49 protein-coding genes and 1 riboswitch (2 of these 50 running past the window's edge) are annotated in these 57,671 nt (G+C 52.1%); of the genes, 11 read left to right on the top strand and 38 right to left on the bottom strand.

Annotation, left to right across the window (positions count from 1 at the left end; genetic code table 11):
* Positions 1–1,502: the 3' portion of a Ppx/GppA phosphatase family protein gene (locus tag L6H98_RS09550; RefSeq protein WP_236414649.1), read on the top strand. 25 nt of this gene lie to the left of the window's left edge; only the last 1,502 of its 1,527 coding nucleotides appear in the window; its start codon lies beyond the left edge, outside the window; the stop codon is at positions 1,500–1,502.
* Here L6H98_RS09550 and ppk1 read toward each other — a convergent pair.
* On the bottom strand, positions 1,462–3,543 hold the full coding sequence (gene ppk1, locus L6H98_RS09555; protein WP_236414651.1) for a polyphosphate kinase 1: 2,082 nt from the start codon (positions 3,541–3,543) through the stop codon (positions 1,462–1,464). The two genes, L6H98_RS09550 and ppk1, sit on opposite strands and share 41 nt — an antisense overlap.
* Positions 3,544–3,809: 266 nt before the next feature.
* Here ppk1 and L6H98_RS09560 point away from each other — a divergent pair, with 266 nt between their 5' ends.
* Entirely contained in the window at positions 3,810–4,037 is a 228-nt protein-coding gene (locus L6H98_RS09560) for a hypothetical protein (protein WP_236414653.1), read from the top strand.
* A gap of 370 nt (positions 4,038–4,407) precedes the next feature.
* Positions 4,408–5,457, top strand: coding sequence for a glycosyl hydrolase 53 family protein (locus tag L6H98_RS09565; protein ID WP_236414655.1), 1,050 nt, complete (start codon positions 4,408–4,410; stop codon positions 5,455–5,457).
* Between the two features lie 112 nt (positions 5,458–5,569).
* Here L6H98_RS09565 and L6H98_RS09570 read toward each other — a convergent pair whose 3' ends face one another.
* The 8 genes from L6H98_RS09570 to L6H98_RS09605 form a co-directional block, all read right to left on the bottom strand.
* On the bottom strand, positions 5,570–6,211 hold the full coding sequence (locus L6H98_RS09570; protein WP_236414865.1) for an NAD(P)-dependent oxidoreductase: 642 nt from the start codon (positions 6,209–6,211) through the stop codon (positions 5,570–5,572).
* A 211-nt stretch (positions 6,212–6,422) separates the two neighbouring features.
* Entirely contained in the window at positions 6,423–10,325 is a 3,903-nt protein-coding gene (locus tag L6H98_RS09575; protein ID WP_236414658.1) for a carbohydrate binding domain-containing protein, read from the bottom strand.
* Positions 10,326–10,833: 508 nt separating this feature from the next.
* Entirely contained in the window at positions 10,834–12,075 is a 1,242-nt protein-coding gene (locus L6H98_RS09580) for a VWA domain-containing protein (protein WP_236414660.1), read from the bottom strand.
* 1 nt (position 12,076) lies between these two features.
* The gene (locus tag L6H98_RS09585) at positions 12,077–14,473 is read right to left on the bottom strand and encodes a DUF5682 family protein (RefSeq protein WP_236414867.1); all 2,397 of its coding nucleotides are present in this window, start codon (positions 14,471–14,473) and stop codon (positions 12,077–12,079) included.
* A gap of 5 nt (positions 14,474–14,478) precedes the next feature.
* A complete protein-coding gene (locus tag L6H98_RS09590) occupies positions 14,479–15,582 on the bottom strand; it encodes an AAA family ATPase (RefSeq protein ID WP_236414662.1) in 1,104 nt (367 codons plus the stop codon).
* A 131-nt stretch (positions 15,583–15,713) separates the two neighbouring features.
* A complete protein-coding gene (locus L6H98_RS09595; protein ID WP_236414664.1) occupies positions 15,714–17,549 on the bottom strand; it encodes a hypothetical protein in 1,836 nt (611 codons plus the stop codon).
* Positions 17,550–17,599: 50 nt separating this feature from the next.
* Positions 17,600–19,036: an SWIM zinc finger family protein gene (locus L6H98_RS09600; protein WP_236414665.1), complete on the bottom strand. Its 1,437-nt coding sequence runs from the start codon at positions 19,034–19,036 to the stop codon at positions 17,600–17,602.
* A 325-nt stretch (positions 19,037–19,361) separates the two neighbouring features.
* On the bottom strand, positions 19,362–19,718 hold the full coding sequence (locus tag L6H98_RS09605) for an iron-sulfur cluster assembly accessory protein (RefSeq protein WP_236414666.1): 357 nt from the start codon (positions 19,716–19,718) through the stop codon (positions 19,362–19,364).
* A 442-nt stretch (positions 19,719–20,160) separates the two neighbouring features.
* Here L6H98_RS09605 and mqnE point away from each other — a divergent pair, with 442 nt between their 5' ends.
* Positions 20,161–21,267 carry an aminofutalosine synthase MqnE gene (gene mqnE, locus L6H98_RS09610; RefSeq protein WP_236414667.1) on the top strand — a complete coding sequence of 369 codons (1,107 nt, stop codon included), beginning with the start codon at positions 20,161–20,163 and terminating at the stop codon, positions 21,265–21,267.
* Positions 21,268–21,497: 230 nt separating this feature from the next.
* Positions 21,498–22,559: an NAD(P)/FAD-dependent oxidoreductase gene (locus tag L6H98_RS09615; protein ID WP_236414668.1), complete on the top strand. Its 1,062-nt coding sequence runs from the start codon at positions 21,498–21,500 to the stop codon at positions 22,557–22,559.
* Here the strand turns inward: L6H98_RS09615 and L6H98_RS09620 are convergent.
* Complete coding sequence (locus tag L6H98_RS09620; protein WP_236414669.1) at positions 22,556–22,810, bottom strand: YuzB family protein; 255 nt, start codon at positions 22,808–22,810, stop codon at positions 22,556–22,558. The genes L6H98_RS09615 and L6H98_RS09620 overlap by 4 nt on opposite strands.
* Positions 22,811–22,890: 80 nt before the next feature.
* Between L6H98_RS09620 and L6H98_RS09625 the strand changes: the two genes are divergently transcribed.
* The gene (locus tag L6H98_RS09625; RefSeq protein WP_062324083.1) at positions 22,891–23,136 is read left to right on the top strand and encodes a NifU family protein; all 246 of its coding nucleotides are present in this window, start codon (positions 22,891–22,893) and stop codon (positions 23,134–23,136) included.
* Between the two features lie 133 nt (positions 23,137–23,269).
* Here L6H98_RS09625 and L6H98_RS09630 read toward each other — a convergent pair whose 3' ends face one another.
* Positions 23,270–24,076 carry an SDR family oxidoreductase gene (locus L6H98_RS09630; RefSeq protein WP_236414670.1) on the bottom strand — a complete coding sequence of 269 codons (807 nt, stop codon included), beginning with the start codon at positions 24,074–24,076 and terminating at the stop codon, positions 23,270–23,272.
* A 343-nt stretch (positions 24,077–24,419) separates the two neighbouring features.
* Between L6H98_RS09630 and L6H98_RS09635 the strand changes: the two genes are divergently transcribed.
* A complete protein-coding gene (locus L6H98_RS09635) occupies positions 24,420–25,430 on the top strand; it encodes a DUF2167 domain-containing protein (protein WP_236414671.1) in 1,011 nt (336 codons plus the stop codon).
* A 90-nt stretch (positions 25,431–25,520) separates the two neighbouring features.
* Here the strand turns inward: L6H98_RS09635 and L6H98_RS09640 are convergent, their stop codons facing one another.
* The 6 genes from L6H98_RS09640 to L6H98_RS09665 form a co-directional block, all read right to left on the bottom strand.
* The gene (locus tag L6H98_RS09640; protein ID WP_236414672.1) at positions 25,521–26,357 is read right to left on the bottom strand and encodes a MetQ/NlpA family ABC transporter substrate-binding protein; all 837 of its coding nucleotides are present in this window, start codon (positions 26,355–26,357) and stop codon (positions 25,521–25,523) included.
* 37 nt (positions 26,358–26,394) lie between these two features.
* Positions 26,395–27,054, bottom strand: a complete 660-nt coding sequence (locus L6H98_RS09645; protein WP_236414673.1) for a methionine ABC transporter permease — start codon at positions 27,052–27,054, stop codon at positions 26,395–26,397.
* Positions 27,054–28,082 (bottom strand): methionine ABC transporter ATP-binding protein, encoded by a 1,029-nt coding sequence (locus tag L6H98_RS09650; RefSeq protein ID WP_236414674.1) that lies wholly within the window; start codon positions 28,080–28,082, stop codon positions 27,054–27,056. Before L6H98_RS09650 ends, L6H98_RS09645 begins: the two co-directional genes overlap by 1 nt.
* A gap of 229 nt (positions 28,083–28,311) precedes the next feature.
* Positions 28,312–28,451: riboswitch (SAM riboswitch) on the bottom strand.
* A gap of 81 nt (positions 28,452–28,532) precedes the next feature.
* Positions 28,533–29,267, bottom strand: coding sequence for a Cthe_2314 family HEPN domain-containing protein (locus tag L6H98_RS09655; protein ID WP_236414675.1), 735 nt, complete (start codon positions 29,265–29,267; stop codon positions 28,533–28,535).
* Positions 29,268–29,449: 182 nt separating this feature from the next.
* Entirely contained in the window at positions 29,450–30,388 is a 939-nt protein-coding gene (locus L6H98_RS09660; protein WP_290371432.1) for a COX15/CtaA family protein, read from the bottom strand.
* A 262-nt stretch (positions 30,389–30,650) separates the two neighbouring features.
* The gene (locus tag L6H98_RS09665) at positions 30,651–30,995 is read right to left on the bottom strand and encodes a thioredoxin family protein (RefSeq protein ID WP_236414676.1); all 345 of its coding nucleotides are present in this window, start codon (positions 30,993–30,995) and stop codon (positions 30,651–30,653) included.
* A gap of 124 nt (positions 30,996–31,119) precedes the next feature.
* Here L6H98_RS09665 and L6H98_RS09670 point away from each other — a divergent pair, with 124 nt between their 5' ends.
* Complete coding sequence (locus L6H98_RS09670) at positions 31,120–32,406, top strand: DUF2515 family protein (protein WP_236414677.1); 1,287 nt, start codon at positions 31,120–31,122, stop codon at positions 32,404–32,406.
* Between the two features lie 261 nt (positions 32,407–32,667).
* On the opposite strand, the gene L6H98_RS09675 is transcribed toward L6H98_RS09670, so the two are convergent.
* The 20 genes from L6H98_RS09675 to L6H98_RS09770 all read right to left on the bottom strand — a co-directional run bounded on the left by L6H98_RS09675 (position 32,668) and on the right by L6H98_RS09770 (position 54,289).
* On the bottom strand, positions 32,668–34,296 hold the full coding sequence (locus tag L6H98_RS09675; RefSeq protein ID WP_236414678.1) for a polysaccharide biosynthesis protein: 1,629 nt from the start codon (positions 34,294–34,296) through the stop codon (positions 32,668–32,670).
* Positions 34,297–34,355: 59 nt separating this feature from the next.
* The gene (locus L6H98_RS09680) at positions 34,356–34,796 is read right to left on the bottom strand and encodes a DUF456 domain-containing protein (protein WP_236414870.1); all 441 of its coding nucleotides are present in this window, start codon (positions 34,794–34,796) and stop codon (positions 34,356–34,358) included.
* Between the two features lie 54 nt (positions 34,797–34,850).
* The gene (locus L6H98_RS09685) at positions 34,851–35,600 is read right to left on the bottom strand and encodes a Cof-type HAD-IIB family hydrolase (RefSeq protein WP_236414679.1); all 750 of its coding nucleotides are present in this window, start codon (positions 35,598–35,600) and stop codon (positions 34,851–34,853) included.
* Positions 35,601–35,810: 210 nt separating this feature from the next.
* Entirely contained in the window at positions 35,811–36,683 is an 873-nt protein-coding gene (locus L6H98_RS09690) for a metal ABC transporter permease (RefSeq protein ID WP_236414680.1), read from the bottom strand.
* Positions 36,683–37,642 carry a metal ABC transporter permease gene (locus L6H98_RS09695; RefSeq protein ID WP_236414872.1) on the bottom strand — a complete coding sequence of 320 codons (960 nt, stop codon included), beginning with the start codon at positions 37,640–37,642 and terminating at the stop codon, positions 36,683–36,685. Before L6H98_RS09695 ends, L6H98_RS09690 begins: the two co-directional genes overlap by 1 nt.
* A gap of 3 nt (positions 37,643–37,645) precedes the next feature.
* A complete protein-coding gene (locus L6H98_RS09700) occupies positions 37,646–38,467 on the bottom strand; it encodes a metal ABC transporter ATP-binding protein (protein ID WP_236414681.1) in 822 nt (273 codons plus the stop codon).
* Positions 38,468–38,509: 42 nt separating this feature from the next.
* The gene (locus L6H98_RS09705; protein WP_290371433.1) at positions 38,510–39,415 is read right to left on the bottom strand and encodes a zinc ABC transporter substrate-binding protein; all 906 of its coding nucleotides are present in this window, start codon (positions 39,413–39,415) and stop codon (positions 38,510–38,512) included.
* Between the two features lie 274 nt (positions 39,416–39,689).
* Positions 39,690–40,490, bottom strand: coding sequence for a nickel import ATP-binding protein NikE (nikE, locus tag L6H98_RS09710; protein ID WP_236414876.1), 801 nt, complete (start codon positions 40,488–40,490; stop codon positions 39,690–39,692).
* 1 nt (position 40,491) lies between these two features.
* Positions 40,492–41,295, bottom strand: coding sequence for an ABC transporter ATP-binding protein (locus tag L6H98_RS09715; protein WP_236414683.1), 804 nt, complete (start codon positions 41,293–41,295; stop codon positions 40,492–40,494).
* A gap of 36 nt (positions 41,296–41,331) precedes the next feature.
* Complete coding sequence (nikC, locus tag L6H98_RS09720) at positions 41,332–42,159, bottom strand: nickel ABC transporter permease subunit NikC (protein ID WP_236414685.1); 828 nt, start codon at positions 42,157–42,159, stop codon at positions 41,332–41,334.
* Complete coding sequence (nikB, locus tag L6H98_RS09725; RefSeq protein ID WP_236414687.1) at positions 42,159–43,103, bottom strand: nickel ABC transporter permease subunit NikB; 945 nt, start codon at positions 43,101–43,103, stop codon at positions 42,159–42,161. Before nikB ends, nikC begins: the two co-directional genes overlap by 1 nt.
* 49 nt (positions 43,104–43,152) lie before the next feature.
* On the bottom strand, positions 43,153–44,790 hold the full coding sequence (gene nikA / locus L6H98_RS09730; RefSeq protein ID WP_236414688.1) for a nickel ABC transporter substrate-binding protein: 1,638 nt from the start codon (positions 44,788–44,790) through the stop codon (positions 43,153–43,155).
* Between the two features lie 201 nt (positions 44,791–44,991).
* Complete coding sequence (locus L6H98_RS09735; protein ID WP_236414878.1) at positions 44,992–46,893, bottom strand: penicillin-binding protein 2; 1,902 nt, start codon at positions 46,891–46,893, stop codon at positions 44,992–44,994.
* 322 nt (positions 46,894–47,215) lie between these two features.
* Complete coding sequence (locus tag L6H98_RS09740) at positions 47,216–47,614, bottom strand: hypothetical protein (protein ID WP_236414690.1); 399 nt, start codon at positions 47,612–47,614, stop codon at positions 47,216–47,218.
* 11 nt (positions 47,615–47,625) lie between these two features.
* A complete protein-coding gene (locus L6H98_RS09745) occupies positions 47,626–48,198 on the bottom strand; it encodes a hypothetical protein (RefSeq protein ID WP_236414692.1) in 573 nt (190 codons plus the stop codon).
* A gap of 40 nt (positions 48,199–48,238) precedes the next feature.
* Positions 48,239–48,976 carry a hypothetical protein gene (locus L6H98_RS09750; RefSeq protein WP_236414694.1) on the bottom strand — a complete coding sequence of 246 codons (738 nt, stop codon included), beginning with the start codon at positions 48,974–48,976 and terminating at the stop codon, positions 48,239–48,241.
* A complete protein-coding gene (locus tag L6H98_RS09755; RefSeq protein ID WP_236414696.1) occupies positions 48,973–50,280 on the bottom strand; it encodes an SPFH domain-containing protein in 1,308 nt (435 codons plus the stop codon). Before L6H98_RS09755 ends, L6H98_RS09750 begins: the two co-directional genes overlap by 4 nt.
* Before the next feature lie 243 nt (positions 50,281–50,523).
* Entirely contained in the window at positions 50,524–52,551 is a 2,028-nt protein-coding gene (locus L6H98_RS09760; RefSeq protein ID WP_236414697.1) for a penicillin-binding transpeptidase domain-containing protein, read from the bottom strand.
* A gap of 112 nt (positions 52,552–52,663) precedes the next feature.
* Positions 52,664–53,812: a transglutaminase domain-containing protein gene (locus L6H98_RS09765; protein ID WP_236414699.1), complete on the bottom strand. Its 1,149-nt coding sequence runs from the start codon at positions 53,810–53,812 to the stop codon at positions 52,664–52,666.
* 21 nt (positions 53,813–53,833) lie between these two features.
* Positions 53,834–54,289: an ATPase gene (locus L6H98_RS09770; RefSeq protein ID WP_236414701.1), complete on the bottom strand. Its 456-nt coding sequence runs from the start codon at positions 54,287–54,289 to the stop codon at positions 53,834–53,836.
* 216 nt (positions 54,290–54,505) lie between these two features.
* On the opposite strand from L6H98_RS09770, the gene L6H98_RS09775 reads away from it, so the two are divergent.
* Both L6H98_RS09775 and L6H98_RS09780 read left to right on the top strand, forming a co-directional pair.
* Entirely contained in the window at positions 54,506–55,711 is a 1,206-nt protein-coding gene (locus tag L6H98_RS09775) for an MFS transporter (protein WP_236414703.1), read from the top strand.
* Between the two features lie 184 nt (positions 55,712–55,895).
* Entirely contained in the window at positions 55,896–56,243 is a 348-nt protein-coding gene (locus L6H98_RS09780; RefSeq protein WP_236414705.1) for a toprim domain-containing protein, read from the top strand.
* Between the two features lie 308 nt (positions 56,244–56,551).
* Here the strand turns inward: L6H98_RS09780 and L6H98_RS09785 are convergent, their stop codons facing one another.
* Positions 56,552–57,163, bottom strand: a complete 612-nt coding sequence (locus tag L6H98_RS09785; protein WP_236414707.1) for an SCO family protein — start codon at positions 57,161–57,163, stop codon at positions 56,552–56,554.
* 279 nt (positions 57,164–57,442) lie between these two features.
* Between L6H98_RS09785 and L6H98_RS09790 the strand changes: the two genes are divergently transcribed.
* Positions 57,443–57,671, top strand: the beginning of a protein-coding gene (locus tag L6H98_RS09790) for a metal-dependent hydrolase (RefSeq protein ID WP_236414710.1). 758 nt of this gene lie beyond the right edge of the window; the window shows 229 of its 987 coding nt (coding positions 1–229); it begins with the start codon at positions 57,443–57,445; its stop codon lies off the right edge, out of view.

The raw sequence follows: 57,671 nt of genomic DNA on the forward strand, positions 1-57,671 counted from the left end.
TTATCGACATCGGCTCCAACTCCATTCGCCTCGTCATCTATGAGATGGATGCAGAAGGCGCTTATCGAATCATTCATGAGGATAAGTATGCGGCAAGATTAAGCAGCGTGGTTGAAAAAGATGGACGGATTTTGCGTTCTTCATTGGACACCGCCATGACTGTACTGCAGCAATTCAAGGCAACGTGTGACGCATTTCGCACGAGCAGAATTCACGCAGCCGCTACGGCAGCCATTCGGAATGCAGCTAACGCCGATCAGATCATCGGGTGGCTGGAAGAGGAAACCGGGCTTGAAATCGAATGCGTATCCGGAGACCGTGAAGCTTATTACGGTTTTCTCGGAGTGATCCAGTCGATTGGCCTGAACGACGGGTACGTCGTCGATATCGGGGGAGGCAGCACGGAAATTACCGTTTTCCGCAATCGGGAACGGCTGCATAGCATCTCTTTGCCCATCGGTGCCGTGAACTCGCATGCCCGCTATGGGAATGAAGACCGCTGGACGGAAAGCCATATCGAAAGCCTGCGCAGCGAAATCGTTCAGGCCCTCAGCGGGCAGGAATGGATAAGCCAATACGCCGGACTTCCCCTGATCGGCTTGGGAGGTACCATGCGTACACTTGCCAAAATGGAGCAGAAGCGGACGCAATATTCGTTGCCGGTCACGCATCATTACGAGATTAGCGCTGCGGCGATGGATGCCATGTACGAGTCCATGCCGCAGCTGACCTCGGCCCAGCGTAAAAAGATCCCGGGATTGGCCAAAGACCGGGCCGATATCATCGTGCCTGGCATTATCATTTTGCGCACGGTATTCGAACTGATTCAAGGAGACCGTTACGTCGTCAGCGGAGCGGGCTTGCGCGACGGAATTTTACGCGATTTGCTGGCTCCATTCTATCCCTTGGCGCCGACGGCACTGGAAGATAGTGTCCGCAATTTCCTTCATTTCGGTCCAGTTATGCCAACCGATCGGCTGAAACGCGTATACGAGGACTCTCTTACCCTGTACCGTGCTTTATACGGCAAGGAGCCGTCGCCCGAAGATGACCGCATTTTGTACGTGGCCTCGATGCTGCATGGCGCCGGCAAACAGATCAATTACTTCCGATACAGCCAGCACTCTGCATATTGGATCATGAATGCCGGCATTTACGGACTTTCACACCGGGAAACCGTGTTATCCGCATTGGTCGCCGACTATCATCCGAAGAAAAGAACGAATCAACTGCTGCAAAAACACAAGGACATCTTGCTTGCATCGGACGATCACCATGCGCACCATCTTGGCTCCATCGTGCAAGCAGCCCAAGTCATTCATCGTGCCGGGCGTATATCGTCCATGACGGCAACGCAAAAAAACGGCTCGCTGCAGATGAATTTCACCTGTACAGCCGAGCCGTTACTCGAATTGAAAGGTTTGGAAGATGCCATGAAGGATCTGGAAGACGCATGGAAAATCACGTCAGCATATTCGATTCTTCCGGCTTCCAAGGAATGATGCCCATCGCCTCCGTCTGACTTCTCAGCGGGGGTTCTTCGTTTTGCACAAACACGTAATTGCCGCTAGGCAAGAGCTTTCTCGCCTTCACGTTGTCTCTGAGCGACAAATTCAAAATTTCCACAAGCATCCGCTTCAAATCAGGATCGAATACGGGACACATCAGCTCGATCCGGCGCTGCAGGTTGCGCGTCATCCAGTCGGCGCTGGATATATACACATCCGGATTCCGGTTATTTTCAAAGTAGAACAATCTGGAGTGTTCCAGGAACCGATCCACAATGCTGATGACGCGAATGTTTTCGCTCAATCCCTCGACGCCGGGACGCAGACAGCATACGCCTCGGACGATCAGATCAATCTGCACGCCGGCCTGGGAGGCCAAATAGAGCTCGTCGATCATATCCTGGTGCGACAGCGAGTTGATCTTGGCGATGATCCGTGCCGGACGCCCTTTTAGAGCATGCTCCTTCTCCCTGCGGATCAAAGCAAACAATTCATCTTTCATGCCGTCAGGTGCCACGCGGAAAGCTTTCATCGATTTGGGCCCGGAATATCCGGTAATCTCGTTGAACAACTCGGAGGCATCTTCCCCGATGACCGGGTTGGAGGTGAACAGCCCTACGTCCGTATATACTTTCGCCGTACTCTCGTTGTAATTCCCCGTCCCCACGTGCACGTAACGACGCAAGCCGTTTTGCTCCCTGCGCACGACCAGAATGATCTTGGCATGGGTTTTCAAACCGACAAGCCCGTACACGACGTGGCAGCCTGCCTTCTCCAACTTGCGGGCCCAGGCAATGTTCCGCTCCTCATCGAAGCGTGCCTTCAGTTCAACCACGACCGTCACCTGTTTGCCGCTCTCTGCAGCATGGGCCAAGGCCGGAATCAGGCGAGAATCGCCGTTTACCCGGTACAGCGTCATCTTGATCGCCATCACTCTTGGATCTTCCGATGCTTCAACGACGAAGTCGGTGACCGGTTCGAACGACTCGTACGGGTGATATACCAGCACATCCCGTTTGCGCAGCAACTCGAAATGACTCTCCCGCGGCAAAAATTCCGGCGGATAGATCGGCTGCACGGGACTATACTTCAGATGGCTAAAGCCCTCAATGCTGTCCACGAACCCCGAGAGGAAGCTGAGATCGAGCGGTCCATCGATTTCAAATACCGGGTCCTCGATCTCAAACTCCTCCTGCAGCTCGGCCAATGCGTCCGGCCGGAAATCCGTGCAGATTTCGAGTCGGACGGGTGCCCCCCGGCGTCTGCGCCGCAATTCTTTCTCAATCGCTTCGAGCAGATCCTCAGCTTCTTCTTCATTAATGGAAAGATCCGCGTTGCGGGTGACCCGGAACTCTTGCACTGCCAGCGGAATGAACCCGCTGAACAGCGTCGTCATATGATGCTTGATCAGATCTTCGATCAGAATGAACGTTTTCTTTTTGCTGTTTGCACGCAGCGGCACTTGAATGACCCTCGGCAGATTGGAAGGAACCTGAATAATCGCGAATAAGGGCTCGCCCTCACTCTCCTCTTCCTTCTGAAGAAGCACCGACAAATACACCGATTTATGATGCACCAGCGGGAATGGACGGCTTTGGTCCACTGCCATTGGGGTTAACACTGGAAAAATGATGTCATGATAATATTGATCCATGGCGCGCTGCTGCGTCACATTCAAGTCATCATATTCCTGAAGAACGACGCCTTTTTTGGCAAGCAGACGAATCAATTCACGATAGGTTTTGTATTGTTCGGATACCATTCCACCAATGCGCTTGATCAATCGCCGATACAGACCGGAAGGCGTATACCCCGTAAAATCCTTTTGCGTAAACCCGGCCTTGATCTTTTCCTTCGTTTCCGCTACCCTGACACTCATGAACTCGTCCAGGTTGCTGGCGACGATCCCCAAAAACCTCAATCGTTCCAGTAAAGGCGTTTCAGGATCCTGTGCCTCCTGCAGCACGCGCCGATTAAACTCGACCCAGCTTAAATCGCGGTTTACATAATTGCCTGTTTTGATATCTCTTTGCATGTCTGGCCTCCGAATGTGTTGCATATCCATCAATGTTACATGTACTTGTTATAATTGTACTATTCGTGATTGGCAGCAAGCGTCATCGCAGTGTAAAATCAGTGTAAAATTTACGTAAATCATACCGCATCTCGGTGACTTTTTCCATCCCTTTACAAAGGGAGGCAGACAAGGTAAAGTGATGTACAGAATCGCTTGAGCCGGCATTTTTTTGTTCGGAAATCCTCCGAATTCATATCGTATCTATATATAAGAAGGAGTTTAACATGAAATCCAACAAACCCAGAACATTGCATAAAAATATAGAATTTTTCGCAGCCGCGCTTTCCCAGTGTACGGTAACGGCATGGCAGGAAGATCCCGCAGGCGTATATTGCGAGGTGGGCCGCGGCATCGTGGAACGCATCAGCGACGAAAGCGTACGAATTCGCAACGACAACGGCACGAAGAGTCATTTTGCACGAGACATGACGATGTTCCAGACCGAGAAATAAAATTTTGCGCGATTGTAAAAAAAAAGCAAAAAAGTGCTGGCATTTTAAGCGCCCGTGATGTATACTCGTCTCACAAGGAAAGGAGGTGCGTCAACATTAGTTATTCCATGTTGAACGTGTCCCTTACCCGATTCAGCCGTTCAAATTAAGTTGAATGGTTGAAGGCGCGGGATACGGATCAAGGCTTCACATAGCGCCACGGGTAGAAAGACCGTCTTCGGACGGTCTTTTTTCATGTCCGAGAACGCGTGCCAGTGCAAGCTTGTTGCAAAAACAACCAAAATATTGGAAATGGACCCTGTAGGCAGATGCCCCTAGGCAACTATAATGAGGGTGCAACTCATCCTAATATTCAGGGAGGAATATTTGAATGCCGAGATTTGTAAGGGGTTACAAAATATCCATCATATTGGTCTTTGCTTTGCTGTTCACCTCGATCGGGCTGCCTGCCAGCCAGCATGCCGATGCAGCGCCAAGCTTTGCCAAAGGGGCCGACATCAGTTGGGTTCCGGGGATGGAAGCACAAGGGTATAAGTGGAAAGATAAAAACGGCGTGCAGCGCGACATTATCGATATCCTCAAAAACGACTATCAAATCAACTCGGTTCGTATCCGCGTTTTCGTGAATCCTTCGAATGATTACGGAAACGGGTACCTGAACAAAGATCGCGCCGCAGCGCTGGCCCAACGTGCCAAAAACGCAGGCATGAGCGTGATGCTCACCCTGCACTATAGCGATTCGTGGGCCGATCCGGGCCAGCAAACCAAACCTGCCGCGTGGAAAAACTACACGTTCCAGCAATTGATGGATGCCGTATGGAATTATACGCGCGAGGTCATGACGGCCATGCAGAGCAAAGGCGTGACACCCGACTGGGTGCAGATCGGAAACGAAACGAGCAATGGCATGCTGTGGGAAGACGGCAAAGCGTCGGTGAACATGAAAAACTACGCCTGGCTTGTCAATACCGGCCATAATGCCGTCAAATCCATGAGCGCCAACACCAAAACGATCGTTCACCTCGCCGGCGGGGATGACAACGCCTTGTACGTCTGGAACATCGGCGGGCTGATCAGCAATGGCGCCAACTTCGATATGATCGCCATGTCCCTGTACCCATCCGCTTCCGGCTGGAATACTGCAGTAACCAATGCCGTGAACAACGCCAAAGACCTGATCAACCGTTACGGCAAAGAAATCATCGTTTCCGAAATCGGCATGGACAACAATCAGCCTGCCGCAGGCAAAAGCTTCGTTGCCGCCATGAAAAACCAATTCCGCAACCTTCCTAACGGCAAAGGCAAAGGGGTGTTTTATTGGGAGCCGCAAGCCACTCCGGGCTACAATGGCGGATACGGCAAGGGAGCATGGCAATCCAACATGATGCCGACCATCATGCTGGAAGGCTTCATTGACTAAAAAGCAGATGCACCATATGTTTGATCTTTCGATGAATCAAACAGCCTTGGCTCGAATACCCGAACCAAGGCTGTTTGATTATATAAAGCTGGATGTACTTTACTACTTTACTTTACTTTACTTCGCCGACTACGGTGAAGCGCTCGTTAACATGTTTCGCATTCTCGATCTCATCCACCAGAGCGATTGCATAGTCAGCATAGCTGATATAGCTGTTGCCTTCGCTATTAACCATGATAACGTCATGGCCTGCCTGGTATTTGCCAGTGCGAGCGCCTTTCGGATTAAAGAAGCCTGCCGGGCTCAGAAACGTCCATTGGATGCCTGTGGAAGCTTGCAGATCCTGGAGGTTTTGCGTTTGGTTCGACGCGGTCGCTTTATATGCTTCCGGGAATCCCGGGGAATCGACAAGACGCTGCGTCTTGGACTCGTCCGTGAACAGGCTGCCCGCACCGCCGACAACGATCAACCGGGTGTTTGGCGCGCCTTTCAAAATTTGAATCAAGGCTTGTCCCACTTCTACATGCATATGCTCTTTGCCAGCAGGCGCACCAAACGCGTTGACGATCACGTCAAAACGTTGGGCATCTTCGGAAGTCAGGCTGAACACATCCTTCTCCAATGCGTTCACGCTTTTGTCCTGCAGCTTGGATGCATCACGCACGATTGCGGTGACTTCATGCCCTCTTGCTTTGGCTTCCTCCAAAATGAAGTTGCCGGCTTTGCCCGTTGCTCCGATAATTCCGATGATCATCATGATCTCTCCTTTAACGTTTGGGATGGAATATACTAATCATATTATGTTCAAACTTCATAATGTAACTATATCGGTTACAACAATATTTGTCAACCGACAGGCACAAAGAACCTCTGCTCACCCTGACGATGAGCAAAGGTTCTTACTTGATATAGCGTCTTGAAGTCAAAAACGGCTCGTTTATCAAAACGCTGCTTCTTTACCGCTTCTACGCACTCTTCCGGCTGTGCAAACGCCATACCTCTGTTTGATCTGCCAAAGCCAAGGGATTCTCGAACGGGATCGTCCCGTAAGCCGTCTGTGCTCCGGACGGCACACCCGGAGTAATGTTCCCCGAATGGTAGGTACTATTGCCAAGCGGGAACATATAGTTTTTCCCACCATTGTTGTCCCATGTGCCGCTGCCGTTGTTGAACACGGCCTCCAATCCCGATGCGGCTCCTACGTCAATCGTGATTTTATAGTAACCGGGAACCTCCGCCTCCGTCATGGCTACGCCGGGAGGTGTCGTCCACGTCCCTCCTGCAGGGCGATAATGAATATTTGGATTCGCGTATCCTTGCTTATAATAGATGGTTACGCTATTGCCCTGCGGAGCTTCATCCGTCGTAACGCCCTGTTCTTCGCTGGCTTCCGAACGATTGGAGGCAGCATCATAGGCAATCACCTTATATCGGTACGTCGTTGAAGGTTGCAGCCCTTGATCGGTGTAACTGGTCGCTTCGCTGCTCCCTACCTTCGTTCCGTCACGAAAAATCTCATAACCGACCACGCCGACATTGTCCGTCGACGCATTCCATGACAGCGTCACGGAATGGGGCGTGGTAGAGGCAGCTGCGAGCCCTGTCGGCACGCTTGGCGCTGTCGCGTCCACCTGAGGGGCACCGGGCGTTATTTTGCCATTGCTGTATGTGCTTGTGCCTAAGGGGAACATGTAGTTTTTCCCGCCATTGTTGTCCCATGTGCCGCTGCCAGTGTTAAATACGGCCTCCAGTCCGTCCGCCGAGCCTACATCGATGGTCATTTTGTTATAGCCGGTGATTTCGGCCGCAGCCATTTGCACGCCGGGAGGAGACGTCCATGTTCCGCCAGCAGGGCGATAATGAATGTATGGAGTGGCATATCCCTGCTTGTAATAAACCGTAACCACGTTTTCATCCTCCGTCTGGGCCGTTACCGGTAAACTGACGGGAGACTTGTTGCCGGCAGCATCGACGGCCTGAATCGTATAGGTGTAACTGGTTGCCGGCGAAAGCGCAGCATCCATAAACGAAGTGCTTGCGCTATCTCCCATTTTAATTCCATCACGGTAAATGTCGTAACGGGCCACGCCGTAATTGTCGCTGCTGGCGTCCCATTCCAGCGCTACGGACGATGCGGTAACAGCCTTCACCGTCACGTTGGCAGGAGCGGTTGGCGGCTGCGTGTCGGCTTCCAACGTTCTCACTTTTAACGGTTTGCTTGATTCCGAGCTGTTATTGGCCTTGTCTATGGCCTTCACGGTGTACTCATAATCCGTTTCGGGCGTGAGACCGGTGTCGGTAAAGCTCGCAGTTCCGGAACTGCCGGCCTTGATCCCGTCACGGAAAATATCGTATGACTCCACGCCGACGTCATCTTCGGCCACTTCCCACTCCAAAATAATGCTGCGATCCGTAACCCGGGACGCGTGAATCCCTGTTGGTGCAGCCGGCGGCGTCGTGTCCACGACAAGGAAAGGATGTGTGCCCTCGATATTTCCTGCGGCATCCTCCACGATTTTCCCGGCAGCGTTCTTGCTGTACTTGCCTGTGCCGACGTAAACGGTCTGAATCTCGCTGCGCGTCACGTTTCCGTTCTCATCCACGGCTTCGACGTAATAGTCCACCAGTTGATCCCGGAACTCGTTAAAATACGTGTAGTACAGGTCGCCGATTTCTTGTGCAGGCACTCGCTTGAACATATCGGTGCTGCTCGGCTGCCAGGCAACGCCGTTGATATCCGGTTGTAGATCCCGCTTGTTCATCGGGTATTCCGTCCACCCGCTGACTTTGTCCGGATCGATGTTCGGCACGCCTTCGGCTTGAAGTCCCGCCGGATCGTATACGCGGAACGTATTATCCCGGGCATCCGCCTCTTTGTCCCGATGCGTGCGTACCTTTACCTTGATATCCTGGATTCCGCTGACATCATAAGCGTACGTATAGATGCCGAACGTATTGTCAAAATAGTGCAGCGTCCATCCTTCGGCTTTGCTGACGTTTGCGCTGCCCGGGTTATACGGATAACGCTGCGGCCACCAGACCGAAGGGCCGGTTCGATCCTCCGCCAGCTGGCTGTTCACATAGGGCTTGGAAAAAAACAGCGACTGGTTGAAGGAGAGCGTCGGTTTCACGCCGTCATCGACATTTTCGTCGTAATATCCGAAACCGGAATCCAGCGCGGGCAGCAGAAAATACCAGCTCAGTTCGGCAGGATTGGCACCGCCGCTGTAATCGTTGGCCGGGTCTCCTTTGACCGGATATGCCATCATCCATGGATTCAACTGATTGCCCTCATACGTAATTTCGTGATCAAGCGCCGTCGTTGGCTGCCAATGGTTGGGGTGGCTGTCAAGCCATATCTGTTCCGCGGTTTTGGCGTAATTGAGGGCAGCCTGCTCCAGAGCGAAGTTACGCTCCAGATAGTGGTATCCATATTCGAACGACACCGTCATGCCTTCTTCCACGCCGTCCAGATTCTTTTTAGGCTTCAGATCAAGGCCTGTGGCTTGATTAAAAGCATCAAACTGACCCTTCCAAATACCAAACGGTAGACGCCAGTGATACCAGGTCGGATCAGAGGACGAGTCTCGCGTATCAATCCATGAGCCGTCCTGAACATGAACTACGTCTTCCTCGTCAGGCGTATTTGTGCGCAAATACTCGTTAATGCTCTCTCCCTTCACGCCAGACTGCGCATAGGTCACGTTAGCCGCGTTTCTCCATGTTTCCTCGGAGCCTGCGCGTCCCGAAGAGTTGTCTCCGTCATGGGCGATGACAAAGAACTGCTTCTGGTCGACCAAACCTTCGAACGGTTTAAACGCATCCGCCTTGGCCGATCCTTGATATCCTTCTTCCCACGACTCGGCCTGGGCAACGGGAATGCCTACGACTCGGCTCTCCTCACCCGTCTCCGGATTGACATGCCGAACCCAATGCGGCGTGGAAGCAAACGGATATTTGTTGTAGACCACCTGCTTTTCGTTAAACATAGGCGAGGATACCCAAGACCCAACGTCGCTGGTGTTCTGCAGATCGGCCCGGTTCGGTGGCGAGATCATCGTATCTTTGCCGGGATCGTTCAACAGCGGGTAATCCTTCAATGTACGGGAGAAATGGTTGTTGCCGATAACCGACCACTCGATGCCGAGTTTGTCGAGCACCGGGATGATCCGTTCCGAGAAGCCAAGCTCGGTCGGGAAAAATCCTTTCGAGGATTTAAACGAATCCCCCAGAAAGAAAGGCTGTGCCATCACTGCATTCTGGTAAATCAAATCCTTGAGCAAATATTCGTTGCCCGCCAGCGGTCCCATCGAATGGTGCCCGGAGAAATGAACGAGGTCCATCGTTCGCTCCCCGTTGGTTGTTTTGAGATTGTTGTATGCATTTTTCCAGGGAGCGCCCCAATTCACATTGTTGTAACCGTTTACATTATTGGTGTACATAAAACTGTTCACGTTATTGAGCAGCGACCCTGACATGGTAACCTGCATGCCCGCGGCAGGATGAAGGTTTTTCAAGTCGCTTGCCACCTGCCAGGGCCAGGACAAGTAAGCTCCCGTTTTGGCATGGTGCGTGTAATAAGCTACCAGATCATCATGCGGCATGGGTGCTCCACTGGGCAAATGATACGGATAATTGGCTGGAGGATTGTTTTTCAAGTCGACGACCTGCCCGTCATACGTATAACGGATGGGAGAACCCACCGGGGCCGAATGGTATGTGGACGTGTCATAGTAAGCCCAGAAATTCGGCATATGATTGTGATATACGTGGGTTGCGGATATTTCAGCGAAAACAGCCGATGTCTGTATTGTAAATACAAGCGGTAATGTCATAAGAATGGCACCAAGCTTGCGTACAAACTTCATGTTTTACCTCCCTTGATCTGATCCTTTGCAAAATTCACCCTAAACAGTCCTACAGTCGGCATATGCATGATATGCCTTTGCGGTCAGGTCATTATTCCCTTGCTCCATAACCGTTCTGTTCCATCTTCCCTCCTTTCTGTCGATCCCCGCAATCCGTGCCAATGGAGCTAGGTCGCCTTTTGCAATCACGGTTCATCCTTCATAAGAAATGCGATGATCTTTTTCCTTTTTTGTTATTGCGCAAACGTTTGTTCAAATTTTAATGAATATTTCGTGCAATCAACCTGCTTGAACCAAGGAATTCTAAAGTAATCGCACATTTCAAACCCCTTACTATTGCAAACGTTTGCACAAAGACTATACCTTTGAATGGAACGAAATGTCAATCATTCATTTTCTGCGTCGTCCTCTATTTGATGATGCAGTTAGGGGATGAGACAAGCCAAAACAAACGTTAGCAAAAAGGACCAGCCAATAATCTGGCTGATCCAATCATGCACCATCCCGCTTAACCTTTTTCCGAGCTCAATTTCTTCGCCAATTCGCTCATATCGCGGCCCTGTAACGCTCCTGCCACCAGTTCAGGAAGCATGCCGGGCGTACAAGCAAAACACGGTGTGCCGTCACGGGAGAGCTGCTTCGCCAACCGTTCGTCATAGAATGGCCGTCCGCGATCCGACAGTGCCAGCAGGCACAACGTCCGCACGCCGGATTCCCGCATTTCACGCATGCGGCGCACCAAAGCGGATTGGTTGCCGCCCTCATACAAGTCGGTGACCAGAATGAACAGCGTTTTTTTCGGGTCCTCAATAAAGGGCTCGCAATACGCGACCGATTTGTTAATATCGGTTCCTCCGCCGAGCTGAATACCGAACAACATATCTACAGGATCATTGGCGCACTGTTCCGTCAGATCGACCACTTCCGTATCAAATACAACGACCCGGGTATCCAGCGCGGGCATGCTTGCAAAAACCGCTCCCGTCACCGAGGCCCAGATGACCGATTCGGCCATCGAACCGCTCTGGTCAATGTCGAGGATGACGGTCCATTCCTTATTTCGTCGTGCCCGGTCGAAATAATAAAATTTTTCGGGAACGAGAATGCTGCGTTCACGGTCATAATGCTTCAGGTTGCGCTGGATCGTCCGTTTCCAGTCCAGTCCGCTGAGCGAAGGGAGAGGGGTATGCTGGCGCTTGTTCAGTGCGCCTGTCACAGCCCGCCGCATGTCTTCCTTCATGCGTGCCATCAGGTCTTCGACTACGGCCTGTACGAGCAGGCGTGCCGTTTCCTTCGTCTTTTCCGGTATTTTTCCCTTAAGCGCCATCAATGTGCCCACCATCTGAATGTCCGGTTTGACCGTTGCAAGCAGTTCGGGCTCAAACAACAGCTGCTTCCAGCCGCGGCGCTCAATCGCGTCATTCTGGATGATCGAGACAACGTCTTCCGAGAAGAGGCTGCGCACGTCGCCTAGCCAACGGGACAGATTAACCGCCCCCCTGCCGCCGCCTGCCCCGCGGCCCGAAGCTCCGCTTCCCCCGGCACCTCGGCCTGAGCTGTTGCCAGGTGAACTGCCGTCGGTATCATCGTAAATGGCGGCCAGGGCGGCATCCATGATCGCTTCTTCTTCGGTCAGCTGCAACGCTTCTTCCCCGGTCAACCCCTCCAGCTTTTCCTGAGCCGCCTCGCCCAGAATCAACCGCCAGCGGGAAACGGAGTGTTCTTGTCTTTTTTCCGCCTGATCCGTCATGTCAAAAGTCCCCAAAATCAAATTCGTTTAATTCGTCCAGCATCTTGTCCTCTTCCTCCTTCATATCCCCGGTTAAAACCTCTGCCGCTTGTTCCGCGTTCACGCCCCACAACTCGCCCAGTGTTTCGGCAATCATCGTTTTTTCGTGCGGCGAAAAGGAACTGAATGCCCGGCGCAAAAAGACTAGCGCCCGTTTGAACTCATCGTTGTTTAACGAGTTGATGTAATCGTTCAGCTGCTCCCATAGGCTCATGCGTGACAGCAGCGCATATCGGTTCCGCATGGACAAGCCCTCGAACCAGCCTGCGCCAAGATCGGACGGAATGCCCGGAGAAAGCCGCCGCGAAACTTCGGCCGCACACTGCTCCGCATCCATCTCGCCTCTTTCGAGCAGCAGGGCGCAGGCGAAGCCCGATAACTTGGGATTGCGGTCATCCCGTTCGGAGAGCTCGTTCAATTCGGCCGACCACATAGGCACGTCAACGACTTCGTCGTGTTCTTGGGCAATCCGGTTCAAATCACTCATAGCGGCGACCATGGCGTATGCTGCTTCGTCGTTGCAGTTTGCCGCATCCGACAAATACAGGCAGCCGCGGTAGAACAACTGTTCAAGCAGCGGCACAAGCGGTGCCGTTTCCGTACGCCGGATATCGCCATACGCGATGATACGCGACAGCTCTGCCGCAGCGGACGCGATCTGAGCCACGTCACGGCTGTCCGCAGCCAACGCCTGCAGGACGCGGCGTCCGTCTTCCATTTGCGCGGTCATGCCGCAGCGGACAGATACGCCAATCAGCCGGGATGCTTCGGCAATAGACGTACAGGCCTCCAGCTTTTCGCGCAGCCGATGCGCACATGCAATCTCGACGGTTTCGCCGAGCAGCGTGGATTCCACGACCCTGATTTCGGCCTCAGGCGTCCATTGGATGACCCAGTCCTCGGCCCATACCGCGCGATCGCCACCATTGGTATTGTTTCTTGCGAATGGAATCTCCAACAGTTCCAAGCGGTGGAACAGAACGGAGCGATTCAGATCAAGAAACGCCGATTCGTGCGAGGAAACCCGGCGATTCTCGCGAAGGTCAAGCGATAAGTCCGCGGCCACCGCGCTCTTGTATTTGGTGAGCTTAAGCCGCTTGAGCTCACGGTTCAAGTCATCCTGAAGCGGCGTTTGGCTAACGCCTTCGGCCAAGCTGCCGATATCCGTGCCGATGTCGAGGCGGGCCAGCGCCTCGGCTACCACCGACAGCTCGCCTCGACCGAGAAGCGTCTGTGCCGCATCGCGCAGCTCAAGGAGCGTGGGCATGCTGCCGCCGTGAAGCGAAGCCAGTCCTTCGGCCAACCGCACAGCCTCAATCACTTCGGCGGTGGACCTGTGCGTGCCTGATGACCGAAGCAAACGGGCAGCCGTCGACAGGTACAACCTCGGCAACTCTTCCGGCGATCCCGCCTCCATGGCCTCCCACATCATTTGAAAATAATGCGGAGCATGATTTCCCGCGCCATACCCCGACAGACTGGAAAGCCGATAATATGAATAAGGCATCAGGGTTAGTTTGGAGCTGCGCGAAGGCATTGCCGCCAGCTCTTCATCACTCATCGCGCCTCCGGCAGGATGCTCCAAAACCGATGCATGGTACGCTCCGCAGACCACTACGATCTTCTCGGGATCATGTCCTGCTTCGATCGTTTTTAGAATTTGCCTCCGCATGTATGCTTCGCGCACATGATTATACGCGTGCTCTTCCGCCTGCTCGGCCCGCTCCCGCTCTTCGCCAAGACTGCGCATTTCAGCCGAAAAAGCGAGGATCGAATCCCGATATGCTTCCGGGTTGGCATTATGTTCGTAATGGCGTTCCCAGTACGTTTCGTAATCATGCTCGCCTGCTAAATCGGCAATCCGGTCGTATATGGATCCAGCCTGTTTGTCATTCCGAGTACCGCCGTCTATTATTTCTCCCTCGCCGTTATCGGTCGCTTCGTTTGCCTTCGTTTCGTTTGCTGCCGTTTCATCCTGCTCTGTCGTACCATTCCTGCCACGGGACAAGAGCGATTTCTGTTTCAGCTCTTCCAGCGCCAGTGCTGCGCCGGATGGCAGGTCGATCAACTCACAATGCACCTCATTTTTGGCAGCCCAACGCATCGCCTGCAGTTCCGGAGAGTATACGGCGAATGGCCATAACGCTGTTCGAACGGGCATTTCATCCGTAAACGCCAGCAGGGCTACCGGAGGCACGGTCGATGGATGCACCAGGTCGGCGATCCTGTCCGTCGCATCCGAAGGACCTTCAATCAATACCGCCGTCGGACGGACCCGATCCAGATATTCCAGCAGATGGCGAGCACCTCCGGGGGACAGGTGCCGGACGCCGAAGACGGAGACGCGTGCGTCTTCCATCGTCTTCACTCGTTCAACTCCCTGCACGCCTGGTACAGTCCGCGCCACTCCGATCCCCGCTTCTTCATGACGTTGTCGAGGTATTCCTTCCACACCAGCTTGTCCTTGTCATCGTCTTTGACGATGGCCCCCTGCAAACCCGCAGCCAGATCTTCGTCCGACAGCTCGCCATTGCCGAAACTGGCGGACAGCGCCATGCTGTTGGTAAGCAGCGAGATCGCTTCGGCAGTGGAAATAACGCCGCCCGGAGACTTTAATTTCTCCTTCCGGTCGAGCGTCATGCCGCTGCGAAGCTCGCGGAATATGGTTACGACTTTCAACAAGGCTTCGTCCGCCGGCGGAGCTGCGTGCAGTTGGTACGAAGCAGCGATTTCGCTTACCCGTTTTTTGACGATGGAAAGCTCGGTTTCAAGATCGGAAGGCGCAGGCAGCACGATGATGTTGAATCGGCGCTTGAGGGCCGCGGACATTTCGTTGACGCCGCGGTCGCGCGTATTCGCCGTTGCGATAATCGAAAACCCTTTACGCGCACTCGTCTCGCTGCCAAGCTCCGGCACCGAGACGGTCTTTTCGGACAGAATGGAGATCAAAGCGTCCTGCACTTCGGAAGCGCAGCGCGAGATTTCCTCGAAGCGGGCAATGCTGCCGTCTTCCATGGCCCGCATGATTGGGCTGCGTACCAGCGCCTCCGGTGTCGGCCCGTTGGCGAGCAGCATCGCGTAGTTCCACGAATAGCGCACTTGTTCCTCCGTCGTGCCCGCCGTCCCTTGAACGACGAGTCCCGAATTGCCGCAAACCGCGGCAGACAGGTTCTCCGATAGCCATGACTTGGCTGTTCCCGGCTCGCCGATCAACAGCAGCGCACGGTCGGTAACCAGCGTTGCGATAGCCATTTCGACCAGTCTTCTGTTCCCTATGTACTTGGGCGTAATATCCACTTTGCCGGCTTTGCCACCGGTAATGTAGGTCAGTACGGCACGCGGGGACATCTGCCACCCTGGCGGAACCGCTCCCTTGTCTTCCTTTTTAAGCGCCTCAATCTCTTCGCGATACAGCAGTTCAGCCGGAAGGCGCATGACATCCTGTGCTTGTTTTTTCGTTGCGGCCATTTCGATATTCCCCTCTCCATGATGGACCTATTTCTTTCACCAATCTCGTTCCAAAATCCAAATCATCCTTCGCCCGGTGCTGCCGGGCGGCCTGAAATCGAAAGGATATTCTCTGTTTGTGGAAAACCGGTTTACACCGATGCTGCCCGGCGCCGAAGCGTATGAACGATCTCTTCGAGCCGCTCCTTAAGGCCTTCATAGCGTACTTCCGGGAGTAACGCCTCTACCCTGTCCGCCACTTCTGCGGCCAGATGATCGGGGACGCGAAGCAAACGTTCGCTCTCTTCGGAGTACATGCTATATGTGCGTTTCCAATCTTTTCGCTCCATCCATTGCACCAAAAGTTCGGCTTTTATATCCTCAGCAGCACCGCCGGCATCCAGGGCGGCGAAAATGTAATGCGAGTCATGATTGTTGGCTTTTTCTATGGCTTTTTCGATATAAGGAAGCAACCTGTCATTTCCGGGGGCTGCCAGCGCGGACACCAGTTGCAGCTCATCGCGATCCATCAGCCAGTCGAGCCAGCGGGAATCCCATTCCGTTTCGATCCGTTCCTGGGGCAGCCGGCTTCTGACATACCCATGATAAACGTACAATTCATCGCGAAGTGCATCCAGCAGCGCCTTCTGCGCCAGTTGCGACTTTCTGGAGACCACGGTTTTGAGGCGTCCCCACCCGGAAGCAACATACCTGTCGTAAAGCTCGGCTGGCGCAAGCTGGCGTCTGGCAGCACGGAATGCATATGGCAGATACCCCGGGTCTTGATCTTCCAATTGTTGGAGCACGGCAAGTGCCTCTGGCGAATCCGTTTGCGCCAAATAACCCGCAACCTGTCTCATTAATTGCACACGATCGCCATAGTCGAGCCTGCCCAAGGAAGGGAAAGCGGATTCGTTTCCTGCCACGTCCAGATACAGGCGCTCCAGCTCGGGATGACGCACGTCTCTGAGCGCAATGGCCAACGGCTCAAGTTCTTTCCATAGCTTTCCCTTGCTTTTTTTGTCATCTTCGCCTACATGCTCCTTGCGAAGCCGTTCCTCGAAAAGAGGCAGCAGCATGTCGACCATTTCCTCGGCAGGTGCATAACTGATCGCTTCGGCCACGAGCAATGCGTCTTTTCCCTGGATTGCTTGATATAACCGTTCACGCGCTCCTTCCGAATTACGGACCGCCAATGCACCATAGGCCCCTTCGCGTACCGGTTTCTTTTTGTCCTGCGACCACTCAAGCAATCGGTCTTCGAACTTTGGATGAGGCCCGAGGCAGGCAATCGCCGCGGAGCGGATTTTGTCTCCCCCTTCTTCCGCGGCCTTGACCAAACGTTCCAGCGACCGTTCATCCTCCGGATCGACACCGAGCGACCTTACCACCTGCAGGCGCCGTTCCTCTTGACGTCCTCCATTGATGTCCATTCCCTCAAGCAAGTAAGGTACAATCGCCGGTCCATATGCCGGTAGGATGTTCCGCGCCGCAAAATCCGCAATTTCCGAATATGAATCGCCCAAGGCCCTCACCGCAAACGGGAATAACCTTAAGTCACGGAACAGTCCCTGTTCAAAGGCAGAAGTCACAATCTCGTACCGTCCGCCTCCCGAATCCGACAATGCATTCTGCACCTCGGCCAGCTGTCGGTACGAGTGGCTGGTCGTTAACCCTGACAATTCGACCTCCTTCCTATGCTCCGCGCATACGTCTCCTTCTGCAGCCACGATCCCCTGTGTCGACAACACCGAATTCAGCAGCAGCGCCACATCCTGCAGCCGGGCCGCTCTTGCTTCCGCCTCTAAAGGACCTGTCAGTGCGGCGACTCCCTCGGCAAGTTTGCCGAATACCGGGGCCCGCTCCCCAAGCTGGGCCAACTTCGGCTCCAGGCGTTTCAGGCGGAAATCGTCTCCCGCCAAGTCGCTGCCTGCAATATATAAACGGCGAAGTTCGCCCTGTAGTTCTTGCAATAAAGTGGTGCTCATTCGCTTCTCCTCCCGATTCCCCGTTTTGATTCCAGCTTCGATAACAGCGATCAGTACAGCAGCCGGGCAATCCGGTCTCCCTGAATCACCGTTAACGGCTGTGCAGCCAGCCGCCCTGTATCCATCTGATGCTCGAACATCGCCAATACGCAGCAGTCGCTGAGCAGCGAAGCATCGACGAGCGACAACAGCGGCGTCGATTGCCCGGGCAGGCGGTAAATATCGCTGAGCTCCAATGTATTTCCTGCCTCATCGACCAGGGCGAAACCTCCCATTTCCGTGCGTGCGATGCGGGAGGCCTTCAGTAACGCGACCGGGGCCCGATCGCCCAGCGGATCTTTCAGTTGGTTTTTAACCGCCTTGACCGCCTCCGGTATCGATGACCAAGCCGATTCGCAGGCAGCCTCAAGATCGATGGCTTTCGTCTCGCGCGGGATCATGCCTTCAAAACGCACCCTGGCGTTCATGCCGCCCGGATAAAGGTACAATTCGGAAATCTGCGCCACATTGAAGAAACTGTCTTCTTCCTTCATGAATTTCAAAGCCTTAAACGGTCGATAATGTACGGTTCGATGAATGCGTTTGCTGCCAAGCTCCAGCCAATAACCGGTGTCTATGTATTCTCGGCGTGCGTCATCCTTGTGGCAATAGAAAGCAAGTTGAAGCAGCTCCACATTCTCGCTTACCCGTCCGGCTTCCTTAAGTTCGGACAGCTGCCAAGCATGACCAAGCCATTCTTCAATCGTTGATTCGCTATCCGGTTTGAGTTCCGGATCTTCCTGTTTGGCTTGTAAATATGTCCTGCCTCTTTTAATAAAAGCATGCAGCAAAGTCAGCTGCTCCATCGCATATGTATAGCCGCTCTCTCGGTCTTCCTCTTCCAACAGCAGTGCAAGCCGCCGTAATTCGTTCTCCGCTCCGGTAAGGTAACTGCTTCCGAGCCGCTTGGCATGCTCGTTCAGGCTTTTCACCGTTCGTGCATCCGCCGTGCCCAACCCACCGCGAACCAGTGAAAGCACAAGCTTCTCCAATTCGTCCAGCGCTTCAAGCTGCTTGGCGATTTTCTTCTTGAGCGCGCTTTTATTGACCTTTTTCGGCTTGTCAGGCAGCTCACCGCTTTCGCGCTTGGCTTTGTTCTCTTCGCGTTTCTCTGCCTTCTCCCGCTTGGACGCAATATCTTCAGGCACAGAAGCGTTCTCAAACGGCAATCCTTCCGCATAGGCATACATCAGTCCAAGCGCATGTTTGCATGGAAACTGCCGGCTTGGGCAGCTGCATCGCGAGACCGGATTGTCCGGCATGACAAAATCGACGGAACAAACATAATTGGATTTCCCGCTGCCGGCACATTCACCAAACAACAGGTTCCCTTCCTCCGATATGTTAAGTTTGACGAATTTGTTTTTCTGGACCAGTCCCCGTCCGTTCTTGGCCGCAGCCGCGTTCGGGGCCAGTGAATCAATATAGGTTGAAGCCAGTTGAAGCATTTCGCGCGCCTCCTCGCTGGAAAATTGAACTTGTGAAAATTATACTGTAATCTAACGCAAATCTCACTCGTGCGCATGGCATGGGCCGTTTGGCATTTATGATGCGGATTTGCGAAACAGGAACACCAGTTCCCTTTTTATTTGAATATATCATGGTCTTCCGTTATTTTCAAATCCGCCCATCCAAAACCTTGCATGCCGAGATCACACTTGATCCCTTTCCAATACAAAAAAAGCCCCCATATCGCAATTAGAGAAAAACTAATGCGCTACGGAGACCTTTATTACACCGGTAATACATATACCAGTAACATCTAATTCCGAATCAGCAATCTTTATCCGGCACGCCTGCTTCTTCGCGTGTGCGGAAGGAAGATCCGCAACCACATGTCGCTACCGCGTTCGGGTTATGAATAGTGAAGCCGCCCGTCATGCCGGATTCTTCAAAATCAATTTCCAGGCCATTCAGGTATTTCAGGTTTTCCTTCTCCACAACAACCTTCATGTCGTGAATGTTCATATAAATATCGTCTTCGGATTCTTTATCGTCAAAGCCCATGGCGTACGAAAATCCGGTACAACCGCCCGGTGCTACGCCAAGACGCAGGAACATGTCCGGCGTCTCTTGCTGAGCCAGCATATCCTTCAGCCGCTCGGCAGCCGTTTCGCTGATGCTGATCATGCCAGGTCACTCTCCTTTAATTTGAACTCTTTCTAAATTATACTCCACCGCGTCAAGGGGCTCAAGTCATGTTTGCCCGTGTTTTCTTGCCTCGGCTCCTCCTTTTTCTTTCCAGCATATTGAACCCCCGGGACACGAGGTTTATAATGGATAGGTGATCGATTTGAAATGTCGATATTTTGTCATGACTTCTTCAAGCGATGGTCATATTTAGAGTTGTAATTTTTTTCACATTTCGAGACTGTGCTGCAGTCCCCAATGCATATAAAGCCGGAGGGCTCATTTCGCGAAAAAAAACAGCTACGCAATGCAGCATGCGCTGCAACCGGGTCAATACGAGTTGGTTATACGGAAGGCGGCAAACGACCGCATCTTTGTTATGTAGTTCTGCCAGCCACTACTGCGCGCAACTCCAATCCGGTCAAGAACAGGAGGAAACAACATGTCTACATTGGTAACACCGTTCACGGACAAGAGAATGGCTGAAATCGTCGAGAAAGTACAGAACGGAGTAAGGCTTAGCGTAGAGGACGGCGTTTATCTGTACCAGACGGATGACCTGCTAACTCTGGGCCAGCTGGCCAATGAGGCCAACCTGAAGAAAAACGGCAAAAAAGTATATTTCATCGAAAACATGAGCCTGTATTTCACCAACGTGTGTGAAGCCCACTGCGCCTTTTGCAACTTCCGCAAGGATCAGGGTGAAGAAGGCTCTTATACCTTGTCGGGACAGGAAATGATCGATTACGTAGAACAGCATATTCATCCCGGCGTACGCGAGTTCCATATTGTAGGCGGACATAACAACCATGTTCCTTTTCAATATTATGTCGATTCCTTGCGTGCATTAAACGAAAAATATCCGAACGTTACGCTGAAGGCATACACGGCAGCAGAGATCGATTTCTTCACACGCATCAGCGGACTAAGCATTAAGGAAGTGCTTGAGGAACTGCAAAAAGCCGGACTGAAATCGCTCACTGGGGGCGGAGCCGAAATTCTCTCCGATGAGTACCGCAAAAAAATGCGCGTGGACAAAGCGAACGTCGATCGTTATCTGGAAGTTCACCGCACGGCTCACCTGCTCGGCATGCGGACGCACACCACCATGCTGTATGGTTCGATCGAATCCTATGAGGACCGCGTCAACCATATGGCCCAAATCCGGGAACTTCAAGACGAAACAAACGGATTCATGGTATTCATTCCGCTGTCCATGCAGCCAAAGAGCAAAAATGCAAGCATCATGCGCCGCAACTCGGCGTACGAAGACCTCAAAACGATCGCGATCAGCCGCCTGATGCTGGACAACATCGACCACATCAAAGCCTACTTCATTAATATTGGTCCACAGCTGACTCAAGTCGCGCTCGGCTTCGGAGCATCGGATGCGCACGGTACGATCGTACGTGAACGAATCAGTCACGCCGCTGGTGCCCTGACACCCGAAGGGCTGACCCGCAAAGAGCTCATCTGGCTGATCAAAGGTGCCGGACGAATCCCGGTGGAACGCGATACCTTCTACAACGAAATCCAAGTATACGAGTAAACCCGAGCATCGGGCTCGAGATCCGCTTGACCGAAAAGGGAGCGGATCCCGAACCGATGCTTTCCATTGGAATAATGCCCCTAATTTGAAAGACCTGAATTTTCGATATACTAATTTAGATATACTAATTCAAACCTAAAACAACACATGAGGCAGATCGCCATTATGGCCCTGTGCCTCACGGGTACAGCCCCGCTTCCTGCGGGACTGGTGCAGAAAGGAAGCCAATCATGAAAAATTTCGTCATTCTTGGGGGCGGCTACGGCGGCCTCACGATTGCTAAAGAACTTCTGGAAGGCAAAATTCCGGCAGACACTCAAATCGTTTTGGTGGATCGAAATCCATTCCAAGGGCTGAAGACCGAATATTATGCGCTCGCAGCCGGAACGGTATCGGATTACGACCTCCGCATTCATTTTCCCGTGCATGAAAAGCTTACCCATCGGTATGGAGAAGTGACGTCGATCAACCTGGAAGCCCGTCAGATCGAATTCGAAGGACAGGACCCGCTTCCTTACGACAGACTTGTCATCGGGCTTGGTTGTACGGATCGGTTCCACAATACGCCCGGAGCCGAGGAATTCAGCTGTACCATTCAAAGCTTCGGCAAAACAAGGGAAACTTACCTGCGCTTGAATGAGGTTAAACCTTACGGCCACGTGCACATCGTCGGCGGCGGGCTTAGCGGTGTTGAAGTAGCGGCTGAACTGCGCGAAAGCAGACCCGACCTGAATATTACGATCCTCGATCGGGGTGAGCGCGTGTTGTCCGCATTCCCGCAACGCTTGTCCGCTTACGTACATGAATGGTTCAAAGAACATCAAGTCGAATCGCAGCGCCATGTGGCCATCTCCAGACTGGAGCAAGGCGCCATTTACAATCGCGACGAAGAGATCATGACCGATGCCGTTGTTTGGACAGCAGGGATTCAGCCGGTCAAAGTCGTGCAGGATCTGAATGTCGCCAAAGACCCGCAGGGCCGTGTCGTCCTGAATGAGTATTATCAAATTCCGGAATATACGGATGTATATGTGGTGGGAGACTGTGCCAGCGTGCCATTTGCACCTAGCGGTCAGGCTGCCGAGGTTCAGGGTGAACAGATCGCTCATATTCAGCATGCTCTTTGGAAAGGCGAAGAGCCCAAACTTCACCCCCTCAAGCTTCGCGGCACACTCGGCGCACTCGGCAAGAAGGCTGGGTTTGGGCTGATGGGCAAAACGTCCATGATGGGACGCGTGCCGCGTATTTTGAAAAGCGGTGTGCTCTGGATGTCTAAACGGCATCTCGGTTAGTCAAGATCCAGCTCGTCCCAGGCGTCCGCTTCGGCAATTTTGGCCAATATGGCGTTATACAGATCTTCCACTTTGTCCGTGATGACAAGCTCGCCATTCACCAAAGCAAAAGGAGTCATGTAACATTGGCCGCAATTGCTGAGGCACCCGTACTCGATGACGTCAAAGTCAGGATTTTCTTCCAGCATGTCCATCACTTCATCGGTACCGAAATGCATATTATTGGCACAAAATTCAATAATCGGTCTCATTTGTTGTTCACCTGCTTGCTTTGACCATTTGAATTTATGGCCATTTGTAATATAATATATGAAGGAAAGGAGTTGAAAATATGAGCGAAAACGCACAAAGCACCATGTACGATGAGGTATCCGACGTGCTTGACAAACTTCGTCCGTTCCTGCAGCGCGATGGCGGTGACGTGGAACTGGTCGACGTGGAGGACGGCATCGTGAAGCTGAAACTGGTCGGTGCCTGCGGCAGCTGCCCAAGCTCCACCATTACATTGAAAGCCGGGATTGAACGCGCCCTTCTTGAAGAAGTTGACGGTGTGGAAGAAGTTGTCCAAGTATTCTAATCAATCCTTCACGAAATAAACCTCAAGAGCCTTTCGCTTCTTATGAAGCGGAGGCTCTTTTTTCGCCTTGCGTCACGGAACTGTACTCCTGACCAGCCAAGCGGAAACATTTATTACAACGCCTGCGCTCGCATCACTCGCTTTTCCCGGCCTCATGCTGCTCTGCATCTTCGCGCCAAATATTAGGGCGGATCGGATCCAGGCCGCCGGATACATCCATAATGTTTCCGGTAATGAAATCGGAGTGATCCTCGCACAGATACGTGATTACGCGTGCGATATCCTCCCCGCTTCCCGGGCGCCCTCTCGGTGTTTCTTCATCCTTGATTTCCCGGATTTCATCGATCGTTTTTTCTTTGTTCGCGCCGCGAATGTCACCAGGGCATACCATATTCACCGTGATCCCATATGGCGCTTCTTCCACGGCAAGCGTCTTCGTAAACGAAACCAGGCCTACCTTGGCCGCTGCATAAACCGCGCGATGGGGCCATGATCTGGCCTCTCCTGCATGGCTAAAGCCGAAATGAATGATCCTTCCCCACTTCTTGCGCCGCATCTCCGGGAGCACGAGCTGGTCCAGCAGCATGGGCCCGAGCAAATTGCCTTGCACAAGCATCTGGATTTCGGCTGCGGAGTAATCGGCAAACCATCTGCGTTCCCGGACAAACGGTCCCGCATTGTTTATAAGTATATCAATATCGCCCAGCTGATTTTGCACACGTGCGATCAGCCTGGTAATGTCTGTCGGTTGTGAAATATCGGCCTGCACCGCGATACAGCGCACGCCTGTGGACATAATCTGGGATTGAAGGCTTTCGGCCTCGCTTTGGCTGTGCACATAATTCAGAGCAATGTGGCATCCCTGTTCCGCCAGGCGCAGTGCCGTCATTTTGCCAAGACCTTTGGCACTTCCCGTTATGAGGGCCACTTTACCTTTCACGTCCATCCCCCTCTTCCAAGAACACAGTCACTCATTCAGTATAAAAGATTTGACGTTCCCTCACAACTTCCCCATCTCCAAATGCTCTTGCATATATTTGCAAAAAATCATTGGAGCGGGGACGATCCTCATATGTTGTCCATTCACAAAATAAAACCGTGTAGGACTTTAGAAGGAAATATAACCCCAATTTTCCAATTATCCCTTGATTAATGTATGAGGTATATGTTAATTTCGATAAGTCATTATTTTCTATACAGAAAAAGACATAATACATACGCTCATGCTAGGCTGTAATCAGCACTTTCCTGCCCAGGCATGAGGCCCTCGAAAGGAATCCGAAATGAAAAACAACAAAAGATGGTTGACCTCCCTTGTCGCCCTTATGCTGGTGACCGCTTTGCAATTTCCGCTCGCTCTCACGGCGTCTGCCGAAAGTGCTGCCGACAGCACCGCAGATGACTATGAATGGATTGACGGTCCTGCCACCGTATCGCTGGATGACAAAGCCACCCTCCAAATCGCACCCGGCCTGACTTATTTGGACGCAACCAATACGAAGCGTTTTATGGAAGATACGGAATCATTTCCGAACGGCACTGAAATCGGAAGCCTATACGGCGAAGGCGAGCAGTCCAGCTGGTATGTCATTTTCGAATACAACGACACGGGACATATCGATGATAGCGACAAAGACAATCTGGATGCCGAAGAGCTTCTCGACAGCTACAAACGCGGTACCGAGGAGCAGAACGAAAAGTCTTCTCCGGAAAATCGGCTCTACATCACCGGTTGGGAAATCGAGCCTGCTTACGAGAGTGCGAAACATCAGTTGATTTACTCTCTTGGCGCGAAGGACGCGGCGCAACAACCGATTGTCAACTATAACGTAAACGTACTGACACGCGAAGGATATATCGGCGTGATTCTCATTACGGATACCGCCCATTTCGAACAAAATCGCAAGCAGTTCGAGGAAAGCGTGCTTGGGCAGCTTCATGTTAACGCTGGCGAGAAATACGAGGAATTCGACGCGTCGGTCGACAAATCTTCCGAGCTGGGGCTAACCGGCCTGATTCTAGGGGGCGCCGGGGTTGCCGTAGCCAAGAAATTAGGATTGCTGCTATTGCTGAAAAAAGGATGGTTCGTCATCGTGGCCGCCATCGTCGGTATATTCGGATGGCTTCGCCGCAAATTGACGGGAAGAAAAAATCCAACGGATGCACATGGACAGCAGGATGAACTTACGCCGACTGACGAAGCCTATCAACAAGTTGCGGCCGGACAACAGTCTACCAATCCGGATGATTCATCACCGAACGATCGTTCCAAACCGGATTTGGAAAAAAGATAAATTGCGTCAATGCATCTCTATGACCATGCACAAAAACAAGCCGACGTCGCTTGAACAGCGATGAACGGCTTGTTTGATTTGCGCATCTATTTAGAATGCAGGTTCCACTGCGCCTTTGTAACGTTCTTTGATGAATGTTTTGACGGTTTCGGAGTTCAGTGCGGCTGCCAATTTTTTGATGGCATCTGCATCCTTGTTATCTTCACGCGCAACCAAAATGTTGGCATACGGATTGCCTTGCAAATCTTCGATCAACAGGGAATCCTTCTCCGGATTCAGGTTGGCTTCCAACGCATAGTTGGCATTAATGAAGACCAGATCGGCTTCATCCAGTTGACGAGGCATCATGGCCGCATCAAGCGTGATGAATTCCAGGTTTTTCGGATTAGCCGTAATATCCTGCACTGTAGACGAGATGTTGTTGTTGTCCTTCAACGTGATCAAGCCTTTTTTGGCCAGCAGCAGCAATGCACGTCCGCCGTTGGACGGATCATTCGGAATCGCTACTTTCGCTCCGTCCTGAAGCTCATCCAGCGATTTGATTTTTTTGGAGTATCCCGCAAACGGCTCAACGTGCACCGGAGTTACGGAAACAAGATTGAATCCGCGTGCTTTGTTCTCCTCATCCAGGTACGGCTGATGCTGGAAGAAGTTCGCATCCAGTTGTTTGTCGGCGAGCTGTTGGTTCGGCAGAACGTAATCGTTGAACGTTACGATTTGCAAACGGATGCCTTCGGCCTCCAATTCGGGTTTGATGGCTTCCAGAATTTCGGCATGCGGCGTAGGCGAAGCTCCGACTTTCAATTCGACGGTACGTGGAGCGCCTCCTGCGTTATCTGCGCCGCTGTCGGCATCCTTGTTGTTGCCGCATGCCGCAAGGACCGCGATCATCATCAGGCTCAGCAAAGCGATGGACCATTTTTTCATGTGTAAAACCCCTTCTCCTTAAAATTTGATCTATGTGTTATTTCCGGGTGAACTTTTTGACGAGACGATCGCCGCCCATTTGCAGCAATTGCACAAGAATAATCATCAAAATGACGGCCACGATCATGATTTCCGTTTGATATCGGTAGTATCCGTAGTTGATCGCCAGCGTACCCAACCCGCCGCCGCCAACCATGCCCGCCATTGCCGTGTACGATACCAGGGTCACGATCGTAATCGTAACGCCTGCCAGCAAACCTGGCAGTGCCTCGGGCAGCAATACCCGACGGACGATTTGGCCTGTAGAAGCACCCATGGACTGAGCGGCTTCAATGACGCCGCGATCCACTTCGCGCAGCGTCGTTTCCACCAATCGCGCAAAATACGGGGCAGCCGCAATAACCAACGGAGGAATGGTGCCCAGCACGCCGGTTGCCGTTCCAACCAAAGCTCGGGTGAACGGAATAAGAGCAACAATCAAAATAATGAACGGAACCGACCGAAGAATGTTAACGATAATAGAGAGAATGGTATATAAAATCTTGACTTGCGACGAAGCCGAGCGTGCTGTCATGAACAGCAAAACGCCAAGCGGCAAACCGATAATAACCGTGAACAGGCCGGACGCCCCTAGAATCTGCAACGTTTCAACGGTAGCCTGGCTGATCTCTTCCCATCGAATGCTTGAAAAATCCATTATTGTAGCACCTCCACATCAAGCCCCTGCTCAACCAGTTCGTTCATCGTCTGCCTGATGGAAGCAGGCTCGCCCTCAAACCTTACCGTCAATTGTCCGTAAGGAACTTGTTTGATGGTCGAAATCGTGCCTTGCAAAATGGCAAAATCCACTCCGGTTTTGCGGACCGTTCTGGACAGAATGGCTTCATATGTCTTTTCTCCCAGAAAAGAGATTCTCACCAGTTGGGAAGCTCCGTTAGCCAATGCGTCACCTTTGACCGGTGCGCTGACTGCCAACAGCTCCGCCGAGGCATCGTCCCGCTGGATGAAATCGCGGGTGACCTCATGCTGCGGCTTGAGAAATACTTCCGTTACAGGCCCTTGCTCCACGATGCCTCCCTGGTGAATGACCGCCACACGATCGCATATGCTCTGGATGACATGCATTTCATGCGTAATCAGTACGATCGTAAGATTGTACTTCTCGTTAATGTCCAGCAGCAGCTTCAAAATGGAGGCCGTCGTCTGCGGATCAAGCGCCGAGGTCGCTTCATCGCAAAGCAGGACCGCCGGATCGCTGGCCAGCGCGCGGGCAATGCCTACCCTTTGCTTCTGTCCGCCTGACAGTTGGGCAGGATACTTGCCGCTGTGGTCTTCCAACCCGACCAGAGAAAGCATCTCTTTGACCTTGCGGTCGATCTCCGCCTTGGGTGCATTGGCCAACTTGAGCGGAAATGCCACATTGTCGTACACCGTCGCAGATGACAGGAGGTTGAAATGCTGAAAGATCATGCCGATTTTGCGGCGTTGCTTCTGAAGCCCCTGTTTCCCAAGCTCCGTTAAATTGACGCCGTCGACCCACACTTCGCCGCTCGTCGGCCGTTCCAGCAAGTTCATGCAGCGAATCAACGTGCTTTTTCCCGCCCCGGAGTGGCCGATAATGCCGAAAATCTCGCCTTTTTGAATGGTCAGGTCGAGTTCGGCTAACGCTGTCGTTGCTTTGGCGCCTTTGCCGTATGTTTTGGTTAATGCCTTTAATTCAATCAAAATAGCTTCTCCTTCCCGCCATTACATGTATCTTTACCCGAAAGGCTGGAAAAACTCCTTCGGACGCCGAGAAAAACGACTTTAGTCATATCTCCCGAGCAAACCGATCATCGTTTGGCGAGTAATCATAAACCTGTATTGCAAGCAGATCCTTCCGATCTGCATTCTCCCCGAACCAAAAAAGAGCCCCTCTGCAGAAAAAAGGGCTCTTTGCGTGAAAGATTATGCCTTCTCATCTGCCAAAATCGTGCTCTGCACCATTTTGTAGGAATTAGCACCTAACATCTATAAAGAATGACATCGTGTCACACCCCATAAATCGGTTGCCGGGCTTCATCGGGCCTGTCCCTCCGCCGCTCTCGATAAGAATATATGATTTTTAATCAGTATTGAATATAGGAACTCAGTATAATCCAAGTATTCCGGTTTGTCAAAGGTAAATATTACACCCTAATGGGTGCTGTTTTTGCGATTCAAGCCGTGCTCACGCCACAAGGCATTAATGTAGCCATAAGCCGTCTTGATGGTTTCACACACCATGTCCGTTCCTTGCCTGAGCTCATGAAGATGCTGGTCCAGATCCTCCAGCTGCACTTTGCCCTGCAGCGTTTGATGCAGCTGCCACAGGTCATCTTGCATCTCCCAGTTCATGTAATGAATCTCCATGTTGCGTCGCTTGCGCAATCGGCTCATCGGTTCGCGGTATTTTTCTTTGATCCGGATCAGCGCTTCGGCCAAATCGGCATGAACTTTAGCATAGCCGAACTGCCTGAGTACTGTAAAGTAGGAAAAGTGGGCTTTGACCTTTGAGGTATTCAGGTCGAAAATTTCGTTGATGACCGTTCCGGTTTTGTCCAAAATGGCGAAACAGCGAATGAAGCCGTCCTTATAGAAATATACGTAGCGCGCATATTCCGCCTTTTCGGCAGCGGTCATGTCTTCCGTAGAGCCTGCTTTCACCTTTTTCCGAAAATGGGAAGCCGCAAAACAGCTTTGCTCCAATTCATCCAGCGAGGATATCAAACCTTGGGTCCAAACATACAGTTTGCGGTAATCATGCGTCGGGTCCTGATTCAGGTCCAACTGTCGCTGCAGGAGCTCCAGCGTTTCCACCATCGCTTCGATCGCTTCTTCCAGAACGCCTTCATTCCGGCGCGGGGGTTCACCCAGTAGTGTTCGCAGCATGAGCATGCCTCCTCTTGTCCAATCTGTCTCAACCACCCAACTTAAGCATAACCCCAACCGGAGACCGAGTAAACGCACAGCGCTATTGCACCATAGCGTACCCGAATCTGGTACGGATCAAACAAAATCCACCCGCATCCGTGACGATGCATCACGAGGGCAGGTGGACTTGGGAAAGCAGATCAGAACCGATTAACCGGTTTGTGCAGTTTGTATACCAGAAAACTCATGTACGTCAATATGCCGAACAGGATGGCAATATCAAGCATGTGCGACAAGGCAACAAACATGTACACTTCCGGACGATTCATCGTAAGCATCATCAGGAAACCGATAAACACTTGCAGCAACACCAGCACAACCGACACCACACCCAGCGTTCTAAGCTCCTTATTATCCGGATGTTTGCGGTATGCATAGTGCCCCAGAATCGCAATCACGACGACGAGCGACACCGCTGCTAAACGGTGGATGAAGGCTACGGCAACGCCGCCGGACAGTTCAGGAACGATTTGCCCGTTACATAGAGGGAATCCGGAACAGCCGCCAGCCGAATCCGTATGGCTTACAAAAGCCCCCGTGTACACAACCAGGTACGTGTAAATGGTGGAGAACCACACGAGATTCCGGAAATTTTTGCTCACTCGCGGATATTTGTTCAAACGTTCCAGTCCGCCATGCTTGGCCTCTTGGCGAATGCCCAAAGCCATCATGAGCGAGCTGGCAAAGGCGATCAGCGCAAACCCGAAATGCAGCGCCATGACCGCCGATGACTGGGAAAAGACGACGGCGAATGCGCCCATGATCCCCTGTATGATGACAAATAACAATGTCAGCAATGAGAACAATTGCAGATCTCGGCGGGACTTGCCGAACCGTAAAAACGCAACGAACGAGGCAATGGACAACAGCCCTGCCAACGCACTGACGGCACGGTGGGAAAATTCGATCAAGGAGGCAACGGTATGGGCCGGAACCAGTTTGCCGTTGCATAGAGGCCATTCGGCGCCACAGCCGAGTCCGGACTCGGTCCGCGTAACGACGCCGCCACCAAACGTGGCCATGAACATGACAAGACAGGTTAATACGGTCAACCATTTAAACAAGGTTAAATGCTTCAATTTTTCTCACCTGCAGTTAAATTTTTAAATTGCGAAGGAATGACTCCCTTCATGAGGTTCGTTACTTTGACATTTATTTCACAACTAAATCCATTATAACGGATAAAAGAGTCATTGACGGCGCGGTTTGTGACAAAATGTTAACGTCTGGGTGAGATTCGGACAAGCGGATCACGTGCAAGCGGCCTTCTTTCAGCATTCCCTAAAAATGACAAAACAAAAGCGCCTCCCTCAGTTGGGAATGGCGCTTTCGACCAAAAGCTTATTTATGAATCGTGTTATACACTTCAACCGCACGTTGCAAAAACTGCTCGATCTCTTCTCTGGATTTGCGCAGTTTGTTCACGAAACGAACGAGTTCCCGGCCATCCGTGTAAGCGACGAAGCTCGGAATGCCCAAAATGTTCTGCTCTTCGCTTACCGTTCCGACCTGATCCACGTCTACCTCGACCAGAGTCAGTTCGTTTGCATATTTTTCCTCGACTTCCGGCATGAACGGGTCAATGAATTTGCAATCCCCGCACCAATCGGCCTTGAATACCGCAACGGTAAGCCGCGAAGACTGAATAGCTACGTCGAATTCCGGTTTGGACGTTATTTGTTGCATCACAGCATCTTCCTTTCTTTTTTAGCAGCATGTCTCTTCTTTATACACATAAGCATGTTGACGAGTGGAAGTCAACTCTTCGGCACATACTTAAGATAACCATCAGTAGAAAGGATAGTACGCCATGATGTTCCTTGGCACCGATTCTGCCCCGTTCGGAGCCATGCTTCAGTTCATGCGCTCCCTTCCGGAAGCGGCCCGCGAAGCATGGCGCGGCAAACAGGCCGCGTGGCATGCCTCCGCACGGCTCAGGCACCCTGCGCGTGACCTCGATTGGAACGAGGATACCGCGGCAGCGCTGCGTTCCGAGATTCGGCGTTTGCTGCCTGGCAAAACCGGCACAGACCATGCCGCAGCCCGCCTTGCCAGAAACGCTCCCCTATGCGAGGAGGATTGCATCATTCTCGAAGACGTCTCCCGTCAAACCCGGGAACACAACCGGAGCAATATTACGCGAACCGCCGCTTATCTCGCCTGCTACGAGGAATGCCCCGAATTGCACTGGGCGCTGCTTGCCCATATGGTGTCCCGAAATGGCGGCTACCACATGACCGACCTGCAAAGCGGGCTCATGCGCAATTTGCAAGACGAAACCTCCCGGCAGCAGACGTACCGTTTGCTGGAGCGGTGCAATGCTCTTATTTTCCAGGACGCTTATCCTCAACTGTTGTTGTATCAGCATAGCCGCCGCCTTGGACGAAGCTGCTTTCATTTATTGTCCCATTTTCACGTATCGGCGTTCATGACGCCTTTCTGGGAGCGCTTCTGGCTGGAGAAGTGCAGCTCGCTGCTCAGCACGGCATTAATTATTAATGAGCAAAACTATATTGAAGGCCGGGTCGTGCAGCACCCGTATTTCCACAAAAACGTAATCTCCAGCCCTTCCTTCCGATTGCACGACCTGGCAGGGCTGAACCAGATCGTATTTCCTCTCGGAAAGGGCTTGGGCATCGTCGGGCGAGTACTGGAGCGGTTCGACAAGCTGGATGAACGCATTGCATTTGGCAAAAACCTGTATGCCATGCTATTTGGCATGGATCAGGTGCTGGACGGGGTATTGAAATTTGCACGAGCCGTGCCCCATCAAGGCTCTCGCGCCGAATATTGGCCAGGACTGTTCACCGCAGTTCAGCATGAATCGGGGAATAACACCTCCCAACCATTCAGCGCTGAGCTGATGGACGAAGAGTGGCCTCCGGAAGGACAGCGCTTGTACAGCCCGAAACTGCTTGACGTCTGGCATGAGACGCCTTATGAACCTCTTCCGAGATACGATTGGCTGCAGAACGCCGACTGCCTCTCTCACATCAGCACGCCCAAGCGTCCTTGGATCTTCGAGATCAGTCACGAGCATCGATTCGGCATCCTGAAAACCGCGCTGGCCCACGATGCCCGGACCATCCTGCACTAGGTTGGATGATCCTGGAGAATCCAGTGATCAACGCGAAGCGTATGCTTTCGATGGAGCTTTCTTACAGAAAGCTTTTAGCCCGCTTCTCCAGATTCTTTCTGACCCTTCCGTTTTTGAGCAAATTTCCAATTCGGCCTATATAGCCCAACGTTTCATCACAAATATTGAAAAAAGGTCCTGCCAGCTCTAGAGCGGACAGGACCTTCTTTTATTTTTATCTGAGAACGCCCATTCGCGTTCCAATCAACGATTCTCCCTTGCTTACCCACGTTGTGCCTGTCCGCGCTGGAACCGCATCAACGGACGCAATACTTTTTGCAAAATTCGCGGATAGCTGCCCAGTTCGTCCTTGCGTAGCACATTCATCACGACCAGCAGCAGCAGGTAAACCGCAACGACCAGAACGCCTACCACCATACACGTCAGCAGGAAGGAAATTCTCGCCGGCAGGAAAGCACCGAATACCTGATTGCCCGCCCAGTTCGCGCCGAATCCTACCGCCGCTGCGACCAAGACGGTAACGGCAAGGCCTGTCCAACGGTTGCCCATGATGGAGAAGGAAACGATTTTGCGCAGCACCCTGAGATTGAGGTACGTAATGACCAGGAAACAGAGTGCCGTGGCCATAATGATGCCGTAAATCCCCATCAGCGGGGCCAAAATCAAACTCGCCACAAACTTGACGATAATACCTGCCGCCACGCTGATCATCGTAATGCGCGGCTTTCCTACGCCCAGCAGAATGGCATTCGTCGTCATCATCGTGATCTGGAAAATGGTCCCGATCGTCAATACCGCAATGATCGACGTGCCGCCCAGATCGCTGAACAGCAAACCGTTGATCGAATGCGCTGCTGCGCTCAGCGCAATGACGATCGGCAGGCCTGTCAGAATCGAAATGCGCAGGGCCAGCGTGATCTGGCTTTGCAGATGAACTTCATCCTTGCGGGCAAATGCCGCCGAAATGACCGGCACCAGCGACGTGCTGAGCGCAATGGCCAAAATCGGAGGAATTCCGGCAATGCTCTGGGCTTTCATACCAAGCACCGCCAGAACGGCCGTCGCTTCTTCCAGACCGATCCTTCCGCTCAGCAGCGGAACGACAAGAGAAGTGTCAATGAAGTTGATAGCTGGAACCGCCAAGGAAGAGAGCACGATCGGAATCGACAATTTGAATATGTCCCCATAGATTCCGCCCAGCGGCAGCTTTTCTGAACGCTCCTCGATGAGTGCTGCGGCGCTGTCCACGCGCCGCTGCTTGATGGTGAAGTACAGCATCACCGCAAACGCCCCGATGCTGCCGAATACGCCCCCGAACGATGCCCCGGCGGCCACCGTCTGGTCATCGTAATTCCATTGCAGCAGCACAAAGGCCACCAGTATCGCGGTACCCACGCGGGCGAACTGCTCCACAATTTGGGATATGCCTCCGGCCGTCATGTTGCCACGGCCCTGGAAGTAACCGCGCATCATCGCGATGGCCGGGAAGAGCAGCAATGCAGGGGCCAGCGCGCGGATGGCGCTGACCGATCCCGGCACCTTGGAGATGTGCGTCGCGTAGAATGGCGCCGCAAACCACAGCAGGGTCGACATGATGACACCGGCTGCGGCCGCAAAGATCAGCGCCGCCCGGTAAATCTGCCGGGCCTCTCCGCCGCGGCCCAAGGCATAGCGTTCAGATACCATTTTGCTCAGTGTGCTCGGTATGCCCGCCGTCGCCACCGTTAACAGCATTAAATAAACCGTATTGGAAATCGTGAACGATGCATTCCCGATATCGCCGAGAATGTGATCCAGCGGCACGCGCTGAGCCAATCCAAGCACCCTTGCAACGAGCGCCGCGGCCGCCAGGATGAGCGTTCCTTTGATAAAGCTTTCTTTCTTAGACAACCTGTTTCCCTTCTTTCCCCACATGGGCCGCACCCGCCTGGATCACCAAGCCCGAACGTCTATGCGAATCTCGCCACCCAAATAATGAACAGAACAATCATAACGATCTGCAAAATGATTTTCATCACCGTACTGGTGAACAGGCCAACGACCGAGCCGAAGCCGACCTTGGTCGCCTTGGAAGGCGAAGATCCGCCGATCAGCTCACCCAGAAACGCTCCGATAAACGGACCGAGCACCAGACCAAATGCCGGAATCACAAACGGGCCGATAATGACGCCGATTGTGCTGAGCGTGGTGGATAGCTTGGAGCCCCCGAACTTTTTAACCCCCCAGGCACTGACCACGTAATCCGCGACGAACAGCACCACGACGATCAGAATCTGGAAGATCCAGAACCATACCCCGAACGGATCAAAGCTGAAGAACCAGCCATAGACCAGAAACGCGAACAAAATGGCGATAGCTCCCGGAAGAACGGGGTAGACCGTTCCTGCCATTCCCACCGCGAACAGAAGCACGATCAAAATCCAGCCAACGGTTGCGAGCAAGGTTTATTCCCCCTTCAAAATATGATCGCGAATGACCTCAACGATGCCATCCTCATTGTTGCTCGCGACGATCAGATCCGCCGCTTCCTTCACCTGATCCTGGGCGTTGCCCATCGCTACGCCCAGCCCTGCCGCTTCGATCACGGCCAGATCGTTCAAGCTGTCGCCCACCGCTACGGCCTGGGACATGTCGAGTCCAAGCAGTTTGCATACTTCGGCCACGCCGCTTGCCTTTGTAATGCCGGCCGGGTTGACTTCAATATTGACGGGCGAGGAGTTGGTCATCTGCAAACCGCCCAGCTGCTGCAGTTCCATCATAATTTGATGGCGAATCTCGTCGACCTCGGTGTTAAACCCGAATTTCAGCCACTGGGTTCCTTCGATATCCTGGGTCCAGCGGTCGCGGTTGAAAAGCTCTTCCACGGAGTATGCCCAATACCAAGTATTGTACTTCTCTCCGATCTCCCACATCTTGCGAATCAGCACAGGGTCCATCAGATGGCGAATATGCAGGTCATGCGGCGCTTTCCATACTTCGCTGCCGTTTACCGTGATCATCGGGGTTTCCAATCCGAGCTGCACGGCATAAGGCATAGCGTGAAAGACGGCTCTTCCCGTGGACAGGCAGACGTGTACGCCGCGGCGGATGGCAATCTGGATCCATTTGGCTGTTTCTTGTGAAATTTCATGGTTGTCGTTCAGCAGCGTTCCGTCCATGTCGAGCGCAAGCAATTTGTATTTCGGTTCTCCCATGTTGTACTCCTCCTTGGTTCTCTCTCTGATGTTTTTATGATGCGAAATCGGATCTCACAAAAAGACCGTCCGGCTGCCGCAAATGCGCGGGCGCTTCGGACGTCATGGCTAACGACATTTTACCACAGATGATCAACCTGCAACAAAGGAAGCTGCAACCTTTATTGCTCATGAAAAAAGACCGCCTGCAATGCAGGCGGCCTTATGCGCTTATTGTGCTGCGGACTTGCGGCGAGCGTAGCGAAAAACGATGCCGTGCCTCGGCGACAGCAGGAAAGCCAGCACAAACAATATGCCTGCGGCAGCCACCATGCATCCGGCAATGGAAGCATCCCATACGAACGCCATCACATATCCTCCGATGGAGGCAGCGGCCCCGATGACGACGCTGTACGCGATCATTCGACCCAGTCGGTCTGTCAGCAGATAAGCCGTGGCTGCAGGCACGATGAGCATACCGACGACGAGAATGGAACCGACGCTGTCAAAGGAGGCCACCGACGCCATGGACACAAGTCCCATGAGTACGTAATGGAACAGGGCTACCGGAATGCCGCAGGCGGCGGCAAGGGCCGGATCGAACGCGCATAGCTTGAACTGTTTGTAGAACAGGCCCAGCAAGACCAAAATAACCAGCAGCGTAATGCCGAGCATCCACACCGCCCGTGGTCCGACATTCATGCCCCAGAGCGTCAGTGTATCCCACTGAACATAAGCAATCTCCCCGAATAGTACATGATCGAGATCAAAATCGATGTTTTGCGCATTTTGACTGATTAGAATCACACCTACCGCGAACAGGGCCGTGAACACAATCCCTATGGATGCGTCCGAGGAGAGTCCTCCGGATTGCAGCGTCTGGATGAGAAACACCGTAATCAAGCCAAATGCCGTCGCCCCCAGCAGCATCCAGAGCGAATCCCGGGAGCCGCTCCACAGATAGGCAACCGCGATGCCGGGCAATACCGCATGGCTGATGGCATCGCCTACCATCGTCATCTTCCGCAGAATCAGAAAACATCCGAGAATGGCACAAGCGGAGGAGACGAGCATGGCCGTTAAAATAATCCAAAACGTGGACATTACAATTCACCTCGTTCCTGCTGCGCGCGCTGCACGGGCAGCCCGGATAAGGCCATGCGTTCCTCCCGCAAATAGGCCGATCTCGCCTGCGCGCTCCGCAGTCGTCTGGCCAGCAGCCCGCGCCGCGGAGCCAGTAATGCAGATCCGGCAAAAATGACCGTTGCCGCGAGCACCGTCACAGGCCCTGTCGGCAGATTCGGCACCATCGTGCTGAACAACGTTCCCGCCGCGCCGCTAAGAGCGCCGAACAGACCCGCCAGCAGCACCATCAGTGCCAGTGAATCGGTCCAGCAGCGTGCAGCCGCAGCCGGCGTGACCAGCAAAGCCGCAACCAGCACCACGCCGACGGCCTGAATCCCTGCTACGACAGCAATAACGGTAAGCAGCAGAATCAGGTGCTCCAGCATGCCTACGGGCAAACCCATCCCCCGTGCAAATCCCGGATCAAAGCTCACCAGCTTGAATTCCTTGAACCAAGCCACACTGGCAAGGAGCAGGATCAGGCATACGCCGCCCATGACGTATACATCGGTCTGCACCATGGATGCCGCCTGCCCGAACAAATATTTGTCGAGTCCGCTCTGGCTGCCGCTTGCTCCATGCTGGATTCGCGTCAACATGACGATGCCGATGCCGAAAAAGACCGACAGCACGATGCCCATCGCCGTTTCCTGCTTAATGCGTGAATAGCGCGTAATGCACGTGATGCCAAAGGTAGCCATAATGCCCGCAACGAGGGCACCGACGAGAAACAGGCCAACCGACTTCGTTTCCGCAAGCATGAACGCTATGCATATGCCGGGCAGTGCCGCATGGGCCAGCGTATCGCCCATCAAACTTTGACGACGCAAAAACGTAAACGAACCGATAATGCCGCTGCTGAATCCAAGCAGCATACACCCGAGCAGGATCCATCTCGTGTTGGGATCGGTCAGAATCGTCATGATCCAGTTTCCCATCATTTACACCTGACCCTTCCCCGAGCGGCTGCCAATCATGGCAATCCGGCCGCCGTAGGTTTCCTGCAGCATATCCGGCACAAATACCTCGCTGGTAGGGCCTCCTGCCACCAACCGGCCATTCAGCAGCAGCACATGATCGAAATATTCCTCCACCGTGGCCAGGTCATGATGAACGACAAGCACCGTTTTCCCTTGCCGCTTCAGCTGCTCCAGCAATGAAATAATCGCTTTCTCGGTCGTGGCGTCCACGCCGGCAAACGGCTCATCCATGAAGTACAGGTCAGCGTCCTGCACCAGGGCGCGAGCCAGAAATACTCTCTGCTGCTGCCCCCCGGACAACTGGCTGATCTGACGGTGCATGAAATCGCCCATGCCTACCTGCTCCAGACAATGTGCGGCGAGATCGCGCTCTTTTTTACCGGGACGGCGGAACCAGCCCAGATGGCCGTATCTTCCCATCATAACCACATCCAGCGCATGGGTCGGAAAATCCCAATCCACGGATTCGCGCTGGGGCACGTATCCGATGCGACGGCGCTGCTCCCGGTATGACTGGCCGAATATTCGCACCTCTCCGTTCATTTTCGGGATCAGCCCAAGCACGGCTTTGATCAAGGTCGACTTGCCCGCTCCGTTCGGACCGAGAATGCCGATGAGTTGACCTTCCGGAATATCGAAGGATACGCCGCTGAGCACAGGCTTTTTATGGTAAGCCACCGCCAAATCGCGAACGCTCAGGGGTGACGCCGCTTCCAAACTGCCAAGACCTTGGCCCGGATGATCTTCATTGCCTGCATAGGTTAATGACGTTGAATCTCTCATGCTGCCCACTCCTCTCATTGTTTTCCTTCATGTGGTTAACGGCTATTTCAACGCCTCGGAAATCGTATCGGCATTATGGCGAATCATTCCGATGTATGTTCCTTCCTCCGTGCCCTCGGCGCCCATGGCGTCAGAGAACAGTTCTCCGCCGATGTTTACCGTATGTCCTTTTTCTGCCGCTCCCGCAATGATGGCTTCCATCGCTTTCGCCGGAACACTCGACTCCACAAAGACGGCTTTGATGTTATTTTCCACCAGGTAGTCCCTCAATTCGCTGACGTCCTTGGCCCCGTACTCGGCCGCCGTGCTGATGCCCTGCAATCCCATCACCTTCATGCCATAGGCTTGGCCGAAGTATCCGAAAGCATCATGTGCCGTAACAAGCACGCGGCTTGGCTCAGGTATTTCCGCGATTTTCTCCCTCACCTCGTTATCAAGCTTCTCCAACTCCGCCAAATATGCCGCCGTCTGTTCCTTGTACTGTTCTGCATGATCCGGATCTGCTTCGGTCAGCGTATCCCGCACGGCTTCCACCACCACCATCCAGTGTTTGACGTTGAACCAGACATGCGGATCATACTCCGTATTCATCTCTTCGCCCGAACGCAGCTCCTTCGGAGGAATGCTCTCCGCGACGGCGGCGACTTTTTTGCCGGCAGACATTTTTTCAAGAATTTCGGACATTTTGCCTTCCAGATGAAGCCCGTTGTATAGAATAACGTCAGCCTCTTCCAGCTTGCGGATATCTCCCTGCGAGGCTTTGTATAAATGGGGGTCGACTCCCGGTCCCATCAGTCCGGTGACTTCCACATACGATCCGCCGACTTCACGGGCGATATCCGCGATCATGCCGGTCGTTGCCGTCACTTTCATTTTCCCCTCGCCGCCTGCCTCCGTACCGTTCGAACATGCCGTCAATACGACAACCAGCAGCAATACTGCCGTCATAACCCCTCTGTGAATACTCCTCATCTTGACCATTAACAATGTGAACTCTCCTTTCCCTCTCCTAAAATAATTGTGACAAGTTAATTTTGTTGTACAAGGTATTAAAATTTAAACATAACTAAAAAAGTTTCCCTTGCGCAAATTTTAAGCGATGCCAAACAAAAAGGCAAGGGATATTTTCCCTTGCCTTTCCTATACAAACTTATGTTTGCCCGAGCATTCCCGGCGCTTTCTTTTGTATTATCGATATATCTGTGTCCGTGTCTGAAACCGTTCATGCAAAAGGAATCCGAAGCGATGGGTGATCCGGCAAAATGGCTGAAATCAACGCTTTCACCGCCGGATGATCGCTAAGAAACACGGATTCCGGTTCGTCGCTGTAATGCACGATCCTGCCTTGCTCCATAACGGCAATCCGGTCACAGATCGACATGGCCGCCTGGATATCGTGCGTTATGAACAAATACGATAATCCATGCTTCGCCTTTAACTCGGCCAGCAAATCCAAAATGTGCACCTGATGCACCCGATCCAAGCTGCTAACGCATTCATCAAGCACTATCAGTTTGGGCTTAAGGGCAATCGCCCGCGCAATATTGACGCGCTGCAGCTGCCCGCCGCTGAATTGTTCCGGCCGCTTGGCTCCATCTTCCGCGCGAAGACCCACTTGTTCGAGCAATTCCCCGATGCGGTGCTCCATCTCCGCCGGAGATAGACGCTCATAATTCCGAAGCGGCTCGCCGATGATCTGCGCCGCCGTCATCATCGGGTTTACAGCCGAGTAACAATCCTGGAACACAACCTGCAGATCGCGCCTTACGCTTTTGGGCATGCCCCCGTTTGCCTCATAAAGATGGCATCCTTCAAACCGTACCTGTCCTTTGCTGGGCCTTTGCAGTCCAAGGATGATTTTTCCAAGCGTACTCTTTCCTGCCCCGCTCCCCCCCAGCAATCCCAGACAACAACCCTTCTCAAGCTCGATCGAGATGTCTTCAAGAACGGGAAGGCGCGTATCTGTACGATTCCACCAGCTTTTTTTCCCATAACTATGGCTTACGCCGAGCACCTGAAGCACATTAAGCATCCTTTCTTGCACGGAGACGAGCTTGAAGCAGCATCCGAGTATACTCGTGCTGCGGCCGATCGAACAATTCATGCACGCCGGCCTGCTCTACGACCTCTCCCTTTTTCATGACGGCGACCTCATCCGCGAGTTGGCAGATCACGCCCAAATCGTGAGAAATCAACAAAATGGACGTCCCCTTCTCCCTGCGAAGCCGTTCCAATTCCCGAAGCACTTGAAGCTGATTGACGACATCGAGCGCCGTGGTCGGCTCGTCCGCAATGAGCAAGGAAGGCTGCAAACACATGGAAATGGCGATCATGACCCGCTGCAGCATGCCTCCGCTCAATTGATGAGGATAACATTTCATGATTCTGCCCGGGTCAGGAAGGTTCATGTCTGCAAGGGCAGCCACTGCCTGTTCTTTGGCTTGAGATTTCGATATCTTAGAGTGGGTGCGCAGCGTTTCAATAAATTGGGACCCGATCGTATATACGGGCGTAAAAGCATTCATCGGATTTTGCATGATAAACCCGATGTCCTTGCCTCGAACACGCCGCATATCTTCGGCTCGCAATGCAGACAACTCACGACCGTTTAACCGCACGCTTCCCTCTACCCGCATGTTTTGCAGGTTCAACAACCGGAGGATGGCGTGGCACGTCATCGATTTTCCGCTGCCGCTCTCTCCGACGAGTCCCAACACTTGCCCTTTCCCAAGCGTCAAATCCAGCGGCTTTAACAGCGGAACGGTTTCTTTTCCAATATGCAGTTCGACTTGCAGCCCCCGGACCTCAAGCACGTTGGGATGATGCACTGTATCGTTCCCCCTGTCCAAATCTGTGTAGAACAACTAACGTTTCGCAATGCCGTAACGCTCCGACAGAGCCTCCCCCAGCACGTTAAACGTGATTACAACCACCAGAATCAGCACACCCGGGTAAATCATCAGCTCCGGATGGCTGCGGATGTAACTGGTTCCCTCATGAATCATGGCTCCCCATTCCGCATTCGGCGGCTGAATGCCCAAGCCCAGAAACGAAAGCGCGGAGATGTCCATGATCGCCCAGCCCATTTCCAGGGTGCCCATAACGACGATGGGACGCTGCACGTTGGGAATGATATGTCTGCGAATAATGCTCCATGAGGACGAGCCGCTGATGCGTGCCGCCGCAATAAAATTTCGCTCTTTCAGCGTAACGACCATGTTCCTGCAGATTCGTGCATAATATACCCACTGCACCATCATGAGCGCCAGCAGCACCTGCATCAAACCTGGCCCGAAAATGCCCACAATGCCAAGCACAAGCACCAGATTCGGGAAGGCCATGATGCCTTCGCAGAAGCGCATGAGCACACTGTCCAGCCAACCGCCGACATAACCGGAGATGGAACCGATGATCACGCCCAGAAACAACGACGACAAAAAGATGAGGATGGCAAATCCAAGCGATACTCTGGCTCCATAGATCAGACGGGACAGATTGTCGCGCCCCAAATGGTCGGTTCCCAGCCAATGCTCTGCCGACGGCCCTTTCAGTTTGTCCAGCAGATCCACCTTTACAGGATCATGCGGGGCAATCCAAGGAGCCAGCAGCGTAACGATAAAGAAAATCATAAGCACCAGAGAACATATCATGATTGTTCTTCGGCCTTTTAACGCCGCACGCCATTTATTCATCAATGCTCTGCCCGTCCTTTCGCCGAAATCCGCGGGTCCATATACATCTGTATCAGATCAACCAGCAGATTGCATACGATGAACAAACAAGCCGCCAAAAATACATAACATTGGATCACAGGGATATCGCGGTTAAAAATGGCCTCCACAAAGTAGCGCCCGAACCCGGGCCATGAAAAGACCTGCTCCACAATGATCGTGCCTGTAAGCAATTTCCCCAGGTTCATGCCCATCCCTGTAATCAATGGCGCTATCGCGATTTTAAGCACATGCTTCATCATGATGGCACTTTCCCGAATTCCCCTTGTTCGCGCATATCGCACATAGGTTTCCTGCAATTGTTCCAGTACGCTGGAACGAAGCAGCCGCGTATACACGGCGATCAGGACCAGCGACAGCGTTATCGTCGGGAGCACCAGGTTCTCCCAGGTCCCCCGACCTTCCACAGGAAGCAAATCAAGCTTGACCGAGAAAAAGAAAATTAACAGATATCCCAGCCAAAACTGGGGAATGGATGCCCCGAAATAGGAGATGGCCCTGCTCAACATGTCAACCCAGCTGTTTTTGTATACTGCGGCGAAAACCCCGAGCGGAATGCTGACCAGCGCGGAAAACAACATGCTCCAACATGCAAGCTCCGCAGTCGCCGGAAGCCTCGTTTTAACCTCATTCCATACGGGTTGATTCGTGAGGTAGGAGGTACCGAAGTCCAGCCGGGCCATTCGCTTTAACGTATTCAGATATTGGTTGAACAGCGGTTGGTCCAAGCCAAATTCATGCCGCTTCTGTTCCAGCAGCTCGGGCGTCGGATAGATGTGTGCCGCGGTCAAATAGGCCTCTGCCGGATCAACCGGCGAAATATGAATCAATGCAAAGGTTACGAGCGTTGCCATGAATACGATCGGAATGATCGCAAGCATTCGTTTACCGACATAGCCGATCACTCTTTTTTCCTCCTTGGATCAAACTGCCTCATGCCTTAGTTCGGCTGAATTATGGAGTGACGGTTTCCATCCCGGCAAACGGGTTTTCGTCACGATTCGCCGGAAATACGAAACGGGTAATTTTTTTCTGGTAAACGGCGGTCTTCTTGATATACGAAATTGGTACGATCGCGGACTGCTCCTGCAATGTTTGCAGAATGGAGCCGTACAGCTCCTGGCGCTTCGTCTCGTCGGTCGAAGACAATACCTCCCGGATCATGCCGTCCAATTTTTTTTTCATCGGGATTGCGCTTAACGTTTCCGAAATGCCGAAGCCGGGATTCGCGACAACGTTAACGAACGAATGCGGGTCATATGGAGCGCCGTAGTTGTACCAGAAATACAGATCGAAATCGTTCGCTTTCAGGCGCTTGATTTGTACCGTCAGCTCCAGGCCTGTGAGGTTGACCTTTACGCCAAGCTGGCTCCATTCGGCCTGAATCGTTTCGGCCATCGCCTTCTGGATCGGGTCCGTCTTGTCAAAGATCATCTCGAATTCGAGCGGCTGACCGTCTTTTTCCCGCACTGTGCCGCCTGACGGCAATGTCCAGCCCGCTTCGTCCAGCAATGCCATCGATTTCTGCACATTGTATTGAATCGGCTCCAGATCGACGTTGGTATACGGATAGTTTTTGGACAACACCGAGTCGGCCGGTTCTTCCAGCCCCGACGTAATGCCTTCTACCATCGCCTGTTTGTTAAAACCCTGTTGTAACGCCATGCGTACCCGAACGTCGGCCAGCTTTGGATTGGAGGAATTCAGGAGCAAACTCCGCGTTCCCACCGGATCGGATAATTGAGTCGTGTACGCTTCGTTCTCGCGAAGCTGTTTGAACGCATCGAGACTGATGACGCCTTCACCGTAAATCAGGTCCAAATCTCCCTTTTCAAAGGCAGCCACGCGCGTTTCTGCATCGGGGATGATTTTCACGGTAACTTCATCGATGGCCGGCGCGGTTCCCCAATAATTCGGGTTGCGTTTGAACACGGCATACTCGTCCTGTTTATATTCAGCCAGCATCCATGGACCTGTTCCGACAGGCTCCTTTATGCCCTCCGACGTGTCTCCGTTATCGGGAAAGCCTGCCTCGCCAAGGAAGCGAAACGGACGGACGACAGACAAATCCTGAAGTACCGGATAATACGGCTCGGTGAGCGTCAGGCGAAACGTGTGGTCATCCACCGCTTCCGTCTTGGCGATGACATTAACCACGCCCAGCCAGCTGTGGGTGTCTTTATGTTTCATCACCGCATCAAAATTCTTTTTGACGATCCCGGCGTTAAAATCCGTTCCGTCCGAGAACTTTACGCCTTGGCGAAGCTTGAACGTGTATGTTTTCCCGTCATCCGAGATGGTCCATGATTCGGCCAAAGCCGGCTCCAGCTTTCCGTTCTCTTGGTAACTCACCAGCGGCTCATACAGCATGGATTGGGCAAACAATTGCGAAGGGTTATACGTGTGAGGATTCATCGTGCCGATATCGCGAGGCCAGGACATCGTGATCGATTTGGCCTGGGATGATCCGTTTGAGGATGTGTTCGAAGATTCCGCGCCGTTCTCTGTATTGCTGCAGCCAACGACAACAAAGAGAAGCAAGAGCGTGGTCGCCAGCAGCAGGGCCGCGGTTTTACGATGATGTGTGAACATGGATGCAGTACCCCTTTTCAGTATTATGCAAAATATGATAATGATTATCATAATCATGGATTAAGAATAGGGACGAGCGCCGATTTTGTCAATATAAATTAAATGAAATGCACCTCCGGAACATATAGACAAAAAAAATATGCCCGTACAGAGCCGCTTGCACTCAGCAAGCTCTCTTACAGGCATATCCATTAACTCATGCTATTGGTCGCTGTTATTCTCCTTTTTTTTGTTCTTCGGCGTACCGTCGAGGCCATAGACCTCGTCATAAGCTTCAAAAATTTTACGGGCAATCGGAGATGCGCTAACCGATCCGAACCCGCCTTCAGGAACGACTACAGCTACGGCCAGTTTCGGGTTTTGTCTTGGTGCAAAAGCAATAAATACGCCGTTTTCTTTCTTGTTTGGCCCGCTGCCCTGCTGTGATGTGCCTGTCTTACGCGCAAAATCGTAAGGAAATCCGTCAAACGTGCTGAGCTTGGTCGCCATGCCGCGATGAATCTCGTCCCAATACGCATCGGGGAACTCGACTTCGTTGAGCACCTTCGGTTTGATCTTGCGAACCACGTTGCCGTCGGCATCGCGAATTTCCTTCACCAGATGCGGCTCCATCCGTTTGCCCTTGGTCGCAATGGTAGTCACGTATTGGGCTAATTGCAGCGTCGTATATTTCGCCTGTTGGCCGAAGGAAGCAAACGCCAATTTGGTCAAGCCGGATTCAGAGGACTCATTGTATTCCAGTCGGCCCAAAAACTCACCAGGCAGATCCACTCCCGTAGATACGCCCAGCCCGAATTGCTTCATATATTCGTCCCATTTGTCGACGCCTTTGTCACCTCCATACTTCGCATACAAGCGTTTACCCACCATATCGATCATGAAGGCGTTGGAAGATTTCTGAATGGCCTGTCTGGCGTTGATGTGGCCGTTGTAAGCGGCGCCTGCGTTCTGGATGCGTCTTCCATCCTTGCCCAAGGTGGTATACCCCAGATCGGGATACGTCTCTCCCGCTGTAAAAAGCCCTTCCTTCAGACCAATCAGCACGCTGAGCGGCTTGATGACCGACCCCAACAACACAACAGATTCGGCTCGCTTGCGCGAATCGTCGGGCGGGAAGGAAGCAATCGTCCCGTTCCGGTACACGTATTTGATTTTGTCGTAATCCCATTCGGCATTTGGATCGTAATCCGGCATGCTGGCCATCGCCACCACGTTGCCAGTATCGATTTCCATGGCCACCGCATAACCGGTTACGGCATTAGGCAGCTTGCGCAGTTCATCCGTAATAGCCTGCTGCGCCGCCATTTGAATGTCTTTGTGGATGGTGGAAATAAGGCTGTATCCCTTTTCGGGAGGCGTCTGCACGATGTTCCCCTCCGGCAAGTTGCGCGAGTTGATGTCGATGGACTGGTATCCGCTGCGCCCGCGCAGTTCTTCCTGATATTGATATTCCAGCCCGTCCGCACCGACCATTTCTTCCTGAGCGTAACGAAGGCCCGGATCACGCTGGTCGACTCCGCTGCTGGCGATCTCCTGATACTTTTTCAAGGTTCCCAGCCCCTTGTACTCCCGCGTATACCCGATAACTTGAACGGCCACTCCGTCCGGGTCGTATCGGCGCACATTTTCCTCAAGCACCATCACGCCGGGATGCTGGGCCTTGTTTTCCATGAAATATGCGATTTCTTTGGTGTTCAGATCGGATTTGACCAAACGCGGCGTGTATCCGTGCGTCTTCTGGTAATCCAGATCAAGGCGTTTGATGATTTCTTCCGCGTCCGGCTGTTCTTTGTCCCCGGGATTAAACTGCTTGAATATGCCGGCGAGATCTTCTGCGAGCTTCTGTGCCTCTTCCTGTCTAGCCCCATTGCTGTAATCTTCGTAAAGCAACACGTATAGCGACTGCACGGGCTCGGAATAAGCAAGCGCGATCTTGCCCGTAGCGTCATAAATCGGACCGCGCACAGGCGCCAGCGGAATGTCTTTCGTATTCCGACTGGTTTCCATGTACGTCAGTTCCGGCCCTTCGACAAATTGAATATAAGCCAGTCTGAATATAAGAACGCTGAAGATGACAAAGGCCACGAAAAAAAACGTATTCATCCTTAAGCTTGAAGGCGTGTTGATCTGCCCATCCTCTTGAGTTTTCTTTTTCTTTCCCCAAAGCTTGAACATGCTGTGTACCTCACCCATTCCCTGTCCAAAATAGTCTATACTTCATAAAACTCCCCCAGTGAAAGCACAACTCTGGATATTAACAGTCTACCAAAGCCACACTCCCATGTCGCCCAAATTTTGGTTACACTTTCGTCATCTGGAGGTTGGCATGGTAAAGACCCCTCCTGATCATACGGAGAGGTCTCGCATCATTAATAATGGAATGAAGCTACGTACACCTTATACTCATGGCTTATTGTTCTGAAAATCAAGAAGCCCGCAACGTGCTGCCACAAAACTCGCATTGGGATGAAGAATGGACAAGAACCTGCTTCTGGGCACCACAACCTGGACAATGAACACTCACCTTGTCGGGCGGTGTCCCCTCGTGCTCTGATTCTCCTTCTTGTTGCCGTTCAGGCTCCGATCCCGGCCAGTCGGTCAAATCATCCCATTTAGTCCCACTCTCTTTTGGCTTCCCTTGTCCAAACAACGGTTGTCCTTTAAACAACTTCACAACGACGTATAGCACCGTCAAACTCGGAATAAGATGAAAACAAATAGCGACGACGATATCGAATCCGCCTGCCTTTGCCGTTTGAAAAGCAAGCGAGAGCGAGGGCAAAAAGCACAACATAAACAAAATGACTCCAAAAAATTTTTTCATGGGCTGCCCCTCTATGAAAATCGGACGGTCGTGCCGCAGTAATCGCACACGGCAGAAACATTGCCCTCAAACTTCACGTTGGCCCCACAGCCTGGACATTGTGCCGCCGTAGGTTTCGGTGGGTTCGCTTGCTCCTGCCGGCGATTATTATCCGTTGAAAATGTCGAGGTATCGAACGTTCCTCCTGCGCCCCCGGAACTATTCGGGTTGAAAGAAGAAAACTGGGTATTCCAATTGATGTCGATTTGCTGCCCCTGATTACCGTTCGTAATTCTGACGCTCTGTTGTCCTTGATTTTGCATGTTTCCTGCTGATGGCTGATAACGTCCTCCTTGTGGACCGCCGTTATAGCCATTGGATGGATTTCTGAACGGATTGTTCTGAGCATTATATGCCGGGTTTGGGACTGGTTTGCCTTTAAGCTGCTTGATTCCAAGCCACCAAAACGCGATGGCAGGCAGTAAAAAAACAACAAAAGCAATAATCACATGAGCCGCTTCAGATGCACTGACCAATAAAGCAAAACATCCAAATGAAAAAATTGCCCCTAATAAAATTAAAATGATACCAAAGAACTGTCTCATGCTCGGTTCCTCCAAAACGTGTTATGAAACACATTGAATATTACGATTTGGCCATTAACACCTGTTGATTGCGTGCGCTTAAACGATTCTGAAGATCTGCAATACGCTGATTTATCCAATTTGCTTCAAGAGGTTGGCCTTTGTCATGCTCGTCATGCATTTGTTGACTTAATAATTGAATGTCGGCAAGCAGCTGATGATCCGTATACATGATCGCCTTAGGTGTAACAGGATCACTGTATCTCACATTTTCAATCAATGCTGCCACCTGCCTGCGCACTTCCTCCATTCCCTCCACTTCCAATAAGCCAAGTTTCCGCTCCAGTTCCTGCAGTGCCATCTCAATTTGTTGCAAATGGACGACCTGGGATTGCGTATCAAGTTCGCGGTCTTCGACTGACCGCAGCCAGATCATGATCAGCCCCACCAAAATAATGGCTGAAACCATGGTCAAAACATGCACGAGAAGATACCCGCGCAATGCTACATGGGCCACGTTCGTAAATAATGAGTACATGATGACCGCTGCAAAATAGACAACCAAAACGGTACCAATGGCTGTGTAACCCGGCACAAAACGTTTGACTTGATCGAGATTGCGAATGATATATACGGCATAACCCCATATTGCAGTCAAAGCGATGCAGCTCACAAACAAAGAGATCCAGAACGAAATATTAAAAATGCTGAACAAGGAAAAAAAGATGGCTGAAACGGCAGCTAGTGCTGCGACATACAGAACGGTGGAGATGTTAATCGCGAATCGGTTCGATGTCATGCTCCCCCGCCCCCTTGCTGTAAATTATAGCCGCAGTTCAGACAGAACTTTTGTCCCGGCTTGACCTCATGCTGACACTGACCGCAGTTCAGTACCAAACTGGAACCGCAATTGCCGCAAAATTTGGTATTGCCTGTATTGAGATGACTGCAGTTCGGGCAAGGACGAGGCATCGGTTCGCTGCACTTAACGCACTGCGAGCTTCCAAGCGGATTGTCGGCTCCGCATTTTGGACAGGCGTTGTAAGGATCTCCGCAGTTAGGACAGAATTTAGTCCCGCTCTGAAGCGGGTGTCCACAAGAATTGCATCCGTTCACAGCGCCTTGACTGACCATCGCTTTCCCGCACTTCGCACAGTATGAGGAACCTTTGCTATTCATGTGTCCACAGTTCCCGCACGATTGCAATTCCACGCTTTCACTGGTGCTCATCACCTGCGACAATTGAGACATGGCGCTGGCAAACGGGCCTCCCATACCAAGCCCCATTCCCATGCCAAGTCCGGCTCCCATTAGGCCCGATTGCATGCTTCCTTCGTTTTTAGCCGCCCCCTCCAACGTATCGAAGGAGCGTTCCTGTTGGTAATTGAATCCGATAATATCCATTTCTGCCTTTCGGGCCAGCGCCTCCCTGAGCCGCTTTACGGATGGGTCATCATCCGGATGGTTAATGCTATGAATATAAAAATTAATAAGCTGAATGCCGTATTCCTCAAATGCCGATTTGATGATTTCCGTGAAATGCCCCGACATTTCGTTGATGAATGCATTAATTTCCAACACGCTAATTTTTTTATGTACGAGATATGAAGTGAGCATTGAATTCATGTTCATAATGATGAGTCCGCGAAAATAATTAATCAAGTTCGTTTCATTAAAGACAGGCAGCGTTCCGACAAGTTTGACGAGAAATTTGCGCGAATCCGTTATTCGCAATCCCATCTGGCCGAAGGCACGCACCGGAATAATGATATTATACTTCGGATCCTGTACCTGGATGGAGTTCGGAGTTCCCCATTTTACGTCAAGGGCGCTTACTTTATTGATATACCAAACTTCTGCGGCAAATGGCGACTTCCCCCCGAACGGCAGGTTGATGATGTTGTTGAGAATAGGAATGTTGGCCGTGCTCAGGGTATGTCTTCCAGGTCCGAATAAATCCAGCGCCCTCCCATCCTTGAACAGGATCGCTTCCTGTGATTGGTTTACGATCAATTGCGTCCACGTTCCCATTTCGGTTTCGGGATGCTTCCACGCAAACACGTCTGGGGTACCATCATATTTAATCACGTCAATAATTGCCATGGTCCGATTCCTCACTTTATGCGTACTAGATGATTCTTTCATATAACATGGTTCGACATGTCTTGTTGATAAGGCTGATCAAACGCCGTCGAACTTTCATCATTTTACCATTTCCATCCTTCAAGTGCATTATCGAATAGTACCTTTTTCCTGAATTTCTCCAATTACTTCGCTAAAAAAAGACGACCTCCCTCCAGATCCATCCGAAGGGAAATCGCCTTGGTACTTATTCATTCAGTTGACTCATTGTTGCGTGTCAGCATTTTCCGTTTTGTCTTTTTTGGGAACGCCATCCAAACCATACTCTTCGTCATACGCGTCGAAAATCGCGCGCGCAATCGGCGCGGCACTCGTCGAACCGAATCCCCCTTCCGGGATGACTACGGCTACGGCCAGCTTCGGGTTGTTGCGCGGAGCGTAGGCGATAAATACCCCGTTATCGACATTTTTTCCGCCGACCAACTGGGTAGACGTTCCTGTTTTCCGGGCAAAGTCGTACGGGAATCCACTAAATGAAGAAACTTCGGTGGCCATCCCGCGCTGCACTTCGTCCCAGTATGAGGAGTTGAAATCAACCTTGTCCAACACCTTTGGTTTGATCTTTTCTACAACGTTCCCCTCGGAATCGCGAATTTCACTGACCAGATGCGGCTCCATCCGTTTTCCGCGGTTTGCCAGCATCGTTACGTATTGCGCAAGCTGCATCGTCGTATATTTCCCCTGTTGTCCAAAGGAACCATACACCAGTCTCGTCAACGAGCTCTCTGTCTTGTTCGTATATTCGCGGCGGCCTAGATATTCATTCGGAAGATCAACGCCGGTAGATACGCCCAGACCAAACTGTTTCATATATTCATCCCAAACATCGATTCCTTTTGCTCCGTAACGGTCATACAGTTTTTTCCCGATTTCATCAATCATGAACGGATTTGAGGAATGACGAATGGCGTCGCGTGGGCGGAGCGGTCCGTATACGTGTCCGCCCGCATTCTGCACCCTGCGATTGTCTCCACCAAACGTGGTGTATCCTTTATCGGGATAAACGGTATTGGCCGTAAAAAATCCTTCTTTGAACCCGATCAGCACACTGAGCGGTTTGATGGTTGAACCGAGCAACACGACGGATTCGGCACGCTTGCCGCTGTCATCCGGCGGAAACCCTCGAATCGTGCCGTTCTGATAAATATACTTGATATCATCATACTGTTGATTGGTGATGCTTCCCGTTCTCCAAATGTTGGTATCGTAGTCCGGCATGCTCGCCATGGCAACCACTTTGCCCGTGTCGACTTCCATCGCAACGGCAAAGCCGGTTTTGGCATTTTGGTGATACTTGCCGGACACCAGATTGGTATGCAGCCATCTCAACTGATCCGTGATCGCCTGCTCTGTTTTGACCTGAATGTTTTTGTTGATGGTGGTGATCAGGTCATATCCTTTTTCGGGAGGGGTCGAACCAGCTACGCCTTCCGGAAGGTTGCGCAGGTCTACGTCCACCGAGTTATACCCGCTTTTGCCGCGCAGAATGTCCTGATACTGGAGCTCAAGTCCGTCAAAACCAACGAACTCGTTCTCGGTATACACGAGTCCAGGGTCGGTTTGCGTTTTATTTTTCGCATCGATCTCTTTGTACTTGTCCAGCGTTTTGGAACTTTTGAACTTCTTGAGATACCCGATCGTCTGTACGGCGACCGTGTCCGGATCGTAGTAACGAACGCTTTCCTCCACGATCTGGATACCTTTGAACTCATCCTTGTGCTGGAGGAAATACGCTACTTCCTCGTCCGAAAGATCGCTCTTGATCAAACGCGGCATGAACCCGTTTGCTTTGCGCGAATTCAGGTCCATCTCTTCGATGATTTCGTCGACGGACAATGAGGGCGATTCCTTTTTCTTATACTGCTCGAATACGTCATGCAGCCGCGTCGCCATGTCCTGAATTTCAGCGATATATGGACTCGGCTCGCCGTTCACGTCTCCATAATTTTTGTACAAGGTCAGGTAAAGTGATTGAATCGGCTTGGAGTATGCCAATTTCACTTCGCCCGTCGCATCGTAAATCGTGCCCCTGACCGGAGCTAGCGGAACATCCTTCGTAATGTTGCTCGCTTCCTCCTGGCTTAATTCGGGGCCTTCCACGAACTGCAAATAGGCCAATCGTACGATGATTACGCTAAAAATAATAAAGGAAGCAAAGAAAAACACGTTCATCCGGTAACTGAAACGCCGTTTGTCCGTAAGCTCTTCCTTCTCTTTGGAACGATTGTTCATCCGTTTTACCTCTTTCATGACTTGATGCTTTCCGCTCTGGCTTTGAGGTGATTATGAGTACAGGCAATGTCTTACAACATCCGTCCTACACCCATTTGATTTCATATCCTTTTTATGCTGTCTCATCCTTCAGATGGGTATCTGAGAAATTCGGCGGATTGAACCAGTCCCCGCTGACTGCCCATGTCGAATCAAGCGGAATCCAGCTCTTCGAATCGCTCAAATAGATTTCATTCCAAGCATGAGGCCCATAACCCCCCTGTCCGTTATATCCCAAGCCGGTTACCACCTTGACATCCAGTCCTTGGGACCGTGCCATGACCGCATATAACCTCGCATAATCGATACACACGCCTTTCCGCGTGTCGAATGTGTCCTGCGGCGTCTGCTCATGCCAAATGCCTCGCTGTTCGTAATCCTCCACCTTGCCATAGTCATATTGAATGCGTGATCCAACCCAGTCATAAAGCGCCCTTGCTTTCGCTTCTTCGGTGGATTTGCCCTTCACGATCTCGGCTGCGGCCGCTTCGATATCCGTTGGGATGTTATGATCAATGACCTCATATTTGCGCTGCAGAATGCCGCTAAGCTCCTTCTGTACCGCTTGGGTAAACACCGGAAGCTGATCCTTGATCAGGTTGCCCGACAAAGGTTCAATGACCGACTTGGCGCCTTGCATGTAGATCGGCGACGCCTCAACGTACCTGCTGAACAGGCTTCCCGGATACAAACTCACGATCATGAACAGCACAGCAATAACGATCATGCCGCGTGCCGAACCGATGACCGTGCCGATCAGCGCGCCGGTAAATCGGCTGACGATCCCTTTCGGCCTGTTCCCGGGCTCGGCGTGATGATGCCTTACGTTAAAGAACATCATCGAGAACCATCCCAACAACATTCGAATGATCCCGTAACTCAATACGAACAGGACGGCAAACCTCATTAGCGGAAAATCCGCCACTGCCGTGACAAGGGTATAATACACCTGCTCCATGCGGCTTAATTCACGGCCCGGCATCGCCTGTGCATGATCGGACAGCCATTGCTGCACATAGGGTGCAAGCCATACCGTCAAACCTATGGATAACAAAATGCCTACCACGGTCATAATCCCGTCCAGCAGAAAGGAAAACAGCCTCCCTGCCGAACGAGAAGCTCCCCTGGACCACCCTTGCAGCAAAGACGCCGCAACAATCAACAACAACAGAATCGTGATGCCGTTGAATTCCTTCAGGCTGTCCAGCCAACTTTGAAACACGTTGTCCATTCCTCCTTTTGCCTAAGAAGCCGGGGCTCCCACGTTCCCTTCCGCCTGTTTGATGAACGTCCGGATCGTGTCATTGTCCAGCTTCCATTCGCCGAGCGAAATGCCGCGAAACGTGACGTCCACTTTGTCCGAGCCAGCGGTTCCCTGAATCTCCACATTAGGACTCTTGATCGTAAACGCCCCGCCTTCGCCACGGCTGTAGGTTGCCTTGGAAGCCTCCTTAAGCATGATGCTCGTCGCTTCCTTCTTCAACGTATCCATTGTGCTGCTCTGCACGTCAGATACCGTTTGCTTGATCTGATCGAGGGAGATGCCGCTGTATATCACCAGAGCCGCAACGATGATAATGGCAATCGCCCATTTCAAAACCGTTCGGAGCACATTCATAACAAAAACCAGAATGATCATCGCAATGACGATCACAAGCCAGTTCTGCATAACAAACTCTTTCCAAACTTCTATGTTCATGATTACACCTTCCGAATTAGAGTCGAGAAATGAATCTTCCCGAATATTATACATGATTTCCGGAGCCGCTGTCAGCTAAGCCCCATTCCCGTAAAAATAAGCGGTATAAGTTCGTCCCAATGCACGTACAAGTAGTACTACGGTTTTGCATGATCGGCATGGCCCGTCTGCAATCTTCCACATTTCAACGGCATCGCTTAACAAGGAGGGGCTTTTGTGAAAACGGCCATTTGGCTCTATCTGTTTTTGTTTCTCGCTGTCTTTGACCTGCACGCTCAATATCCCATACTGACGCCGTTCGCCATCTCGCTCGGTGCCGCCCCTACCTTCATTGGATGGATGATGGGCATTTACTCCCTGACGCATCTGCCTGGCAACCTGATTGCCGGTACGCAGATCGACAAACACGGCAGCCGCCGCTACATCGTATTCAGCCTGCTTGGCGCCGGGATCATTTTGCTGTTACAGGCATACGTCCAAACACCATGGCAGCTCTTGGCCCTGCGGGCCATCAGCGGCTTCGTGCTTGCCTTCTTGTCTCCGGCTTGTCTTGCTCTTCTGGCCCAGCTCTCCCGCGATCCCGTTACTCAAGGCAAATATATGTCCGGACACGGGGTTGTGCATACATTGGCTTCGGTCGTCTCTCCCGCGGCAGGCGCACTGATTGTGGCAAGCATCGGATTCTCGGCCACCTTCTCCAGCCTGGGTTACCTGCTCATTCTGACAGGCGTCATCGCTTTTTTGTCCATGCCCAAGGGATTGGTAGATGCAGCCAACGAAACAGAAAAAATTAAAGAAACCGTCCCGCCGAGCCCGTCCTCCGTCACTAAGGGAAGCAGCTCCGAAAAAGCGGCATTCATGCCTGTCTCATGGCGTTATTTCGCCCTTCCGCTGTTCATTGCTTGTGCCCAAGGCATCCTGTTTTTTGAATTGCCGCTGCGCAATGGCGGCACAACGTCCATCATGTCCACAGGGCTTATGTTTTCCATCATCAGTCTGGGCGCGCTGCTTACGCTGAGCATGCTGTTTCTCAACCGGTATTCCCCGAAGCTCCGCTTGACGTTGGGCGTGCTGCTGATGTCCCTGTGCTTCTTTGCTATGGCTGCATTTCCGGCGTGGCCTCTGCCCGGCATTCTGTTCGTGCTCGGATTGGCCAAAGGAATTACTTTTCCAGCCATGGCAACGCTGTTCATTCGTTTAAGCGGGGGCAGCAAGCTGGGCCGCATCTTCTCGTTACAATCCATCTTCACCTCGATCGGTTCGTTTATCGGACCCATCGCGGCCGGACAGCTTCGGATCGGGGTCTCTCCTTATTTCATTGCATTTCTATTGTTGATGTTAGGCATACTGCTGCTTCCCTATTTCAGATCGCGACATGAAGCGTCATCATCCCGTTCAGACCCGCATAGCATATTAAGCTGATTTCCCCGGTTTTCTGCCAACGAATCGGCTTCTTTTTTCCTTTTGACAGCACCCGAGCCGGTTCCGAGGTTTTCTTTGCATTATTCACCCGTTTACAGCTACACTATAGGTATTCCCGGTCGATTTCCGCTGTAACATTTCCCGGGTAATGTCGATACAAGCACTCGTTCAAGGGGTGAATAGGATGCCAATTCATGTCATTGTGGAAGGAAAGAATGACCGCAGTAAACTGAAACGCCTCGTTTCTCCCGAAATCAACATCTTATGCACGTTCGGAACATTAAATACCGTCAAACTTGAGGCACTTCGCAAACAGGTCGGATATGACGAAGTGTACCTGTTTGTGGATAACGACAGCTCCGGCAAAAAAATCCGGGGTGTGCTGCGGGACGCTTTTCCCGACGCCGTCCAAATCTATACCCGGCGCGGCTATGCGGGCGTCGAAGGCACTCCGGACGAATACATCATCGCCCAACTCGAAAAGGCAGGTTTGGAGGAATATATCCAATATCCCGAACTGCCTTCGCTTTAATGGTTCTATATTTACCTCACAATCAATCACACAAGGCCACTGCGAGTGCAGTACCATCTTCCGATCGCTGTTATCCCCAGATTTTTTTCATTCCCTTTTTCTAAGGGGAAAATCCGGTGATAAGCCTATGCTTCCGATGCAGCTTTCCTTCAGAAAGCTTTTAGAACGCTTCGCTTCTCCAGATTGGTTCTGCCTCTCCGTTTATGTGTGTATGTTTTTTTCGGTTTATATAGCCCCGAAAATAAAAAGGCTGCAAACAGGTTATCCCTGATTGCAGCCTTTTATTGTGCAGTGTTTTCTATCCCTTATTACTCTTTAATCAAAGCGCGGATGTCCGCGGCAATCGCTTCCGGTTGGACGTCCTCCGTATTGAAGGCGTTGTACACTTTGCGCAGGTTGTTGTTTTTGTCAACCAAACCGATCATGTTCATGTGGGCAAAGTCGTCCTTGCTCTCGCCTTCGATCAGGATCTGAAACGAATCCCTGGCAAGCTGCTTCGTTTGATTCATATCGCCGCGCAGGAAATACCAACCCGCATAGTCCGCATGGAAGCGGTCGGCGAACGTTTTGATCTTTTCCCTCGTATCCACTTTCGGGTCAAACGAGATCGATACGAATGAAGCATCGTTGCCGAACGTATCATCTTCTTTTAGCAGGTCCTGCACCTGCGAAAGGGTAAATGTCGTAATCGGGCAAACATCCGGACAGCTCGTGAAGTAGAAATAAAATAACCGAACCTTGCCTGCCGTATCATCCAGCGAGATCGTTCGCCCGTCCACATTTTCCATGGAGAAGGATTGAACTTCACGAATCTCGGGCAGTTTCTCTTTGCCAGCGAATACGGTATTCCATGTCAGATATACAGCCATGATCAATGCCAGTCCCAGCAGCATCCAGGTCCACTTATACTTTTTCAGCATCACATTCGTCCCTTCTGTTCATTTGCCCAACTTTCGGGTCGTTTCCATTGTCTATGTATACAAATCACCTGTTTATGAATAAGCTCTCATTATTGTAACTGTTTTTCCAGCAATTGCCCATGCCTTTTGCGCATTTCTTCATGGAACCTGTACAGTCCCCCTATTTTCTGATGTTTTGCTTCGTGTCGCGGGGATATTATACACTGGATATGGGCATCACCTTAAGATAGATACACGTCATTGCGTACAGAAAAAAGAAGGATTTCAAAGGAGTCGTTTATGGACACTTCCACACATTTTGTCATGGGCGTCGGTTTGGCCGGTCTGGCTTATGTCGATCCGGTCGTAGCTTCGAACCCCACGCTTGCCGCAGCTGTCATGATCGGCACGATTGTCGGCTCGCAGGCACCTGACATCGACACTGCGCTGCGCCTCAAAAGCAATTCCCTGTACATCCGGAACCATCGGGGACTTTCCCATTCCCCTCCGTTCCTGCTGTTATGGGTAG

It is taken from the genome of Paenibacillus sp. JJ-223, from assembly GCF_927798175.1.
Lineage (GTDB): Bacteria > Bacillota > Bacilli > Paenibacillales > Paenibacillaceae > Paenibacillus > Paenibacillus hubeiensis.

Coding starts and splice junctions, on each gene's coding strand:
- ppk1 (WP_236414651.1), bottom strand. CDS start 3,543: ATGCAAAGAGATATCAAAACAGGCAATTATGTAAACCGCGATTTAAGC.
- L6H98_RS09560 (WP_236414653.1), top strand. CDS start 3,810: ATGAAATCCAACAAACCCAGAACATTGCATAAAAATATAGAATTTTTC.
- L6H98_RS09565 (WP_236414655.1), top strand. CDS start 4,408: ATGCCGAGATTTGTAAGGGGTTACAAAATATCCATCATATTGGTCTTT.
- L6H98_RS09570 (WP_236414865.1), bottom strand. CDS start 6,211: ATGATCATCGGAATTATCGGAGCAACGGGCAAAGCCGGCAACTTCATT.
- L6H98_RS09575 (WP_236414658.1), bottom strand. CDS start 10,325: ATGAAGTTTGTACGCAAGCTTGGTGCCATTCTTATGACATTACCGCTT.
- L6H98_RS09580 (WP_236414660.1), bottom strand. CDS start 12,075: ATGACGGATCAGGCGGAAAAAAGACAAGAACACTCCGTTTCCCGCTGG.
- L6H98_RS09585 (WP_236414867.1), bottom strand. CDS start 14,473: ATGGAAGACGCACGCGTCTCCGTCTTCGGCGTCCGGCACCTGTCCCCC.
- L6H98_RS09590 (WP_236414662.1), bottom strand. CDS start 15,582: ATGGCCGCAACGAAAAAACAAGCACAGGATGTCATGCGCCTTCCGGCT.
- L6H98_RS09595 (WP_236414664.1), bottom strand. CDS start 17,549: ATGAGCACCACTTTATTGCAAGAACTACAGGGCGAACTTCGCCGTTTA.
- L6H98_RS09600 (WP_236414665.1), bottom strand. CDS start 19,036: ATGCTTCAACTGGCTTCAACCTATATTGATTCACTGGCCCCGAACGCG.
- L6H98_RS09605 (WP_236414666.1), bottom strand. CDS start 19,718: ATGATCAGCATCAGCGAAACGGCTGCCGAGCGGCTGAAGGATATGCTG.
- mqnE (WP_236414667.1), top strand. CDS start 20,161: ATGTCTACATTGGTAACACCGTTCACGGACAAGAGAATGGCTGAAATC.
- L6H98_RS09615 (WP_236414668.1), top strand. CDS start 21,498: ATGAAAAATTTCGTCATTCTTGGGGGCGGCTACGGCGGCCTCACGATT.
- L6H98_RS09620 (WP_236414669.1), bottom strand. CDS start 22,810: ATGAGACCGATTATTGAATTTTGTGCCAATAATATGCATTTCGGTACC.
- L6H98_RS09625 (WP_062324083.1), top strand. CDS start 22,891: ATGAGCGAAAACGCACAAAGCACCATGTACGATGAGGTATCCGACGTG.
- L6H98_RS09635 (WP_236414671.1), top strand. CDS start 24,420: ATGAAAAACAACAAAAGATGGTTGACCTCCCTTGTCGCCCTTATGCTG.
- L6H98_RS09640 (WP_236414672.1), bottom strand. CDS start 26,357: ATGAAAAAATGGTCCATCGCTTTGCTGAGCCTGATGATGATCGCGGTC.
- L6H98_RS09645 (WP_236414673.1), bottom strand. CDS start 27,054: ATGGATTTTTCAAGCATTCGATGGGAAGAGATCAGCCAGGCTACCGTT.
- L6H98_RS09655 (WP_236414675.1), bottom strand. CDS start 29,267: ATGCTGCGAACACTACTGGGTGAACCCCCGCGCCGGAATGAAGGCGTT.
- L6H98_RS09665 (WP_236414676.1), bottom strand. CDS start 30,995: ATGCAACAAATAACGTCCAAACCGGAATTCGACGTAGCTATTCAGTCT.
- L6H98_RS09670 (WP_236414677.1), top strand. CDS start 31,120: ATGATGTTCCTTGGCACCGATTCTGCCCCGTTCGGAGCCATGCTTCAG.
- L6H98_RS09680 (WP_236414870.1), bottom strand. CDS start 34,796: ATGGCAGGAACGGTCTACCCCGTTCTTCCGGGAGCTATCGCCATTTTG.
- L6H98_RS09685 (WP_236414679.1), bottom strand. CDS start 35,600: ATGGGAGAACCGAAATACAAATTGCTTGCGCTCGACATGGACGGAACG.
- L6H98_RS09690 (WP_236414680.1), bottom strand. CDS start 36,683: ATGTCCACGTTTTGGATTATTTTAACGGCCATGCTCGTCTCCTCCGCT.
- L6H98_RS09695 (WP_236414872.1), bottom strand. CDS start 37,642: ATGGGAAACTGGATCATGACGATTCTGACCGATCCCAACACGAGATGG.
- L6H98_RS09700 (WP_236414681.1), bottom strand. CDS start 38,467: ATGAGAGATTCAACGTCATTAACCTATGCAGGCAATGAAGATCATCCG.
- L6H98_RS09705 (WP_290371433.1), bottom strand. CDS start 39,415: ATGACGGCAGTATTGCTGCTGGTTGTCGTATTGACGGCATGTTCGAAC.
- nikC (WP_236414685.1), bottom strand. CDS start 42,159: ATGAATAAATGGCGTGCGGCGTTAAAAGGCCGAAGAACAATCATGATA.
- nikA (WP_236414688.1), bottom strand. CDS start 44,790: ATGTTCACACATCATCGTAAAACCGCGGCCCTGCTGCTGGCGACCACG.
- L6H98_RS09735 (WP_236414878.1), bottom strand. CDS start 46,893: ATGAATACGTTTTTTTTCGTGGCCTTTGTCATCTTCAGCGTTCTTATA.
- L6H98_RS09740 (WP_236414690.1), bottom strand. CDS start 47,614: ATGAAAAAATTTTTTGGAGTCATTTTGTTTATGTTGTGCTTTTTGCCC.
- L6H98_RS09745 (WP_236414692.1), bottom strand. CDS start 48,198: ATGAGACAGTTCTTTGGTATCATTTTAATTTTATTAGGGGCAATTTTT.
- L6H98_RS09750 (WP_236414694.1), bottom strand. CDS start 48,976: ATGACATCGAACCGATTCGCGATTAACATCTCCACCGTTCTGTATGTC.
- L6H98_RS09755 (WP_236414696.1), bottom strand. CDS start 50,280: ATGGCAATTATTGACGTGATTAAATATGATGGTACCCCAGACGTGTTT.
- L6H98_RS09760 (WP_236414697.1), bottom strand. CDS start 52,551: ATGAACAATCGTTCCAAAGAGAAGGAAGAGCTTACGGACAAACGGCGT.
- L6H98_RS09770 (WP_236414701.1), bottom strand. CDS start 54,289: ATGAACATAGAAGTTTGGAAAGAGTTTGTTATGCAGAACTGGCTTGTG.
- L6H98_RS09780 (WP_236414705.1), top strand. CDS start 55,896: ATGCCAATTCATGTCATTGTGGAAGGAAAGAATGACCGCAGTAAACTG.
- L6H98_RS09785 (WP_236414707.1), bottom strand. CDS start 57,163: ATGCTGAAAAAGTATAAGTGGACCTGGATGCTGCTGGGACTGGCATTG.